Source organism: Pelotalea chapellei, from assembly GCF_018531195.1.
GTDB lineage: Bacteria > Desulfobacterota > Desulfuromonadia > Geobacterales > Pseudopelobacteraceae > Pelotalea > Pelotalea chapellei.
Genome location: NZ_JAHDYS010000005.1, coordinates 1 through 57,671, shown reverse-complemented (window position 1 = coordinate 57,671; position 57,671 = coordinate 1). Strand labels below are relative to the sequence as shown.

General features: G+C 49.6%; 54 protein-coding genes (1 of these 54 running past the window's edge). 15 read left to right on the top strand and 39 right to left on the bottom strand.

What is annotated here, in order from left to right; all coding sequences use genetic code 11:
• A protein-coding gene (gene xseA, locus KJB30_RS06620; protein WP_214297206.1) for an exodeoxyribonuclease VII large subunit crosses the window boundary here: on the bottom strand, positions 1-921 show its 5' portion. Its footprint begins 432 nt before the window's first position; only the first 921 of its 1,353 coding nucleotides appear in the window; its start codon is at positions 919-921; its stop codon lies beyond the left edge, outside the window.
• A 161-nt stretch (positions 922-1,082) separates the two neighbouring features.
• On the opposite strand from xseA, the gene KJB30_RS06615 reads away from it, so the two are divergent.
• Positions 1,083-2,477, top strand: a complete 1,395-nt coding sequence (locus KJB30_RS06615; protein ID WP_214297205.1) for a ParA family protein — start codon at positions 1,083-1,085, stop codon at positions 2,475-2,477.
• 57 nt (positions 2,478-2,534) lie between these two features.
• Here the strand turns inward: KJB30_RS06615 and KJB30_RS06610 are convergent, their stop codons facing one another.
• From KJB30_RS06610 to KJB30_RS06520, 19 genes are all read right to left on the bottom strand, one after another.
• Entirely contained in the window at positions 2,535-3,503 is a 969-nt protein-coding gene (locus KJB30_RS06610) for a divergent polysaccharide deacetylase family protein (RefSeq protein ID WP_214297204.1), read from the bottom strand.
• 33 nt (positions 3,504-3,536) lie between these two features.
• Positions 3,537-4,427, bottom strand: a complete 891-nt coding sequence (locus KJB30_RS06605; protein WP_214297203.1) for a hypothetical protein — start codon at positions 4,425-4,427, stop codon at positions 3,537-3,539.
• 38 nt (positions 4,428-4,465) lie between these two features.
• Positions 4,466-5,830, bottom strand: a complete 1,365-nt coding sequence (locus tag KJB30_RS06600; RefSeq protein ID WP_214297202.1) for a S41 family peptidase — start codon at positions 5,828-5,830, stop codon at positions 4,466-4,468.
• 77 nt (positions 5,831-5,907) lie between these two features.
• Positions 5,908-7,068 carry a murein hydrolase activator EnvC family protein gene (locus KJB30_RS06595; RefSeq protein WP_367618937.1) on the bottom strand — a complete coding sequence of 387 codons (1,161 nt, stop codon included), beginning with the start codon at positions 7,066-7,068 and terminating at the stop codon, positions 5,908-5,910.
• Between the two features lie 23 nt (positions 7,069-7,091).
• Entirely contained in the window at positions 7,092-8,057 is a 966-nt protein-coding gene (gene ftsX, locus KJB30_RS06590; protein ID WP_214297200.1) for a permease-like cell division protein FtsX, read from the bottom strand.
• Positions 8,017-8,703: a cell division ATP-binding protein FtsE gene (ftsE, locus tag KJB30_RS06585; RefSeq protein ID WP_214297198.1), complete on the bottom strand. Its 687-nt coding sequence runs from the start codon at positions 8,701-8,703 to the stop codon at positions 8,017-8,019. Before ftsE ends, ftsX begins: the two co-directional genes overlap by 41 nt.
• 4 nt (positions 8,704-8,707) lie before the next feature.
• Complete coding sequence (locus KJB30_RS06580; RefSeq protein ID WP_281415534.1) at positions 8,708-9,205, bottom strand: type IV pilin protein; 498 nt, start codon at positions 9,203-9,205, stop codon at positions 8,708-8,710.
• Positions 9,206-9,219: 14 nt separating this feature from the next.
• Positions 9,220-9,714 (bottom strand): prepilin-type N-terminal cleavage/methylation domain-containing protein, encoded by a 495-nt coding sequence (locus KJB30_RS06575; protein WP_214297197.1) that lies wholly within the window; start codon positions 9,712-9,714, stop codon positions 9,220-9,222.
• 8 nt (positions 9,715-9,722) lie between these two features.
• Entirely contained in the window at positions 9,723-12,218 is a 2,496-nt protein-coding gene (locus tag KJB30_RS06570) for a secretin GspD/PilQ domain-containing protein (RefSeq protein WP_214297195.1), read from the bottom strand.
• A gap of 42 nt (positions 12,219-12,260) precedes the next feature.
• The gene (locus KJB30_RS06565) at positions 12,261-12,896 is read right to left on the bottom strand and encodes a type II secretion system protein PulP (protein ID WP_214297193.1); all 636 of its coding nucleotides are present in this window, start codon (positions 12,894-12,896) and stop codon (positions 12,261-12,263) included.
• Complete coding sequence (locus KJB30_RS06560) at positions 12,893-13,438, bottom strand: type 4a pilus biogenesis protein PilO (protein WP_214297191.1); 546 nt, start codon at positions 13,436-13,438, stop codon at positions 12,893-12,895. The genes KJB30_RS06565 and KJB30_RS06560 overlap by 4 nt, the downstream gene beginning before the upstream one ends.
• Positions 13,435-13,974 (bottom strand): PilN domain-containing protein, encoded by a 540-nt coding sequence (locus tag KJB30_RS06555; RefSeq protein ID WP_214297185.1) that lies wholly within the window; start codon positions 13,972-13,974, stop codon positions 13,435-13,437. The genes KJB30_RS06560 and KJB30_RS06555 overlap by 4 nt, the downstream gene beginning before the upstream one ends.
• Entirely contained in the window at positions 13,974-14,900 is a 927-nt protein-coding gene (gene pilM / locus KJB30_RS06550) for a type IV pilus biogenesis protein PilM (protein WP_214297183.1), read from the bottom strand. Before pilM ends, KJB30_RS06555 begins: the two co-directional genes overlap by 1 nt.
• Positions 14,901-14,918: 18 nt before the next feature.
• Positions 14,919-16,637 (bottom strand): GspE/PulE family protein, encoded by a 1,719-nt coding sequence (locus KJB30_RS06545; RefSeq protein WP_214297181.1) that lies wholly within the window; start codon positions 16,635-16,637, stop codon positions 14,919-14,921.
• Positions 16,638-16,675: 38 nt separating this feature from the next.
• Entirely contained in the window at positions 16,676-17,884 is a 1,209-nt protein-coding gene (locus KJB30_RS06540) for a type II secretion system F family protein (protein WP_214297179.1), read from the bottom strand.
• 225 nt (positions 17,885-18,109) lie between these two features.
• A complete protein-coding gene (locus KJB30_RS06535; protein WP_246545551.1) occupies positions 18,110-19,216 on the bottom strand; it encodes a cytochrome c3 family protein in 1,107 nt (368 codons plus the stop codon).
• On the bottom strand, positions 19,198-20,115 hold the full coding sequence (locus tag KJB30_RS06530; protein WP_214297177.1) for a hypothetical protein: 918 nt from the start codon (positions 20,113-20,115) through the stop codon (positions 19,198-19,200). Before KJB30_RS06530 ends, KJB30_RS06535 begins: the two co-directional genes overlap by 19 nt.
• Positions 20,112-21,251, bottom strand: coding sequence for a 6-bladed beta-propeller (locus tag KJB30_RS06525; RefSeq protein WP_214297175.1), 1,140 nt, complete (start codon positions 21,249-21,251; stop codon positions 20,112-20,114). The genes KJB30_RS06530 and KJB30_RS06525 overlap by 4 nt, the downstream gene beginning before the upstream one ends.
• A 107-nt stretch (positions 21,252-21,358) precedes the next feature.
• The gene (locus tag KJB30_RS06520; RefSeq protein ID WP_214297173.1) at positions 21,359-22,087 is read right to left on the bottom strand and encodes a polyprenol monophosphomannose synthase; all 729 of its coding nucleotides are present in this window, start codon (positions 22,085-22,087) and stop codon (positions 21,359-21,361) included.
• A gap of 302 nt (positions 22,088-22,389) precedes the next feature.
• Here KJB30_RS06520 and KJB30_RS06515 point away from each other — a divergent pair, with 302 nt between their 5' ends.
• The 4 genes from KJB30_RS06515 to KJB30_RS06500 all read left to right on the top strand — a co-directional run bounded on the left by KJB30_RS06515 (position 22,390) and on the right by KJB30_RS06500 (position 27,128).
• Positions 22,390-22,608 (top strand): hypothetical protein, encoded by a 219-nt coding sequence (locus tag KJB30_RS06515; protein WP_214297171.1) that lies wholly within the window; start codon positions 22,390-22,392, stop codon positions 22,606-22,608.
• A 208-nt stretch (positions 22,609-22,816) separates the two neighbouring features.
• The gene (locus tag KJB30_RS06510) at positions 22,817-23,884 is read left to right on the top strand and encodes a glycosyltransferase family 4 protein (RefSeq protein ID WP_214297169.1); all 1,068 of its coding nucleotides are present in this window, start codon (positions 22,817-22,819) and stop codon (positions 23,882-23,884) included.
• 48 nt (positions 23,885-23,932) lie between these two features.
• Entirely contained in the window at positions 23,933-26,101 is a 2,169-nt protein-coding gene (locus tag KJB30_RS06505) for an amylo-alpha-1,6-glucosidase (RefSeq protein ID WP_214297167.1), read from the top strand.
• Between the two features lie 64 nt (positions 26,102-26,165).
• A complete protein-coding gene (locus tag KJB30_RS06500) occupies positions 26,166-27,128 on the top strand; it encodes an NADPH:quinone reductase (protein ID WP_214297165.1) in 963 nt (320 codons plus the stop codon).
• A gap of 31 nt (positions 27,129-27,159) precedes the next feature.
• On the opposite strand, the gene KJB30_RS06495 is transcribed toward KJB30_RS06500, so the two are convergent.
• Positions 27,160-27,954 carry an SDR family NAD(P)-dependent oxidoreductase gene (locus tag KJB30_RS06495; RefSeq protein ID WP_214297164.1) on the bottom strand — a complete coding sequence of 265 codons (795 nt, stop codon included), beginning with the start codon at positions 27,952-27,954 and terminating at the stop codon, positions 27,160-27,162.
• 32 nt (positions 27,955-27,986) lie between these two features.
• Positions 27,987-28,787 carry a 4,5-DOPA-extradiol-dioxygenase gene (gene ygiD / locus KJB30_RS06490; RefSeq protein ID WP_214297162.1) on the bottom strand — a complete coding sequence of 267 codons (801 nt, stop codon included), beginning with the start codon at positions 28,785-28,787 and terminating at the stop codon, positions 27,987-27,989.
• 198 nt (positions 28,788-28,985) lie between these two features.
• Here ygiD and KJB30_RS06485 point away from each other — a divergent pair, with 198 nt between their 5' ends.
• On the top strand, positions 28,986-29,357 hold the full coding sequence (locus tag KJB30_RS06485; protein ID WP_214297157.1) for a YfiM family lipoprotein: 372 nt from the start codon (positions 28,986-28,988) through the stop codon (positions 29,355-29,357).
• 81 nt (positions 29,358-29,438) lie between these two features.
• Here KJB30_RS06485 and KJB30_RS06480 read toward each other — a convergent pair whose 3' ends face one another.
• Entirely contained in the window at positions 29,439-30,587 is a 1,149-nt protein-coding gene (locus KJB30_RS06480) for a bifunctional alpha/beta hydrolase/OsmC family protein (protein ID WP_214297155.1), read from the bottom strand.
• A 279-nt stretch (positions 30,588-30,866) separates the two neighbouring features.
• On the opposite strand from KJB30_RS06480, the gene KJB30_RS06475 reads away from it, so the two are divergent.
• Entirely contained in the window at positions 30,867-32,198 is a 1,332-nt protein-coding gene (locus KJB30_RS06475) for a cytochrome ubiquinol oxidase subunit I (protein ID WP_214297154.1), read from the top strand.
• On the top strand, positions 32,185-33,189 hold the full coding sequence (locus KJB30_RS06470) for a cytochrome d ubiquinol oxidase subunit II (RefSeq protein WP_214297152.1): 1,005 nt from the start codon (positions 32,185-32,187) through the stop codon (positions 33,187-33,189). The genes KJB30_RS06475 and KJB30_RS06470 overlap by 14 nt, the downstream gene beginning before the upstream one ends.
• Positions 33,190-33,321: 132 nt before the next feature.
• Here the strand turns inward: KJB30_RS06470 and KJB30_RS06465 are convergent, their stop codons facing one another.
• The 14 genes from KJB30_RS06465 to KJB30_RS06400 form a co-directional block, all read right to left on the bottom strand.
• On the bottom strand, positions 33,322-33,762 hold the full coding sequence (locus KJB30_RS06465) for a DUF4149 domain-containing protein (protein WP_214297151.1): 441 nt from the start codon (positions 33,760-33,762) through the stop codon (positions 33,322-33,324).
• A gap of 46 nt (positions 33,763-33,808) precedes the next feature.
• Positions 33,809-35,128, bottom strand: coding sequence for an MFS transporter (locus tag KJB30_RS06460; RefSeq protein WP_214297150.1), 1,320 nt, complete (start codon positions 35,126-35,128; stop codon positions 33,809-33,811).
• Positions 35,129-35,336: 208 nt separating this feature from the next.
• Positions 35,337-36,062 carry a 6-phosphogluconolactonase gene (gene pgl / locus KJB30_RS06455; RefSeq protein WP_214297149.1) on the bottom strand — a complete coding sequence of 242 codons (726 nt, stop codon included), beginning with the start codon at positions 36,060-36,062 and terminating at the stop codon, positions 35,337-35,339.
• The gene (gene zwf, locus KJB30_RS06450) at positions 36,062-37,582 is read right to left on the bottom strand and encodes a glucose-6-phosphate dehydrogenase (protein WP_214297147.1); all 1,521 of its coding nucleotides are present in this window, start codon (positions 37,580-37,582) and stop codon (positions 36,062-36,064) included. Before zwf ends, pgl begins: the two co-directional genes overlap by 1 nt.
• Positions 37,583-37,773: 191 nt before the next feature.
• Positions 37,774-38,841, bottom strand: a complete 1,068-nt coding sequence (gene gnd / locus KJB30_RS06445; protein WP_246545550.1) for a phosphogluconate dehydrogenase (NAD(+)-dependent, decarboxylating) — start codon at positions 38,839-38,841, stop codon at positions 37,774-37,776.
• Positions 38,842-38,949: 108 nt separating this feature from the next.
• Positions 38,950-39,417, bottom strand: coding sequence for an RpiB/LacA/LacB family sugar-phosphate isomerase (locus tag KJB30_RS06440; RefSeq protein WP_246545549.1), 468 nt, complete (start codon positions 39,415-39,417; stop codon positions 38,950-38,952).
• Positions 39,414-41,501, bottom strand: a complete 2,088-nt coding sequence (gene tkt, locus KJB30_RS06435) for a transketolase (RefSeq protein ID WP_214297145.1) — start codon at positions 41,499-41,501, stop codon at positions 39,414-39,416. The genes KJB30_RS06440 and tkt overlap by 4 nt, the downstream gene beginning before the upstream one ends.
• A 114-nt stretch (positions 41,502-41,615) precedes the next feature.
• Entirely contained in the window at positions 41,616-41,867 is a 252-nt protein-coding gene (locus KJB30_RS06430) for a DUF3820 family protein (protein ID WP_214297144.1), read from the bottom strand.
• A gap of 14 nt (positions 41,868-41,881) precedes the next feature.
• Complete coding sequence (locus KJB30_RS06425; RefSeq protein ID WP_214297142.1) at positions 41,882-42,661, bottom strand: slipin family protein; 780 nt, start codon at positions 42,659-42,661, stop codon at positions 41,882-41,884.
• 23 nt (positions 42,662-42,684) lie between these two features.
• Positions 42,685-43,995 (bottom strand): NfeD family protein, encoded by a 1,311-nt coding sequence (locus KJB30_RS06420; protein ID WP_214297141.1) that lies wholly within the window; start codon positions 43,993-43,995, stop codon positions 42,685-42,687.
• A gap of 109 nt (positions 43,996-44,104) precedes the next feature.
• Positions 44,105-45,910: an ATP-dependent zinc metalloprotease FtsH gene (ftsH, locus tag KJB30_RS06415; RefSeq protein WP_214297139.1), complete on the bottom strand. Its 1,806-nt coding sequence runs from the start codon at positions 45,908-45,910 to the stop codon at positions 44,105-44,107.
• A 208-nt stretch (positions 45,911-46,118) separates the two neighbouring features.
• The gene (hcp, locus tag KJB30_RS06410) at positions 46,119-47,774 is read right to left on the bottom strand and encodes a hydroxylamine reductase (RefSeq protein WP_246545548.1); all 1,656 of its coding nucleotides are present in this window, start codon (positions 47,772-47,774) and stop codon (positions 46,119-46,121) included.
• Between the two features lie 125 nt (positions 47,775-47,899).
• Complete coding sequence (locus KJB30_RS06405) at positions 47,900-48,451, bottom strand: DUF4142 domain-containing protein (protein WP_214297137.1); 552 nt, start codon at positions 48,449-48,451, stop codon at positions 47,900-47,902.
• Positions 48,452-48,653: 202 nt separating this feature from the next.
• Positions 48,654-49,418, bottom strand: a complete 765-nt coding sequence (locus tag KJB30_RS06400; protein ID WP_214297136.1) for a hypothetical protein — start codon at positions 49,416-49,418, stop codon at positions 48,654-48,656.
• 197 nt (positions 49,419-49,615) lie between these two features.
• On the opposite strand from KJB30_RS06400, the gene KJB30_RS06395 reads away from it, so the two are divergent.
• Positions 49,616-50,530: an NAD(P)/FAD-dependent oxidoreductase gene (locus tag KJB30_RS06395; RefSeq protein WP_214297134.1), complete on the top strand. Its 915-nt coding sequence runs from the start codon at positions 49,616-49,618 to the stop codon at positions 50,528-50,530.
• A gap of 41 nt (positions 50,531-50,571) precedes the next feature.
• On the opposite strand, the gene KJB30_RS06390 is transcribed toward KJB30_RS06395, so the two are convergent.
• Positions 50,572-50,958 carry a hypothetical protein gene (locus KJB30_RS06390; RefSeq protein ID WP_214297132.1) on the bottom strand — a complete coding sequence of 129 codons (387 nt, stop codon included), beginning with the start codon at positions 50,956-50,958 and terminating at the stop codon, positions 50,572-50,574.
• Between the two features lie 271 nt (positions 50,959-51,229).
• Here KJB30_RS06390 and KJB30_RS06385 point away from each other — a divergent pair, with 271 nt between their 5' ends.
• Positions 51,230-52,816, top strand: coding sequence for a sensor histidine kinase (locus KJB30_RS06385; RefSeq protein WP_214297130.1), 1,587 nt, complete (start codon positions 51,230-51,232; stop codon positions 52,814-52,816).
• 82 nt (positions 52,817-52,898) lie between these two features.
• On the opposite strand, the gene KJB30_RS06380 is transcribed toward KJB30_RS06385, so the two are convergent.
• Positions 52,899-54,320, bottom strand: a complete 1,422-nt coding sequence (locus KJB30_RS06380) for a sigma-54-dependent transcriptional regulator (RefSeq protein ID WP_214297129.1) — start codon at positions 54,318-54,320, stop codon at positions 52,899-52,901.
• Between the two features lie 441 nt (positions 54,321-54,761).
• Between KJB30_RS06380 and KJB30_RS06375 the strand changes: the two genes are divergently transcribed.
• The 5 genes from KJB30_RS06375 to KJB30_RS06355 all read left to right on the top strand — a co-directional run bounded on the left by KJB30_RS06375 (position 54,762) and on the right by KJB30_RS06355 (position 57,572).
• On the top strand, positions 54,762-54,992 hold the full coding sequence (locus KJB30_RS06375) for a hypothetical protein (protein ID WP_214297127.1): 231 nt from the start codon (positions 54,762-54,764) through the stop codon (positions 54,990-54,992).
• 39 nt (positions 54,993-55,031) lie between these two features.
• Positions 55,032-55,412 (top strand): response regulator, encoded by a 381-nt coding sequence (locus tag KJB30_RS06370; protein WP_214297125.1) that lies wholly within the window; start codon positions 55,032-55,034, stop codon positions 55,410-55,412.
• 47 nt (positions 55,413-55,459) lie between these two features.
• Positions 55,460-55,687: a hypothetical protein gene (locus KJB30_RS06365; protein ID WP_214297123.1), complete on the top strand. Its 228-nt coding sequence runs from the start codon at positions 55,460-55,462 to the stop codon at positions 55,685-55,687.
• Between the two features lie 131 nt (positions 55,688-55,818).
• Positions 55,819-56,892 (top strand): cytochrome c3 family protein, encoded by a 1,074-nt coding sequence (locus tag KJB30_RS06360; RefSeq protein WP_367618936.1) that lies wholly within the window; start codon positions 55,819-55,821, stop codon positions 56,890-56,892.
• Positions 56,893-56,894: 2 nt separating this feature from the next.
• Complete coding sequence (locus KJB30_RS06355; protein WP_214297121.1) at positions 56,895-57,572, top strand: cytochrome b/b6 domain-containing protein; 678 nt, start codon at positions 56,895-56,897, stop codon at positions 57,570-57,572.
• Positions 57,573-57,671: the final 99 nt, after the last annotated feature.

Below are 57,671 nucleotides of genomic sequence, written 5' to 3'. Positions count from 1 at the left end.
GGAAGGATCGTACAACAGGCGCCTCAGGGACGTTATTCTGGAGTCCAGCACTGACAACCTCGCCTGCATGGCCCGCTGCAGACGATGACTGAATGCATCCACCTGCAGACGAAACTCTTCTGCGCTGGCGATAACCAATTCCGCTGCCGCAGAGGGTGTCGGTGCGCGAAGGTCCGCTACGAAATCGCAGATCGTCCAATCCGTCTCATGGCCGACAGCAGAAATAACAGGAATCTTGGAGCGATATACAGCCCGAGCAAGCGTCTCTTCATTGAACGCCCATAAATCTTCAAGAGAACCTCCCCCACGGCCAACTATCAAAACATCAACCAGATTAAGGCGATTCATCTCCTCCAGTGCACGGGCAATCTCCAGCCCTGCTCCTTCCCCCTGAACCCTCACCGGATAAATGAGTATTTCCAGGGAAGAGAAACGACGCTTGAGAACGTTTAAAATGTCGTGGACTGCAGCACCTGTTGGGGAAGTAATTACTCCCAGCTTGCGTGGAAAAGGCGGTAGTGGACGTTTGCGCTTCTCGTTGAACAATCCCTCTTTTGACAGTTTGTCCTTGAGCTGCACAAAGGCCAACTGTAAAGCACCTATTCCGGCCGGCTCAAGATAGTCGCAAATCAACTGGTAATCACCACGCTGGTCATACACGGAAATGCGGCCACGAACAATCAACGCCATACCATCTGCAGGGCGGAATTTTATATTTTTGGCGGCTCCCTTAAACACCACACAACGTAGCTGGGCATCACTGTCTTTGAGAGAGAAATAAATGTGGCCTGATGAAGGAAGCGAAAGGTTGGAGATTTCCCCTTGGACCCAGACATGATCAAAATTCTCCTCCAGCACGCCGCGCAAAAGAGCTGTCAGGCGAGTAACGGTGAGAATTGTTTTTTCAGAAAAAATATCCATACATCTCGTATATATTTGGAATTATGCTAAAAACTTAGATCAAAATAACACATGCGCGGAAAGTGTGTCAAACCGGTTGACCCTCAGAGGTAAATTGAACTAGTATTTAAAGCTTTCGCAGCAGGTGCTGCAAACCTTCTATAAATGGCGGTTATCAGAAAATGCAGAGTTATCCTTACATCATCACAATCTCTTCCGAAAAAGGTGGAGTCGGTAAAACCACGTTGGCTACCAATCTGGCTATTTACCTAAAGGCCATGCGGGAAGATCTGCCTGTAACAATTTTCTCCTTTGATAACCATTTCACCGTCGATCGGATGTTTGAGATGAAAGGTCGCCCAACAAAAGGCACAGTGCACGAACTGCTGATGGGCGAAAAGGCCTCGATACTTGTTCAAATGGGGCAATACGGTGTCGGTTATATTCCGTCGTCCAATGAACTAAGCGATATCAATGAACGGTTCAAGGGGCCCATGACGCTTGCCCGCATGCTGGCTGAGTCAGGACTTTCGGGGATTGTAATTATTGACACACGACCCGACTTGAACATCCTGACGCAGAATGCTCTCTATGCCGCGGATAGAGTTTTGATCCCGATCAAGGACATGCCGAGCCTGGATAACTGTAAAAACATATTCGCACTTTTTGATCAGCGCGGCATAGACAAGAGATCCCTGGCCCTGATTCCCTGTCTTGTTGATGAACGCATAAAGTTCGAAGGGATATTCAGAGACCAGAAGACACTGCTGCGGGCATTTGCAGCAAACCGTGGCTATCGTTGCATGGATTCTTTTATATCCAAAAGTCCTAAGGTTGAGAGCCTGAACACCAACCCTGATGGGAAGATATACCCAATTCTAACTCACGCTCGTGGCACTGAAGTGCACACCCAGTTCAGCGAGATTACCCGCGACATTCTGCGAAGTCATGATACTACACCAGAGACCCGCTCCTGTCTGTACGCCCAGTGGCTTGCTGAAAAGGAAGGGAAAAAGAAAGTCTCATATCTGGCAAGACTGGAAGGCTTGGCTGATCGATGTCTGATCTGCGGGAAACTCTTAGCCGAAACACCTGAAGGCCGTGGTTTTTACTATGAAACTTCGGATCGCGCTGTCCGCGGCTTCCTACACAACGATTGTTTTGCAGACATGCTCTGCGGGGCTTTGTATGGCCTTTACAACGATTCACAGGCTCACACTGCCGCACGAGCAGTAATTGCGGAAAAAGCAGGAAAGACAGTCTCTCTTTTCCTGCCACGTGACCATGATAATTCGTATATTTTGGATTTTATGCAGTTTAATACTGCCGGAGAGCTAGCCTTCAAAAAAGAAGTGCCGATGATTGGTTTTGCAGAAGGCGAACTGGATGGTCTGCGCGACAGACTTTATCTCTTGCTCAACGAATCATTGGCAGGATATGAAGGTAAATTACGTGAGGGAAGTTGGTTGGCTGTCCATCCAGTTGATCCAAACAATCCTGAACAGGTGTTGTATGAAGTACAGTACCGGGCGATCCAGAATCTCCAGGCAAAGATTGGTGAACACCTCCAAAACTGACACGCGCATAAAAAAACCCGCTCCGGCGGGTTTTTTTATGCATTTCAAAAACTTTTTCTATTTCACTAATTGAGATGCACGAACAAGAGTAATTCCTTGACCTTCCAGACCTGGTAAAACGGCTGCGAGCGCCTTGATCGTAGCCGTATGAGGGTGACATATAGCAATAGCTTCCCCATTCTTCTTGGCCAAACGCACCGCTTGGTTGAGCTGTGATGTGATGTACTGAACATTCTGTTCATTATCCAAAAAGACACTCCTCCGGGCAGACCTCTCACCCATTCCCCGGGATAGTTGCAATCCCACAGATCTGGATGAGGTAGCACTGTCTATAAAGAAAAGGCCCTTATTTTTTAGAACTTCCAGCACCGGCTGCATCTTGTCATTGTGCTCGGTAAATTCAGAACCCATGTGATTATTTGCTCCTACCGCCTGTGGAATGTCTCGCATAAAAGCCTCCAGACGTTCCTTTATTTCTGTATCAGTCATTGAAACAAGCAAGCCGTTACCTTCGAGACGGCGTTGCGGCCACCCTTTTGGCTGCATGGGAATATGGATCATTGTTTCAACCAGACCTCCTTTAGCAGCGTACGAAGCTACCTCTTGGTAACTGCGAAGCCCAGGAATAATGGAGAAGGTAAGCGGTACACCAATGTGTGCCAGAGCATGGGCCTCCTGCATACTTGAACCCATATCGTCAATAATGACAGCAAGCTTACCAATGCCTGTCTGATGTTGTTTGCGATCCGACAAGGATCCTGGCTTTTCAGGTGAATGAACATTTTTGTGATGAAGTGGTGCCTCATGCGCAGACGAATACCATTCATGAGTAGTATCAGGCTTGGCCGGTAACGGAGAATGAAACACAACAGAGGGAGATGGCTGGGGATTTTTTAATTCCTTTGCACGCGGTGCAAAGAGAAAGTAACCAGCAACAGCAAGAAGGACGGCAGCAAGTATGCCAAGAACCGCATATGTACTGCCACCCCGGCTGCGTTTGAAACGATTGGGCCTTGGTTTGGTCATGGATGAGTAACTGGAAAGAATATCACTTTCATTTTAACGAGAAGGGATAGCTAGATTAAGAAGATAGTGGCCAATCAAGATATAATCATCAAGATAATCCTGTTTGCCGTCATGATTCATATCAAATACGAGCTTGCCTTCTTTTCCTTCCGTTGCGGCGAGTAAAGCTGCCACATGGCTTTCGGAAAAGGATACTGCGCCTTCGGTCTTAATGTTTGGCGGAATCACAGTCAGCGGAATATCAAACATTTCTGTGCCGGAGTTAAGCGACAGATATACAAGATATTTGTCCTTTTGAGGTATGGCCTGCAGTTCCCAGGAACCATCGGAAAGTTGACGCAAAGTTTCTAGATGAGCACCTCTAAAAGAAAATGTGGGAGTAGCACCGAGAAGAGCCGAATCCAGCCGAACAACAAAAGGAGTGATACCATCTGACACGGCAATAGCAGGATTTTGAACTATTCCCGCCTGATTTATTTTAAAAAGATCAACCAGATTTTTTACAGAGCGCTCGCCGGAGAAGTTTCGAAAGTGGTGCAAAACTCCTTCTGTCACTTTTGGATGGCTACCTGGTATAGCTGTCTGCGTAGCAGCCGTTTTGGAAATATTGCCTCCCATGCTTGATGCCGGTGTGACAGATGATTCAGCTTCAATAGGTACTTCATAAGCGGGCCAGGTGGGCTCCTGTGATTGTTCAGCGACAGGAAGATTTTCCGGAATTCGGGAGAGTGCCTCTTCAGGAGGCTCAGTTTCAGAAGAGGTATCGAAACTTCCTTGTGGAGCAGTAGGTGCTATCGCAGTATCAACAGGGGTACCGTCTGCATTTGCGTAATCCATCGCTGTTGCCATAGGGGCGCCAAGTGCCACACCTACGGCAACAGCCAGCATACAAATCAGAACATAATGATTGAAAATTTTTAGCATTAAAGAACCTGCCGCAGGAGTTTTGAACGACCTGCGATCTATTTGCCGCTACCCATCTTTTTGAGAATCTCCAAACCTTTAAGAAGATCAAGGGCTCGCATAACCTGATAGTCATTTTTCAGGTTGTCCTCAACTCTTGTGGAAACAATCTTATCTTTTGTTTCCTCTTTCTTTTCTTCTTTCTTTTTATCTTTGGGAGCGTCCTTGTCTGTTACTTCAAAATGGTTTTCAAGATCCTTTTCTCGCAGATGCATGACTTCACGCTTTTCGCTCTCCTTGGGCAGCTCAAGCCTCTCCACGATAATATCTGGCACAATCCCTTTAGCCTGGATCGAGCGTCCATTGGGAGTAAAATAGCGGGCAGTGGTAAGGCGCAAACCTGAGTCATCAGACAGCGGAATTATGGTCTGAACAGAGCCTTTCCCAAAACTTTGTGTTCCCATAACAACAGCGCGCTTATGGTCCTGGAGTGCACCGGCTACAATTTCAGAAGCACTGGCACTACCGCTGTTAATTAAAACAACGATAGGATAATTGGGTTCTTTGCCACCCTTTTTGGCAGAGAACTGCATTTTTGAATCCTTCTCGCGACCTTCGGTATAGACAATCAGCCCTTCCTCGATAAAATGATCCGATACCTTGACAGCTTGATCCAGCAGACCACCCGGATCATTACGCAGGTCGAGCACCAAACCTGATAGAGGTCCCTTATGTTCTTCTTGGAGAGATTTGAGAGCTTTGCTCAAATCTTCATCAGTCTTCTCCTGAAATTGCGCAATGCGAACATAGCCATAACCGTTATCCAGCATCCGTGACCGGACACTTTTGATCAATATAACGTCGCGTAACAAAGAGAACTCTTTAGGCTTTTCGAATCCTTCTCGCATAATCGTCAAAACTACACGTGTGCCTTTCTGACCTCGCATACGCTTGACAGCGTCGTTAATATTCAAATCTTTGGTAAATTTTTCGTCAATTTTAAGTATCTGGTCACCTGCTTTTAGGCCTGCCTTAAATGCAGGAGTATCTTCGATGGGCGAGATAACCGTTAAAATTCCATCTTTGATGGTGATTTCAATCCCAAGTCCACCAAAGGTTCCTTTTGTATCAATCTTCATCTCCTTATATGTATCAGGAGGCATGAAGGAACTGTGGGGGTCAAGCGACACCAGCATGCCATTAATTGCGCCATATACTAGCTTCTTTGTATCAACTTCTTCCACATAGCTCTTTTTTATGATTGCCATAACATCTGTAAAGAGTTCTATGGATTCGTAATCACTTCCTTTTCCTTCGGCAGCACAGCGTTTCTGGCTGCTTATACCGATGAAAATTACAAGAGTTGCCACAATAACTGCAAAACCGGCAATCACTCGTTTCGTTCTGCTTCCTTTTGTAAACATCTTGCATCCTCCGGATAATTTATATTGCTAATAGTATGTCAGCTGAAGTGATATCTCCACTGATTTTATTGTCTCAGTCACCTGACCCATCCAGCAGGGTCAACAGGCCTGCCTTGATGCCTGATCTCGAAATAGAGAAGTGGTCCTTTGGCTGAATCTGAATCGCCCACAGTGGCAACCGCTTCATTTTTAGCTACCTCAGAACCAGTCTTTTTTAAAATTTTGGATGCATGAGCATAGAGACTGAAGTAGCCGCCTCCATGGTCAACTATGATCATGTTTCCATATCCTTTAAAGTAATCGGCATAGATGACGTTACCTTCGTATATGGCTTTTATTTCTGAACCATTTGCAGCTGAAATAGATAGCCCTTTACTGAATGTGTAGGAATCAAATTCAGGATGCTTATGCTTCCCAAAACTTTCAATTACTTGGCCCCTAACTGGCAGGGACATGCGTCCCTTCTGGGATGCAAACCCTCTATCAGGAACCATTGGTAATTCGGGGAGTGATTTCGTTTTAGTACTTGGTTTCTCGTGACGGGGAGAAAGCCTGCGACGGCTGAGAGCTTCAAGTCGCTCAAGCATTGATTGAAGCCTCGACGCATTTGCCTGTAACTCCTTGAGCGATTTTTCGTATCCCGCACGATCCTGGCGTACCTTCACAAGATAAGCTGCTTTCTTATTTTTTTCTTCTTCAATCTCCCTCTTTTTGACTGAAATGCCCTGTTTGATGCGTTCTTTTTTGACAGCATCCAGTTCCAAATTTGTTTTGAGCTGCCGCAATTCATCAATTTTTAAATTATAATCCGTGAATAGTTTTTTATCGTTCTCAAGGATTGAACGCATGTAACGTATATTTTCTGCCATGCCAGGAAAAGATTCTGATGAGAAAAACATTCTAAGAACGCCAAATTCTCCTGCCTTGTACAAAGAAATGAGTCTACGTCCAATCTGCTGTTTCTTGCGATTTGCTTCTTCGGTCGTGCGGCGTATGTCACTGCCTGTTCGCTCGAGGCTGGACTCAACATTGAGCAAGTCTCGATTCATGATACCAAGATCATTTTTCTTTTTTTCAAGATTCTTGTTGATCTCCAGCAGCTCGGTGGAGACCACCGCTTCGACTTTACGAGTTTTGGTAATCAACTGTTTTTTAACCTTAATTTCCTGTTTGACCCCTTTAAGCTGGTCCTTGGCGTTATCCGCCCAAATTGCAGGCGTCCATGCCAGAACAAGCACTATGCATAACAAACTACAAATCATCAGGTAGTTATGAATCGTTTCAGCGAGGTCAAGCTGCCGATGAAACCAAGCGAAATACCAGCCAATACGATTATTCCAATATACTCTAGTGGGAGAAAAGAGAGGTTTGCCGTAGCAGAATTAAAGCTCATAAAACTGCTGGCATTTTGCAGAAAGGCTTCAAACAATCCAAACAAAAGCATTAGAGACAGCAGAGAACCTGCGGCACCCTGGATAGTTCCTTCTATAAGAAAGGGTATTTTAATAAATAATCGACTAGCTCCCACAAGCGACATTATCTCCAGCTCATCCCGGCGGGCATAGATGGTAAGCTTGATTGTATTTGAAACAATGAATATGACAGCTATTATAAGGAAACTACCCAGTAATAAGCCCAACATGCGAACAAAATTCAAAAAGGTATTAAAGCGTCTGACCCATTCTTCACCATATTGGATTTCGCTGATGCCGGCGAGTTGCCTCAGGCTAGCCACAAAGCCTTCTACCCCCCGAGAATCTCGGTGAGATTTTTTTAACGAGATTTCAAAGGATGTGGGCAAAACTTCGGGAAGAACCCCCTCAAGCAAGGTTTCCTGCCCCTTCAGCCTGTTTTTAAAACGCTTGAGTGCTTCATCTCTGTTGACGTAACGTACTTGTGCAGTTCCCGGAAGAGCCATAACTTTGTTTCGCAGAGAAGCTTGTTCCTGCCCGGACAGTTCCCGATCAAAATAAGCCGTCACCTGAACCCGCTCACTCCAGTTGTCTGCAGCATTTTCAAGGTTAACAAAAACCAGCAGAAAGAGAGACACTATAAGAAGTGCCAGAGTAATGGTCCCGATTGTAACGACATTAACAAAGACGTTCTGACGGATATTGATTAACGCACGGTTTATAAAATAGCCAAAGCGACCACCAAAAACCTGGCCAGCCAGCACCGGCCGTTTATTAGACTGATTTGAGACTTTCTTCTTTTTCCAACTGTTCAACGATATCTCCCTTGTTGAGGATCACGAGCCGTTTGTGACTGTTTTCGATAAGACGCCGGTCATGGGTGGCCACAACAACAGTAGTTCCCCGTATGTTAGCTTCTTTAAATATATTTAGAATCTGATTTTTGTTGACGTCATCCAGATTACCAGTTGGTTCGTCAGCCAGGAGAATTTTGGGGTCATTTACGAGGGCGCGTGCAAGTGCAACACGTTGCTGTTCGCCTCCCGACAGGCGCTGAGGAGTTAGATGAATTTTGGATTCCAGCCCCATCTGCCTGAGAATATGCATAACCTTTTTCCCGATATCCGCTCGCCCCCAACCTAAAACTTCGAGCGTTATAGCCACATTTTCAAAGACAGTTCTGCTTGGTAGAAGCTTGAAATCTTGAAAAACAACACCAATTGACCGGCGTAAGTATGGTATCTGCGAAGAAGTAAGACGTGAAACATTCTGACCATCAATAAGCACTTGTCCCCGAGTAGGAGTCAGAGCGCCGTATAGAAGCCTTAAAAGAGTAGTCTTGCCGGCACCCGAGGGACCTGTCATGAATACAAATTCGCCTTTTTCTATGTGAAGGGTTATACCATTAAGCGCGCTTGCATCGTTCTGGTAAGCTAAAGACACGTTATGAAGTTGAATCATTCATTCACCATTCGTTGTAGGGAGTACCATTTGTCCCGATCAAGTTGGACCCGCTATGGACGTCGTAGACATTTCCGGGACCTGAAGTACCGCCAACCGATGGAACAGCTCCCCCTCCTATAAGCGGGGTATTTCCGCTCGTACCACCGCCACCGTCTGGGGCGGCTGTAGTAGTTTCAGGTGGAGGAGGAACCGTCACCCAAGTATCGGTTTTAGTGGTAAAAGGATCTTTCGGAATTTCACGCATATATTTCTTTTCAGCTAACTCTGCCAAGGAATCAGGATATTTCCCTTGATCTGCATAAAACTGATCAAGAGTCGTCCTAAAATTATATAAATTCTCTCTCAAAACAGCTTCGCGAGCTTTGATAATACTCCACTGGTAGTTAGGTACGGCAATAGCCGCAAGAATGCCGATTATGGTAGTCACGATCATCAACTCAATGAGAGTAAATCCCCTGCGACTCCTGAGCTTCAACATGATGTTGCTTATATTATTCATGCAAGAGATCAAACTTACCATTCCTTGTATTTGGTTCCATCGATAGCTGTTCCCTCGTTAAGCGAGTACACATCATATACGTCCTCGCCGCCCCAACTGGTTGAATCAGGTTTGTCATTATAAGACCGCAGGCCCCATTTAGGCTCTTCCTTCCCACGAGGCGGGTTGAAGGGATCGACCGGAATCCTCCGCAAAAACTTCTTTTTTACTGGATACATACCTCCAAAATCATAACCTTCTACTAATACATTTAAGGTTTCGGGTAGACCCGATTTATTCATTGATGGCAATATTTTTTTTTCGTCTATTGCCTTGTCATAACTTTTTTTAAAATCATCCAAAGCTGTCCGGATAATACGCAGATTACGCTTTAATTCAAGTTCCTTGGTACGCCGTGATGTCATCTGGGCAAGCGGCATAACAACAGAAGCAAGTACAGTCAAAATGGTGACAGTAACCACAAGCTCCACCAAAGTGACACCTTTGCGCATCGTGAGAATCTTCAGCATGATATCCGCTATTTCAGCTCAATAGCTGTACTGAATGGGAGCACCGTAATCGACTGACCGTCGGCTGAAGAAAAACTGACACTACGAAAGCCAAAATTAGCCGGCCCCTGGTTTATGGCTCGAAAAGTAAGAAACGCCAAGCTCCCACCTCCTGAGACACCACCACTACCGGCGGCACGAGCCATGTTGACAGTAACTGTTCCACTGGCAGGATCGCCCTTACTGGAAAATACTGTCGGCTTACCATCTTTTTTCAAAAAGCCGGCTTCAGCGCCTGAAACAAATTCAGTAAAAATAGGATCATATGTCATTACAAAAGGAGCAGCAATTAGGTTCGTAACATCACCGACTTTAATTTCAAGAGTAAACTGCTGACCAACAGATACTGCACCGGGAGTACCAATCTGCAACAGTGCTCTCTGGGGTGGTGCAGGCGTAGCAACCTGTCCAGCATTAGTATTAGTAACAGGTTGATTTTCAATAGGTGCGCCTGTTGGAGGTGCGCCAGGTACTGGAAGAGGGGGCGTTAAAGGATTAACCGGCACAACTGGCGCAGGTACCGGACCAGGTGCTGAAGCTTTAGGAGGCTGAATCTGTCGAGGCGGAGTCATGCCAGGTCGTGGTAACTGCCCTTGTTGAGTCTCAAACTCCGGCTCCTGCTCAAAGGAAGCAAGCGGCCTGACCAGGGACGGATCATCCTCCTTGCCAGAGGAAAATGACATAAGATTGTGCTGTGGCACAGTGACACCACGCACCAACCGCGGAGTTATTGCCAGCAACAGTTCAGTTTTATCCTTACTGCTCTCAGTGTTGGAGATAAGCGGACCTATCAGAGGCAGATCTCCCAGCAGAAAAATCTTCTGCTTACTCTCGTTCTTTGTATTCTGAATCAAACCTCCAATAATACTGGTTTCGCCATCCTTTAGACTCAGCACGGTATCAAGATTTCTCGTCCCAATCGTAACAACCGTAGTTGGGCTATCGCTGCCACCTACTGATTCCTTGTTAAGAATGGAACTGACCTCTAGACTTAGCTTGATGACGATCTCATTATTGAGTTGTATGGTCGGTTCAGCATTAACTTTGACTCCAACGTCCACATACTGCACATTTACCTGAGAAAGGGTGCCGTTAAGCGTAGTAGTAGTAATCGGGACTCGCGTACCCACATTAAATTTAGATTTTTCCTTGTTTTTAACTCTTATTTTAGGATTCGAAAGCACCTCACCATTGGTCAGATTTTTACCAAGATTATATTGAGCACTAGGTACGGTAATAAACCCTCCATACCCTCTCAGCGTGAAAGCCTGGAGCAGGTTTGAAACCTGTGCAGTAGTAGTTGTGGTAGCGCTTTGTCCGGCCGACGGAATTGTCGTGGCCGCAGTAAGGCTGTTGACCAATGGATTGCCCGCCGGAGTGTATGCACCCAACTGCACATTGTAATTGCTCAGCAGCAAGCCCACATTCTGAGCCTTTCTATCGCTTATCTCAACAACTTCAACGTCAAGAACTACCTCGGGATCAGGAACATCGTTGGCTTCAAGTATTTTTTCGACAACATCCACTATATCGCTGGTATCACGCACAACAACGGAGTTGGAATCTTCATTAACAAAAACCTTGCGCACTTGGATCATGGTACGTATCAGGTTAACCGCTTTTTTTGCATCCATGAAGTTGAGGTGGAAGGTGCGCACCTGCATATCTTCATACTGCTTGGCCTTGTCCGGCGTTTTGGGATAGATGATAATAGTACTCTCGTTGGCAATCTTGCGTCCCAACTTAAACATGTTAGTCAACAGGTCCATTGCCTGCTGAAATGTAGCGTTCTCAAGGTATATCGAAACAGGTTGATCTTTGATTCCCTCGTCAAAGATAAAATTAATACCAGATAGCTGGGTAATAATGTTAAAGACATCCTTTAACTTGGCGTCCTTGAATTTCAAGGTGATTGGCTTAGTTGACTTAAGGTTAAGCTCTTGTCCTTCAAGTTTATTTTTGCGCATTCCAGACACCCTGTTTAGGGCAATCTTGTATTCCTTGTTCTCAGGGTCCAGTTCCAAGGCCCGTAAATAGGCGAGATGGGCTGCCTTGAATTTGTTTCCTTTCTCAAATTCCATCCCTTCAAGATATGCTTGTTTTCCTTCTTTTAAGCGTGCTGCCAGGTCCGCCTGTTGCTTCAAGCGTTCTTGGGTGGGATCAAGTGCATAACCTGCCCGAAATTCTTCCAGTGCAGCAGCATATTCATTTTTAGCTAAAGCGTCATTACCTCGGGTCGCACGCTGCTTTGCAGCCTTTTCCCTCATATTGAAAAAATGAACCCGGTAATTTCCTTCCTCAGGATCTTTCATGAAAGCATCAGCATAGCTGTACATGGCTTCCTCGAATTTCCCTTCGGATTCGAGCTTTTCTCCTCTACTAAAAGAGCGGGTCGCAGAGGAACATCCTGACAGCAGGAAAGAAGCAGCCAATAAAGCTAGCAGTAAAAGAGTCAGGTAGCGCATCTACAGCGTCTCCTCTGAAAAGTAATCCAATTCAATGTAATATTATCGTACTGCCATGTTAAGTGGTCGATTCTCAAGCAAAGGGATAACAATTTCTTCTCCGGTGTCTTTAACAAGAATCGTCAAAGCCTGATCGGTAACAGATAATGCCTGATAACGGCCCGCAAAAGACTCCCCTTTTTTAACAAGTATGATGTCCTTGTCTTTTGCTAGAAAAACGGTTTTTTGGTTATCTTTTTTCAAAAAACCAAGAAATGTAAAACGGCCCAGCTCTCGTTGCGGAGTATCCGGCAAAGGACCAACTGAAACAGGAGGAGGTGGAGGCTGAACGGGTGGCTTTGGGGCCTGTGGAGGAGGTAGCACCGGTTTAACAGCAGCAGCTTTCCTCTGCATAAGTTTAACTTCATCAACAAAAATAGGTTTGAATAGGTTGCGATGATACCCGGCAAAAGTTTGTTGGTCATGCTCCAACAGGTCCAGTCTCAGTTTTTTACCGTCATAACGAGGAGCAATACCAGTTTGTGCTGTTAATTTTGGTTTAGTGTTTCCTGGCTGCTGTCCGGGCGCATTTTTCAAGGTATTGACAGTCTTTTGTTGTGGGCGATTAAATAACGCCCATGCTATGGCAAGAACAAACAGAATAAGTAAAATAAAAAGAAGTAGTCGCTGACGGTTCATGGATTCTCCCGCAGATACACTGTCAAGCGAAGATCCATGGAGACATATTCCTCATAAAGATCGGTATTGTTTAAAGTAAAGCCATCAACCACTATAAATTCGCGGCTTTTTAAAACATCTGCCAAGAAACTTTTTATTGAAGCGTAGCCTCCCCCTACATTCATGCTCACACTATATGCCAGCAGTTTTTCATTCTTGATCACCTGCGGCTTGTACGAAATATTTCCAGTTATCACCCCACTGGCAGCAGCGGCCTCAAGAATATCTCCCAATACGCGTGGAAATTCTCGTTTGAGGGGGATTCGCGCTTCAAGTGAATCTAGAGCGTCTTTGCCTTGTCGATAAGAGAGACTCACATCTTGTTTGCCAACCAAGGCCATCTTCTGCCGCAGCTCACTCCATGTAATCTGAGCGTCTGCAATTGCTGATGTCTGATAGTTCCAGACATATGTCGAAAGTATCAAAGTGATCAGTAATAGTAAGGTTGTGATCAGTAGCAGACGCTTCTTTAGCCTAAATATTTCAAGCAAAGTCTGAATCATCTAATCACCGGCCGGCATGAAATTGAAAAAGTAACACCGCGGGTTCTCTCACCAACCGTAATATCTCGATGAGACAACAGCAAAACCTGCGTAAAAAATTTTGAATCTTCCAACTTTTCAAGATAAGTCCGAACCTGCATAAAAGACTTCGCACGCCCTTCTATTTTCATCTCACCATTTGGTCCTTCCGGTGCAAGTGAGGAGAGACTCACTCCTTCAGGTGTGGCAATTTCCAACTGATTCAGCAAACCAACCCAATTAATAGATTTTTTTTCAATAACAGCATTGAAAAATTTAATACTAGCTAAAATCCTATTGTATTCTGCCTCAGAGACACCTGCCGGACGACTGTTAAGACGCCCTTCAATGGAGACGATGTCGGCAGTAAGCCGACGCAATTCACCGAAATTCCAGGAGAACTTAATAATATTCCATACCAACAGGACAAGGAGCAATGAAATAACTACGCCTATGACCAGGTTGACCTTGCGATGATCAAGATACGTCCTGGTGGCGAGGTTAATGGTAAACCGCATCAAAGGCTCCTCATAGCAGCACCAATAGCAGCGGAAAAAGGGAAAAGACTCACTTGGTCGGCCGGAACATTATCGGAAGGTTTTATACTACTTTTGATTTCCATTATAACCGGTTCAGTATTAACTGCCTCAGCTACCATATCACAAAAATTAGTTGCCACATCCGGGGCAGCAATGCATACCACCTTTTGTACTGTTCGTTCAGGAAAGCGCTCCTGCCATACCAGAAGTGAGCTATTGATCTCCATAAAAACACGACTATCAATGGCAGATGCGCTGGAAAGATCTTTTACTCGAATAAACTCAGGACTTCCCTCATAAATTACGACAACACCGAGAGTACTTCCATAAAAACTGATCAGAATGACATCTTCAAATAATTCAAGATGTTTTTGAAACGCACGACAAAGGCTAAAAGTGTTTAGATCGATACCAACAGGAATAAGTCCGGCGGAAATAAAACTTTCTTCGTATTGTTCAATGACTGGACGTGACACAAGTGCCACAAGAAGCGACATATCTCCGTTTTCGCGCATGCGCAATATTTGATAATCGAGATGAGTATCAGCGACATCGAAAGGCATGTTTTTTTTTAATTTCCAGCGAATTATATCTAGCGCTTCGCTTTTATTTTTAAAACGACCTTCAACATCCAGCATTAAAATTCTGCCAACTGCATCTGGTAGTGTTACTGAAACTTGATTTGTCTGGTCCAAAAGCAGTGCATGAGCTTCACGCACCTTTTCGGCAAATGAATTCGGCTCAATAATATTCGGATCGCGCAAAGATACACGCAGGATACCAGAGTTAAGTGGACGGGACGAAATCCTTTCCAGGCGGGGCAAGGCTTGTTTTCCGCCCAAAAGAGCACACGTCACGCTGGTAGGGCTGATTTCCATTCCCAGTATATTTTTGCTAAAAAACATATATGTCCCAGTACACCGTCATTCTACAAACGTAACCCGATTGATTTCTTTAAGCGTCGTATCTCCCGCTACTAATTTTTCGACAGCGGAATCTCTCAAAAATACCACACCTGATTCGCGTGCTGCCTGTTTGAGCTGTGTAGCAGGAACTTTCCCAACAATAAGATCACGAAGCTGATCATTTAGCTCTAACAGTTCAACTATTGCGGAACGGCCACGATAACCGGTTCCGTTGCATTGATCACAACCATGGGCTTCATATAAAGTTGCCCCTCGTGTAACCTCAGGATCTACGCCGGCACTTAATAATTCTTCGTCGGTATATGTTATTGGACGACGACAAATACGACACACCTTCCGGACAAGACGCTGAGCGAGGACACAATTGAGGCAAGATACAAAATTATATGGGTCGATTCCCATGTGTATAAAACGTCCGATGACATCAAAAACATTGTTGGCGTGTACCGTAGTAAATACGAGATGTCCTGTCAGGGCGGATTGAACGGCTATTTGCGCTGTTTCGGGATCACGTATCTCTCCCACCATTATCTTATCCGGATCATGTCGCAAAATGGAGCGCAACCCCTTCGCAAAGGTAAGGCCTTTTTTTTCATTAACTGGTATCTGAAGAACCCCACGCAGCATGTATTCAACCGGATCCTCAATGGTAATAATCTTATCCTCTCCGGTATGAATCTCAGTGAGAGCGGCATAAAGGGTCGTAGTTTTGCCAGATCCGGTCGGCCCTGTGACAAGTACCATGCCGTAAGGTTCTCTTATTTTTTTTCTGAGCCTTTTAATTTCTCGCTCACTGACACCAAGATTTTCCAGCGACAAACCTTTAAGATCACTGGCAATACTTTCCTTGTCAAGAATACGTATTACTGCATCTTCGCCGAGAGCACTCGGCATGATTGATACTCGAAAATCGATCGACTTGGAACCAAGACGGATTTTGAAACGACCGTCCTGGGGAATGCGGCGTTCAGAGATATCAAGCTCGCTCATTACCTTTAGTCGGGAAATGATAGGTGACTGAAAATGCAGATCGATAGGTTCATTAGCCCGATAAAGAACACCGTCGATACGATATTTGATGTCAACACCATCATGACCGGTCTCGATATGAATATCACTGGCACGTCTATTGAGGGCATCAAGGAGAGTGGTATTAATAAGCTTAATAATCGGGCTAGTGTCTTCGGAAATATTTTCCACCGACAAAACCTCTTCGCCCCGTTCCGTCTCCTTTACCAATTGAAGCATGAAATCTTCTGAAACTTCACGCAATACACGCCTGGTGCCTTCACCTGCCTTGATGACAGATGCTATACCCGATTCAGTCGCAACGCAGATTTTTAAAGAGCGATCAAGCAAAAGCTCGAGTTCATCAAGTTTAATAACATCCGTGGGATCTGATATAGCAATGGTCAGCGTTGTGTCAGTCATTGCCATAGGAACAAAATTAAAACGATAGATAGTGTCAGGAGGGAGGTTGTTGAGCAGTTCCTCATTCATTCTGAATTTGCTTAAATCAACATACTCTAGACCAAACTGTTCCGCCAGAGCCTGGGCAAGATCATCCTCTTTGACCAGACCTTCCTGAACGCATATCTCACCAAATCGTTGGCGTGTCGTGTTGAGTTTTTCAACTATTATGGGAAGTTGATCTGCAGAAAGATTTCCCCTCTCTATTAAAATGATACCTATGTTTCGACGCCTGTAGCTATGCATCTCGTTCCTTTTCTTCAGGTTCGTCTCCGAACCAGTTCTCAACCTGCCGTACCGGCTATTTTGAAAATCGGCAGATACATCGTAATTATGATGACTCCAATTATTCCACCCATAACAATCATGACAGCAGGTTCAATGGCTGTTGTCAGTATTTGCATCTGCTCTTCAAGTTCATCCTCAAGATAATCAGAAATATCAGACAGCATATCCTCAAGGGATCCGGTAGCCTCACCTACTCCCAACATACGTAATGCAAGTGGAGGCATGATACCTACGCGCTCAAAGCCACTCGATATTCGTCCGCCTTCCTCGACAAATTTCACTACCTCAAATAGACGCTTCTCCATATACACATTATCAAGTGTGCCGATGGACATGCGCAACGACTCTATAATAGGAATTCCGCTGCCTAGAACGGTTGCCAGAGTGCGGGAGAAACCAGCCACAGAGTATTTGGTATACACATTACCTAAAAAAGGTACCCGAAGCTTCAAACTATCAACGGTAAATCTTCCGGTCTCTGTAGAAGACCAAGAACGGAAAAGGGCAATCCCTCCTATTAGTAGCAAGATACCAAGCAGGAAAAACCGCCTTAGAAATGTAGTGAAATCAATCAACATCTGAGTGGGAAGCGGCAATTGGGAACCGGCATCGGTATACACCTGGCTGAAGGTGGGCACGACGTAAATAAGAAGCATTGTGATAGCCAGAAACGCAACCACTACCAGAATTGCCGGATAGAACATTGCAGATATAACTTTTTTTCTTATGTTTCCAACCCGTTTGAGATACTGGATGTAGCGACGTATGGTCAAGGGAAGATCTCCCGTTCTTTCCCCTGCCCTGATCGAGGCTATGTAAAGATGAGGAAAAACTCGACCATGTTTCTCTAGAGCTGCTGACAGTGCAGCACCTCCTTTTACATCTTCCCGCACTTGCCTGAGGGTTTCAGTTAAGGTGCCAGTGTCATGGCGTTCAAGAATGGCATCCAGCACCTGCATGATCGGCATGCCGGCCTTGATCAGCACCAACATTTCCTGGTTGAAGGTAAGCAATGTACGATTGTCAATGCGACGTCGGTTCAAACCTTTTTCAAAGAGAAATTGGAAAGATTTTTTCTTTACTTCAAAAACAAAATAACCTTGCTCTTCCAAGCTTTTCCGAAGCACATTTGGCTCAGCTGCTTCAAATTCGCGATAGGTAATTTTTCCGTCTGATGAGCCTAATTTACAATTATAAAGTGGCATATCGGAAATTTATATCATGGAAAGGACAAAATATAAACTCCTAAAGACCACTTTTAAAATGCCTGCAATCATTGGTTTTCTTTGCAGAGGAGTTCAATTGTCTGGCAGTAAATACAATCCTTACGTTAAAAAATCTCAAAAAAACAACAGCCAGTCGTTATCTGGCTGCAGTTCAATTCTCCACAGAAAAAATTGTTTAATATGGGATCCATAAGGGATAACAGATCAGTATGTCTTGGGATTGTGATCTACTCCGTGACAGTTAAGCCAGCACTCACCATGGAAACTATAGGTTCCTTTTTCGACGAACTTTAGCTTACCTTCAGAATTTTCCTTCACAACATTTCGATTGAAGCGAATTAAATATCTATTTTCAGGGCTGCCATGGGAGGTATGACAAGTGTGACATGAGGTTCCTCCTCCCTTAAAATTGTTTTCACCAGCAATGTGTCGCGAATGTAATGGGAAACTCTGGTTGCCCATAATGCTTGTACGCTTATGACAACGATAACATAATCCATAGGCATAGGCATTTTCTTGAATACCATCACCAGTTGCATAGTTATCCACCAACAAGCCCTCATACTTAGAACCATGTGGACCCTGCGGTGAATTTGGATCATCACTTCCATGGCAATCGGCACACTTGAGTGTCGAGACATCATTGGCAGTCGTTTTTTTCTCCCGATATGGCCTCATCAGACTAACAACCGCCTGGTTTTTGCCTTCTGCTTCCACCGGATGAAATGATGGATTCTCCTTATTAAACTCAATGCGTTTATTGGTGGATTTAACCGGCAAGTTTGCGCTATCGGCATGACAGAGGTAACACAATTCATATTCTTTAGTGATCGGAGATGCAAAGTTGCCGACCTTTTTGCCTCGCAATCCAGCGTAAGGATTATCGCGAGATACATAGTGCGGGCTATGACAATCTGCACATTCAACATGTCGCGGTGCTACTGGATTGGTCTCCGGCAACACCTCCCGTGCGCTATGGTTTCCAGCCTTTCCAAAGACAGGATGACGGTAATTTTTTGCAAAATCCCGGGTCACATCTTTAAACTGGTTCCCCATTGATATCAGGGACTTTGGAATTCCACTGGCAGGACCATGGCAGGTGATGCACTTAGCGGACCCACCGCCATTGGTAAAATCAAAGCCCACATGGCAGGAGCCACAGCCATCAGCCATTATCTGAGGATCAAGATGCAGGGGAGTAGTCGCTGCTGCAACAACCAGAGGCATAAAAACGACAATGATTAAGCTAAACTTTAACAAATGCCGAAAATGCATAATTTGGGACCCTTTACCTAATTCTGTGAAGGCCATGGAGCTGGCGTGGTTAGGTTGTGACAGGCAGTACAGACCGCGTCATGATCCTGAACGGACGTATTACCAGCCTTATGATAAACCCAGAAAGGTACCTTTTTACGAGTGTTGGTCCCATCACACACACCGCCGTAACAATCCGATTCGTTTGCCTGATTCTGATGAGGATCATGACAGGTGGTGCACTGCATCCATCCCCTCCCGTCTCGAGTGGTGTCTTTTAATTTCACAACAATATTCCCATCGATTTTTTGGGGAAAAACATAATCAACAGGAAGGCCAGTTATGCGTGAGCCAGTCTGAGATTCCGGAGAAGAATTATATGCATAACCTGTTGCATATACGAAAGAAACAGGATGATGGCCATATCGCATTTTATTTGTAGAAGGATTAAAAGAAGCAATTCCATCAATGACATTCTTGCTCATGTCAATCGGTCCCCCACGCAGTACATCTCCCATAGAAGCCACCCCATCATGGCAGCTCAGGCACAATTTTGAGGAACCATTAGGCTGTGCTCCAGCTCCATAACCTGCTGCAGCAAGATTTTTTATATTAAAGGTTGCGGACCCGGTGTAACGCTGAAAAACCACCGATGAAAATTTACGATTCCAGAGTGGTGCCTGTTCAGCGACATTGGCGTTATGGGGAGTATGACAGAAAATGCAGATTTGTTGTCCACCTGGATTAGAAGTTATATCGCCAGTGGCACGATAGGTATTGGTATTTGGAACAAGTGTGGTTGTACCAACCTGTCTTGCAATTGCTGACAGGTTATGCCTGTTACCGAGTTCAGAAACCTTAGGACCGGGAGCTGCCGCTCCTGAATAACTCGCAAACAACAGTACAAACAGGAATGCAGCAATATTTGCTGTAAAAATTTCAGGTAAAAATTTCATTTTGATGCCTTCTCTTTCAGATACTGATAAACCTGAATCCGGTGATTGAAGGTGTCGGCTATATAAATTCTGTCATCACGATCGATGAAAATACCACTCGGAAGCATCAACTCACCAGGCCGAGAACCTTCTTGACTTACATAAAGCAGTAGTTGGCCCTGTTGGTTAAACATTTGAAAATTCCCAAAGATTGCATCCAGGACATAAAGATTGCGATCGCTATCAAGAGCAATTCCCTTGGGACGCGCAAAGGAACCGGGTGAATCACCAATCTGACCCTGACTCCTGAGATATTTTCCAGCTGAATCAAAAATCCTGATCGTGAAGTTCATTGAATCCGTGACATACACACTATCAAAAGCATCGACAGCAACATACGTCGGCATATTGAAAGCTTCCTTAAAATCCGGCCCGTTCAGCTCACCTTTCAGCTGGTCATCCTCGCTAAATACAAAAACTTTGTTGGCCAAAGTGTCTGCGACGATCTTTTCTCCTCGAGAATTAATCGCAATGCCGGTAGGACGTTGCAGGATCCCTTTGGTATCCAACTCTTTCTGAAACAATCCCTCGGCCGTAAATTTGTAGATTGCAGCGCGCTGTGCATCGGTGATGTAAAGGTTCCCTTGCCGATCGAGCACAACACCAACAGGGCTACCCAGACGTTGGGTGCCAGCCTGGACAATGTAACTGATCTCACGGGAAGCAAGGTTGTATTTATGCACTACTCCCAGCGAAGGGTCGGCAACGTATATAAGACCATTGCCGTCAGCAGCAATGCAATGTGGAGTAAAAAAACCGAGATATTCGTTTTTATCACCCAGCATCAAATCAAAAAATCTGCCCACAGCACCTTTCTCTGTAACTACGTCATCAGGACCTTGGATAATACGTACCAATTTGATACGCGGAGTTTCCGGTGCTTGCGGCCAGATCATTTCAATTCGATTATCCTGCCAGGCGGACCGCTCAAGTTTTGAAGATGCGCAACTTGACATGAAAGCAGCTGCCAGAACCAAAAACAGAACCCGAAATACAAACCAGTTGTGTGTTAAAGGTCTACGCATTGAGTATTCCTGCGATCCAGATGCCATAGGAACAAGCCAAAGCCAATCCCCATTTCCAAGCACATCCTGCATTAAACGTATTGCGTTTGGGAAAAGCAGTGAATATCAATCCCAGAGCGGCAGAAATCCACCCAACCAAACCCAACAGTACAACAATTGACCAGATGTCGTTAGCCACGTTACCCTTTCAGCTTAAATAGGTGCCTCAATAGAGTGCCCGCCCTGAGTTTCCATACCATCGTAATTGCTTCTAAAACGATCTTGCGTGACATTTTGGAACTGCCGGCATGACGATCGATGAAGATAATTGGCACTTCAACTATATCCAGACCCTTTTCCATGCAACGATAATTCATCTCAATCTGAAAGGAATATCCATCTGAAGCTATCCTGTTCATATCGATAGCCTCAATTGTTTGCCTGCGAAAACATTTAAAGCCACTCGTGCAGTCATTGATAGAAAGTCCGGTTATCAGACGTGTATATACACTAGCGAAATAGCTGAGTATCAGCCTTCTGATCGGCCAGTTCACAACACTGACTCCATTAAGATACCGTGAGCCAACGACAAGATCGCAGGATTGTATCTTTTCCAGAAAAGTTGTCAGTACACCAGGATCATGTGAAAAATCAGCATCCATCTCTATGATATAATCTGCACCCATGGCTAATGCGGCTTTAAAACCTTCACGATAAGCAGATCCCAACCCCAGCTTGCCTGAACGATGCATCACCTTTATTTTTTCATTTTCGGCCGCTAGTGCATCTAACAAACGACCTGTACCATCGGGAGAGTTGTCATCAACAAAGAGGACATGCAAAGTAGAGTCCTGTTTGAGAATTTCCTTGGCAAGACGTTCAACATTTTCACATTCATTGTAGGTGGGAATAACAACTATTGTTTTCAAAAACTGCTGGCTCCGAAAATGTGGTGGCGCAATCATTTAATTAAACATTGCCGGAAGTGTACGGGAAAGCTCCGTAAAAAGTCAAGGAGGACAAACACAAGGATTGTTCATCTCTATTCCTCCTTTAACCGCGATTTATAGCTCGGTCAAAAAGAAAGTTAAACCCCATGGTAAAAAGCCGCTGAGAATGGTCCACACAGTAAAAACCAGGCACCGTGAACATTGTAGAGTGTTATAATGAGAAAAAATAAGGAGAAATTTTTCTTGTCCTGCCGGAGCAAAAGCATGAAGGAGGTATTGTCATGTTAAGCAAACTCATAATTGTCACTGTAGTGATGGCTACCCTTGCGGCCCTTCCCGGCTGTATCGTCCATCCTGGTTATTATTCCGACGACAGAGGCTATTACTATGAGTCCTACCCACTATATTACGGACCATACATATACGCCCCGTTCTGGTTTGGCGGCCACTTCCGTGGCAACTACGGTCATGGTCATGGCTTTCACGGTGGCCGGCGCTGAAGATTTCAGATTCCATGCAAGAATGTGAAGCACCAGCAACACCCTTAGTGTTATGCCGGCAACTAAAAAAATTCATTTCTGTATCTCATGCCAGATACGCTTAGATAGGCCTTCTTGATAAAATAGCTTATCCGATTACTATTAGTACATGGCAGTTATTCAATTCTTGCAACTCCTGTCGCGTGGGTTTGCAGGAAATGGAGCATAAATGAAAATAGCCCAGGTATCTCCTCTTTATGAAACTGTCCCACCCCTCATGTACGGGGGAACGGAGCGCATAGTATCCTTTTTAACTGAAGAACTCATCCACAAGGGACATGATGTCACGCTGTTTGCCAGCGGCGACTCAGTCACCTCCGCCAGACTTATACCCTGCTGCAAAAAATCATTACGCCTGGATGACAACTGCATAGATCCGCATCCCCATCATCTGTTGATGCTGGAGCAGGTCTTCAGTATGGCGAAGCAGTTCGACATCATTCATTTCCACATTGATTATTTTCATTTTTACGCGGCGCGACGATGCGGCCTGGCTCATGTAACCACCTTGCATGGACGCCTTGATATTCCCGATCTGGTGCCGCTGTATCGGGAGTATACGGATATACCTGTCATATCTATTTCCGATTCCCAGCGAGCTCCTCTTCCCTGGCTGAACTGGCATGGAACTGTCTACCATGGTCTACCAAACGATCTTCTGCCATTCAACCCCAAAGGTGGCGAATACCTTGCCTTTCTTGGCAGGATTTCCCCCGAAAAAGGAGTCGATTCAGCCATTGCCATTGCTCTAAAAAGCGGCATCAAGCTGAAGATAGCAGCGAAAATAGATCGGGGCGATCGGGACTACTTCGACAACAAGATCAAACCGCTGATCGATGACCAACTGGTGGAGTATGTGGGCGAGATCAACGAAGAGGGGAAGAAAGACTTCCTTGGCAATGCGCTGGCGCTCCTTTTTCCGATCGACTGGGAAGAGCCGTTCGGCCTTGTGATGATCGAATCGATGGCTTGCGGCACACCGGTTATAGCCTTTGGCCGCGGTTCGGTACCTGAAATAATTAAAGAGAGCGTTGCAGGCTTTGTCGTCAGAAATGTGGAGGAAGCGGTGCGAGCCGTAGCAGCAATCCCCTCACTTAGCCGGAAGCGCTGTAGGGGCTATTTTGAAGAAAACTTTTTAGCAGCGAGAATGGCTGCAGACTATATCGCTATCTACGAAGCCATGACTGATGTCAGCCACAGAAGTTCGATCTTGAGCATCGGACGCCAGAACCATTAGCCTGGCATCCCCATGACAGTAGACAGAAAGGTAACATGCGGAGGTAGTATGAAGGAGGTAATCCAGGTAGAAGAACAATATTACATTCTCGCCACCTCTGACCGGGCAGCAGGATGTCAACGAGTACTTAAGGAAGGAGAGACCTTTGCCATCTTCGATTGCCATGGCGATATACAACCTGTCGGGTTAGGCGAACAAGGCATCTTTCATGAAGGAACCCGTTTCTTGTCAAATCTGGATCTGAGGTTTGCTGGTGCACGCCCACTCCTTCTGGGATCTACTCTCAACAAAAACAATGAACTTCTGGCTGTGGACCTGATGAATCCCGATTATTTCATTAATGGCCGACAGGTTCGGCGAGATTCAGTCCATATTTTCAGAACCAAATTTATCTGGAAAGGACGATGCTACGAACAGCTCCGACTGACCAACTTCAGTCTGGAACCTGTTGAAGTTCCTTTCAGCATCGGTTTTGGGGCAGATTTCTCTGATATTTTTGAAGTTCGTGGTACCAAACGTGAAGAGAGAGGCGTGTTGCTACCGACAAAGGTTACTGAAGATTCCGCATTACTGTCCTATGAGGGACTCGACGGTGTCACCCGGATGACACGTATCGATTTTGCTCCTGCTCCGGACATGCTGGCTCCCTCGGAAGCACATTATTGTCCGGTGCTCAAACCAAAGGAGTCGGTAACCTATAACATTACCGTCACCTGTAATTGCCAACATTGTACTAAAATCCTCGCCGACACCTATGAACAAACTCTTTCGGAGGTCCACGGATCTCTGGCTTCATCCAATAAGAGCTATTGCGATATCGTTACCGATGATACCCACTTCAATACCCTTCTAGCTCGTTCGCAGTCAGACCTGATCATGATGACAACAACCACTTCCTCCGGCCCCTACCCCTATGCCGGCGTCCCCTGGTTCAGTACGCCTTTCGGCAGGGACGGCATCATTACTGCTCTGGAAATGTTGTGGGTCAACCCAGACATCGCCCGAGGAGTGCTAACGTTCCTTGCAAAAACTCAAGCTGATAGTCTGGACACGGGCAGCGATGCTGAACCGGGCAAAATACTGCATGAAGCCAGACAGGGAGAAATGGCCGCATTGAGAGAAATCCCGTTTGGAGCCTATTATGGCAGCGTCGACTCTACACCTCTGTTCGTGGTCCTGGCCGGTGCATATTATGAGCGCACCGCTGATCGTGAATTCCTGGCCCGAATCTGGCCAAACGTGCTCCGGGCTCTGGATTGGATTGATACGTATGGAGATGCAGATGGCGATGGCTTTGTAGAATATGCCCGTCATTCATCCAATGGGCTGGTACAGCAGGGCTGGAAAGATTCGGATGATTCTGTTTTTCATGCGGACGGTACCCTTGCAGAGGCCCCTATCGCCATCTGCGAAGTACAGGGCTATGTCTATGATGCTAAAGTACGTGCCTCAGAGATGGCAGTTGCTCTGGGAGATCCCGGCCGTGCGGCAGATCTTCAGGAACAGGCTCGACTTCTTCGACAGAAGTTCCACGAAGCCTTCTGGTGTGAAGATCTCTCGTTTTATGCCCTCGCCCTGGATGGCAACAAACGCCCCTGCCGTGTCCGCGCATCCAATGCAGGCCATTGCCTCTATTCCGGGATTGCCTCGCCGGAGCATGCCAAACACATCTCATCCCATCTGTTGTCGGATATTTTCTACACCGGATGGGGGGTCCGCACGATTGCCAGCAATGAAAAGCGCTACAACCCCATGTCGTATCATAACGGGTCGATCTGGCCCCATGACAATGCCCTTATTGCTGCCGGGCTGGGCAAATTTGGATTCTCTTCAGAAGCTGTCGCAGTACTGCAGGGGATTTACGACGCTTCGCTGGCAATGGACCTGCACCGGTTACCCGAGTTGTTTTGCGGATTCAAGCGACGCGGGGATTTCAGCCCGATCCTTTATCCAGTTGCCTGCGCTCCGCAGTCATGGGCAGCCGCTTCGGTCTATATGCTGCTGATGTCTTGCATGGGTTTATCGATTCTGGCTGAAAAAAATCAGATCTGTTTTATCCATCCAGTACTTCCCCCGTTTCTGAACGAGGTGATCATCCGAAACCTCTCCATTACTGCCAAATCTTCTGCCGATGTGGTTCTGAAAAGATATGAAAACGACGTGACCGTAAGTGTGATCCGCAAACAGGGACCGGTAGAGATAGTGATAGTAAAATGACCGGTGAGCTTCCCACCTGCAGATCATTACATTCCCCGGTCCTACGCTTGTCGAGGTGATACCCATGAAAGCAATTCTCGCAAAAAACTTTGGCCCACCCGAAGTCATGCATATCGAAGATGTCCCTGCTCCGGTTCCAGGACCGGGTCAGATTCTCGTCTCAGTCAAGGCCGCAGGTGTCAATCCGGTTGATTCTTACATTCGTTCAGGCCTGTACCGGCAGGACCTGAAATTACCCTTCACACCAGGGCTCGACGCGGCAGGAGTCATAACTGCAACAGGAGAAGGGGTCAAACATCGCACTGTCGGTCAGCGAGTCTATATTGCCCGTTCCAGTTTCGGCACTTACGCCGAGCAGGTGCTGTGCAAGGAGTTTCAATCCCATCCTTTGCCGGACCACATCAGCTTCAGCCAGGGAGCGGCGATAGGTGTCCCCTATGGCGCCGCATACCGGTCGCTGTTCCAGCGAGCCCATGCGCTACCAGGTGAATCCATTCTGGTACATGGCGCCAGTGGCGGAGTTGGCATTGCTGCGGTCCAACTGGCACGTAACACAGGCATGATGGTGATTGGCACCGCTGGGAGCGAAGAAGGTATCAAACTGGTCCAGGCCCAGGGAGCGCACCATGTACTTAATCACCACCAGGATGGCTACCTTGATAGACTTGGGGAGTTGACATGCGGCAAAGGGGTGAATGTTATTCTGGAAATGCTGGCAAACGTCAATCTTGACCGGGATCTGACAGCGCTTGCAACAGGAGGTCGTGTAGTGGTTATCGGCAGTCGCGGACGGGTGGAAATTGATCCTCGTGAAGCCATGGGGCGTGAAGCATCGATACTGGGGATGACCCTTTACAATGCCAGCGAGAACGAGATGCTCAGCATGCACGCGGCATTTGTCGCCGGCCTTGAAAATGGAACCTTGCGGCCGGTCATCAGCAAAGAATTACCGCTAGCTGAGGCTGCACAGGCCCATCATTTAGTGATGGATACGAGCACGATGGGCAAGATAGTGCTGGTACCTTAACACAACAGCCTGAGAAGCATCTGACGGAGCATCAGGCTATGGAACGCACCACACCGCCATCTACTCTCAGTGCAGCCCCTGTCGTAGCCGATGCGGGAACACCACAGACATAAGTAATCATCGCAGCCACCTCATCAGGTGTAGCAAAGCGTTGGATTACAGAGGAAGGGCGAGCTGTTGTGAAAAAGTCCTGTTCAACCGTAGTAACGTCAACGCCGCGGGTCTGGGCCATCTGTGCAACGAATTCAACGACCCCTTCAGAAGCGGTCGGTCCTGGCAGCACGCTGTTGACAGTGACGCCGGTTCCGGAGAGGATTTCCGCAAGTCCTCGAGCCACAGCCAGCTGCGCGGTCTTGGTCATGCCATAGTGAATCATCTCGTTGGGGATCTGCAGGGCAGATTCGCTGGAGACAAACACTATCCGTCCCCAATTGCGTGACCGCATCCCTTTCATGTAATGCCGAGAGAGCCTGACACCGCTTAAAACGTTGGTCTCAAAAAAGCGGGCCCAGTCTTCATCCGGAATCTGATCGAACGGCTTCTGCTCAAAGATGCCGAGGTTGTTAACAAGCACATCGACCTCCGGCAGCATGCCAATCAGGGTCTCACAACCTTCCCTGCGGGCAAGATCGGCCGTAATTCCTTTGATAGTTGCGCCGGGGAACTCACCCATAAGCACATCAACCGCCCAATCCACCCGCGCCTGTGTCCGACCATTCACCGTAACCAAGGCACCCTCAGCCGCCAATGCGCGGGCAGTTGCGAATCCAATACCGGCCGTCGAACCGCTCACCAGCGCCCTTTTTCCATGCAGTCCGAGATCCATATCATTCTCCTTATAGTTGCATGACGTGTCATTCAAGCTTTTTGCCGAACATTACCCACCTGCACAGACAGCATTGAAATGGAGCCACCATCGACACCTTCAACCGGAAAGGTGATCGGCTCGTCCTCCTGCCTGGTTGCAAGGACATATAGCAACGGCAGATAGTGATCGGGCGTGGGAATGGAAAGCATGGCATCTTTCCCGAGTGTTTCGTAGTCGATGAGCGGTTGGTAGTTGCCGGAAAGAATCAATTCCTTGGCTTCATTCTCAAAACGCACAGCCCAGTCATAGGGATCAGGCACATGGCGCCCCCAGGCATAGGTATGAAGGTTGTGAACCAGGTTCCCGCTTCCCATGATAAGAATCCCTTCCTCCCGCAACGGTGCCAGTCGCCTCCCCAAATCGAAATGAAAAGATGCTGGCATGGCCTCATTTATACTCAACTGTACAACCGGGATATTTGCCTCAGGAAAAGCATGACAGAGCACAGACCAAGTCCCGTGATCAATACCCCATGAGTCGTCGGCTACAACCAGCAGTGGGGCCAGCATTGTTTGTACGCGGCGGGCAAGATCCGGATCGCCGGGCGCGGGGTAGTGCACCTGGTACAACTCTTGGGGAAATCCGCCGAAATCGTGAATTGTCCTCGGTCTCGGATTAATAGTGACGCCCGTGCCCGGTATATACCAATGAGCTGAAATCGAAAGAATAGCCTTGGGCCGTGGCAACCCTTCCCCCAAGCGACGCCAGCCCTGAGTATAGCTGTTGCTGCTCAGAGCATTCATCGGGTTCCCGTGACCAAAGAAGATAGCCGGTAAAATTTCAGAATACATGTCAGCTCCTGTCAATACTGGGCATAACCGGAAACGATTCTCTAAATTTTAACATATTCTCTCTAACACAGTGCATTTGACGCCCGAATGCTACATTGAGATTACAAGGCAGAAAGCATAAAATCAGCTTAACGTTGAAAAGTAGTCTTTTAAATCTGTTAATATAGACGATGCTGCTCACTATCAAGGAGAGGAAAAATGCGAACCATTATCGGTATTGCTTTGACGTTTCTGCTGACTGCAACTCCGGTCTTTTGTTTTGAAGGTGACCGTGTAGCCCATTTTGGATCGAGTTCAGTGTATGGATTGGCATCCGGTTCCGTCATGTACAAGTACGCTGAAAACATGGGTCCGGCTAAACGCACGGCGGCCTCTTTCGGGATTGCCCTGATACCCGGAATCGCCTGGGAGCTCAAAGATGAACTTGAAAAGAACAACCATTTTGACTGGAGGGATTTAGGAGCTGATGCAATGGGCGCTCTTACCGGGGCGGTTGCAGCTGAATTGATAAATGGGCAGCTATGGTTATCTGCTTCCGGCAGGCAGATACGCCTTGTTGGAAAATGGTAGACCACTACCCCTGTGTCACTGAAGCCCCTCGCCCTGCCAGAACCGCATCAGGTGTCTGTCGGACTTCTCAGGCTCCACGTCTTACACCGGCCGCAAAATTGTCTTTATCCGTACTTCTCCTGTCAGCGTGCGATGCACCGGGCAGCGATCAGAGATCTCCATTAAGCGTTGTCGTTGCGCCCCATCCAATTCGCCACTAATTTCCAGCTCCCGCTCGATACTGTCGATCCGGCGGTCCTTCTCATCGCAGTCGCGGCAGTCTTCGGCGTGAATCTTTTGATGTGAAAGCCGCACCACCACGTCATTCAACGGCCACCCCTTCTTGCGTGCATACAACTGAAGCGTCATGCCGGTACAGGCGCCAAGGGCTGCCAGCAAATACTCATACGGAGAAGGTCCCTCGTTGCCTCCACCTAAGTCAACAGGTTCGTCTGCAATCAAAGGGAAGCCGTTGGCGAACAGTTCGGTACGAAAGCCATCTGCAGTGGTTCGTGCAATTACACGGTTGTCGATAACCTCCGGCGGGATGCTGGCAGGAGTCGACGTGTCGGGAAGTACAAGATAACGCCCGGCCCAGGCAGCGATCATTCCAGCGGCGTAACTGGAGTCCCGTGGGTCTGAAAGAAGGTGGTCGGACGAATCGAGAGATATGAAGCTTTTGGGATGAGGAGCGGCCCGATAGATGTCGGCTGCATTTTCAATTCCTACCACCTGGTCGCGTGGCGAGTGCATCACCAGAAGTGCCGCCTTTAGCCGACGCAGAGTCTCGGTCGGCTGCTGTGACTCCAGATCATCCAGCAGGCTCTTGCGAATTGTGAACGTGCGCCCACCGATACTGACAGTGGCTTGACCAGTCTGCTCTACCTGTTCCGTCGAAATTCCCAGCATTTTTCTCAGATTGGCAGGATTAAAGGGAGCTGCGATGGTGACTATTGCAGTCGTCGTAGGAATATTTGAAGCGGCGGCAAGTACGGCAGCACCTCCCAGGGAAGAGGTCGCGGAGAAATCGCCCTCACTTTCCCCCAGGCCGGTAAAATCAAAGCGCAACACGGCGATGCGCCTGCTGCTCAAGGCGCGCGAGATATTCACCACGGCCTTGAGGTCCTTGGAGCAGGTGAAGCAGTGCGCAAACAGGGCGTAAGCCAGCGGCCTTTCATCCTCGGGGAGTTCCATCCTGGCGGCAATCAATTCCCCATGGACATTGGGAAAAGTAACCCTCTTTGTATTCATATGTGCCCCATGTAATGACCCGACTGCTGTTGATCTGCCTTGATAACTTACTTTTTCAGAAACCTGTACGGATCGGCCCTGGTAAGCCAGGGACTGTCGCGGTATTCGGTTCATTGTAACAAAATAATACACCCCATTATAAACGTGGGCAATACACGGAAACTCCGGCGAGCCCTGCTTCTCCAATACCTGCTGAAAATTGAGTTTTGTGCTGCCAATGGTAGAATGAAGCAGGTTTGAGACGTGCCAAAAGGACAATGTAAAGGGAATAAGACGCATATGGACAACGTTCTGGCAGCCCGCGCCTTGATGGGTGTTTCACTCGGTTTTCACATCATCTATGCCACCATTGGCATCGGTCTTCCATTCATGCTGATGCTGGCCGAAGGGTTGGCCATTCGGACAGGAGACGAAAGCTACCACCAGCTTGCCCGACGCTGGATTCGTCCAGCAGGACTGTTGTTTGCCATCGGCGCTGTCTCCGGAACCATTCTCTCATTCGAACTGGGACTGCTCTGGCCACGGTTCATGGAAACCAGCGGCCCTCTCATCGGTCTCGCCTTTTCCATAGAGGGTTTTGCTTTTTTCACCGAAGCGATCTTTCTTGCACTCTACATCTACGGTGAACAGCGGCTATCCCGCCGGATGCTTTTTCTGTGCACCATTCCGCTCTCTGTGTCCGCAGCTGCTTCAGCGGCCTTCGTCATCAGCGCCAATGCCTGGATGAACACCCCCACAGGTTTCCGCAGAGTGAATGGTGTCTTTACCGACATTGATCCTTTTGGTGCCTTGGCAAATCCGGCCTGGGCGCACCAGGCAATCCACGGCACTCTTGCCGCCTATGTTGCAACCGGCTTTGCCATGTCCGGTGTCTATGCACTGGCCATGCTGCGCGGTCGGAAATCGGAGGATAACAAGCGGGCCATGAAGCTGTCCCTTGCGGTTGCCGGGGTCTGTCTGCCGCTCATGTTCCTGTCCGGCGACTTTGCAGCGGTCTTTCTTGCCAAGTATGAAAAACCGAAACTGGCTGCAATGGAAGCCCTGTTTCACACCACACAGGGCGCTCCCCTGATCGTCGGCGGCTGGCCCGATCCGGCAACAGGTCGAGTCCTGTACGGCATCGAGCTCCCCAAACTTCTCAGCCTGCTCGCCCATCACGATATCAATTCAGTGGTGGAGGGACTGGATGCCTTTCCGCCCGGAACCACCCCGGACCCGCGGCTGGTTCACCCTTTCTTTGATCTTATGGTTGGTTCGTTTTTCATCATGGCGGGGGTTTCTGCAGCATTCTGGTGGCTGATCTGGAAAAAAAAGGAATCTGCTGCCGGCGGGTGGATGCTGCGAGGAATACTTGTGGCTTCACCTTTCGGGCTTATCGCTTTGGAGAGCGGCTGGCTGGTGACTGAATTCGGCCGGCAGCCCTGGGTGATCACGGGACATATGCGGGTAACGGAGGGGGTGACGACCAATCCGGGGATGGGGCTCGTCTTTCTGGTCTTTCTGCTTGTCTACATCGTACTTACCGCCGGATTGCTGAAGATGCTGCTCTGGCCTTCATCGGGAAAGAAAGAAGTCAGGGCAGCACAGGAGGGTCAGAATGTGGACCCTTGAAAATCTTGCTGCAGCAGTCCTTCTTCTGGGACTTATCATGTATGCCGTCTTTGCCGGCGCAGACTTTGGCGGCGGTATCTGGACGGCTCTGGCCACCGGACCACGGGCACGGCAGCAGCGGGAAAGCCTCTTCCACGCCATAGGGCCTGTCTGGGAAACAAATCACGTCTGGCTGATATTTGTGGTGGTGATACTTTTCACCGCTTTTCCCAAAGGGTTTGCCGCCATCTTCACCGCCCTGCTGGTCCCACTGGTGATCGCACTGATCGGCATCAACCTGCGGGGAGCTGCTTTTGCCTTCCGCCACTTCGGCATGCAGACCGGAAGGGATGTGCCACTCATCGCCAGAACATTTGAGATATCAAGTATCCTGACTCCCTTTGCTCTCGGTGTGGTCGTGACCGCAACAGCTACCGGAACAATCTCTGCAGGAACCCTGGCCGCAGGATTCCCCTGGCTGAATCCCTTCACTCTGGTTGGTGGAATTACCGGAATCGCCATCTGCGGATATCTGACACCGATTTACATGACAGTACGTACGAGAGGTGATTTGAGGGAGGATTTCAGAAGATACGGCATGATCGCCGGCTTTGTGCTCGCCCTGCTGACGACGGCGGAAGTCCCGTTGGCGCGGATATATGCGCCGCTGTTCGCCGAGCGCCTGCTGTCCACCTGGGCAGTTTTTGTTGTTGCAATGGCAGTTGTTGCAGGTACGACCACCGAAGTTTTGCTATGGCAACGCAGATACCTGCCGGCTCAGATATCTGCGGCGGGTGCGGCAAGCCTGACAATAACAGGCTTCTGGGCTGCAATGTATCCGGACCTTTTGATCGGACAACTGTCCCTGGCCCAGGCAGTTGCGCCCCATGCTACACTGGCCGCAGTGTTCGCAGTATTTCCCTTCGGAATCATCATCCTGGCACCATCACTTCTGCTGCTCTATCGTGTCTTCCGTGGGCAGCCAAACCCGGAACTTCCCAGGGACGGCTAATGCGTGCTGTAACATCTAAACCCCCTCCCTAACCCTCCCCCTCCAGGGGAGGGAACAGCACCTCCCCCAAGCAGACCCACAGGGCCTAAAGGGGGAGGTGGGGAGGGGGAAGCGCTGGTCTCTTTCGCCCGTTCAAAAAAGAATCACCAGAGTAATGCCACCTCCCAGCACGACCAGGTTTGCCACCGCCGAGACCGCATGCAGCTTCCTGAACTGAACCCGCGCCGGATGATCCTTGGAAGTGGTCTCAAAGGAGGGAATTTCTTTTTTAATCTCAACGGCACGTGGTTCGATGATAAAGGCTTGGGCAGCAGTAATCAGGAGCATGGCACTGATGATAATGGCTGAAGCAATGCTATGGCGGCCACGGGAAATGGCCAAAGTAACAAGCGCCACCGCACCGCAAGCCATGCCCCACCGGAAGTAGCCGGGAAAGAGAACGCCGACGATCCCTCCGGCAATGTCTCGGGAATAGGATTTAAACAGTGTGGGGGTCAATGTTGTCGTGAAGAGGGCAACGCCTCCCAACCAGCATGCAACGGCAAGACGATAGACAGTGGCGGCAATCTGCATTATTTCCTCCATTTTAGATATTCAGGTGTGCATCATCGATCAAATTTCAATGTTTATCAAGATCGTCAACAAGCGGGGGCACTTCCGCCCCGGTTTCCATGCCTTCTGCAACTTCCTGAATGATCCCCATACGTTGATAGATCGGTCGCACCTTCTCCCTGATCGCCGGAAGATGTCTGGCAAAAAGGGCACCGCCGGCAAGACAGAAACCAGACCCGATCAACAACGTATCACTCGGTCCAATCATATCGGCCATCGCCCCTGCTGCCAGATTTCCGAACGGCGCGATCCCGATGAATGACATTGTGAAAAGGCTCATCACACGGCCCCGTTTATCCTCCTCAAGTATGGTCTGAAGAATGGTATTGCAGGAGGCAACCAGGGTCATGGCGCCGAAACCGGCCAGGACCAGGGTCATCAAGGAAAAGAACAAATTATGCGACACTGCAAATGCCGCAATACCCACGGCAAAAATTATCACGGATCTCGCTATCACTTTCCCCAATCCGAGCACACTTTTGCGCGAAGCGAGAAAAAGAGTTCCTGAGAGAGCTCCGCACCCAGCCGCTGTCATTAAGAAGCCGAAAGTATGCGCACCTCCATGAAGGATCTCCTTGGCAAAGACCGGCACAAGTACCGCATATGGCATGCCCATAAGGCTTACAAGTGCCACCAATAGCAGAATGCTTCGGATCGGGCCGAAGCCGAAGGCATACTCAAAGCCTTCGCGAAGCTCATGGAGGATGTGGCGCCTCGGACGCTGTTGATGCAGACCTGGCGAAAGGCGCATTGCAGTAAGTGCCATGATGACAGCCAGGTAACTACAGGCATTCAAGATGAAGCAGATCCCCTCTCCTACAGATGCGACCAGAATCCCGGCCACTGAAGGGCCAATCAGCCGGGCTCCGTTAACCATCGAAGAATTAAGAGCAATGGCATTACCCAGATCTTCACGGTGCTCAACCATCTCAACTACAAAGGCCTGACGAATGGGGATGTCAAAGGCATTGACGACTCCGAGCAACAAGCTGAGGAAAATGATCTGCCAGACCTGTACTGTTCCTGTCAGAACGGCAATAGCAAGCAGCACGGCCTGCACCATTGCAAGCGTTTGAGTCGCAAGCAGCAGTCGACGCCGGTTCCAACGATCAGCAAGTACTCCGGCAACAGGCGCTATCAGCAAGGTCGGAATTTGACTGGTGAAGCCGATCAGACCAAGAAAGAAGGAGGAGCCCGTCAAGCGGTAGACCAACCAGCTCATCGCAACCTGCTGCATCCAGGTGCCCACAAGAGACACACTCTGACCCGCAACAAACAGCCGATAATTTCTAGAACGCAGAGCGCGCAACAGATGCCGCGCCCTCATCCATTTTTCCTCGTTATTCTCTAAAACCATCATTTTTCAAGAGGACAATTTCCTATTAATAAACTTCATCTGGCTTTTCTATAGCGATCTTCCAAAAGGACTACAAGCAACAAGCCGGATATCCATCTTCCTTGCCACATTGTCAATCAGCCATACTTTGTTGCATCTTGTTTCAATTAGTTTCAATTTACTTCACATAGAGGAGATATCAGTTTTTCTTCAGCAGACTTGCCGCTTCCTTGTCAACCAGCCACATTAGCCGCCCCATGTTGGGTTTTATCAAGCAGGCGGGAATACGGTGCGGATCGGGGGTGCTTTCCAGTACCTCACGCAGAACGGACGCCTTGTCACTCCCTGAAACCAGAAAAATCACTACTGCTGCCTGATTAATGACCGGGACAGTCAGCGTCAGCCGATACAGTCCTTCCTCAGCCACATAGACCTCTGAAACCCAGCGTTGCTGTTCATCCAGAACAGGCTCCTCCGGAAACAAAGAGGCCGTATGACCGTTTGCTCCCAGGCCGAGCAGGATCAGATCGAAGCAGGGCAGATCTCCTGCAAAAAGCTCAAATAGAAGCGATTGATATTCTCTGGCAGAGTCTTTTGGCGAACTGGCACACTCCATTGGATGTATCTGTTCAGCCGGAATTGGTACCTGATCGAGCAAGGCCCGTCGGGCCATGCCTGCGTTGCTGCGCCGATCAGTCCCGGGGACACAGCGTTCGTCACCCCAAAAAATATGGGATTTTTCCCAAGGTATTAACTCACGGAAGGGTAATTGGGCAAGAAGTTCATAAGTACGGGCTGGTGTACTGCCTCCGGAAAGTGCCAATGTAAAGCGTCCCCTTTCCTGCACCGCCCGGTTTGCCTCTGCCGCAACACATTCAGCTGCAACCCTGCTCACAGCCTCAAGATCGTCGCAAAACCTGATCATCAGCTTTCATCTTCCGCTGCCAGCCGGATATCAGGCTGCAACCAGCTGTGCCCCTCCTTTGCGATCAGGAGGTCGGCTGTTTCGGGTCCCCAGCTACCTGCCGCATAGTCTGGAAAATCTGCAGGCGGCACAGCTTCCCATACATCGAGAATCGGCGCAATTACTGACCAGGCGGTTTCAATCTGATCGGCACGCATGAACAATGTGGCATCGCCACGAATGACATCCAGGAGCAAGGTCTCGTAGGCTTCGGGAGGTGTGACACGAAAGGCTTCATTATAACGAAACTTCATATCCACCGGCCCCAGCAGCAGGCGGGTTCCCGGCTGTTTTACCTGAATACGGGTTGAGATTCCTTCCTCGGGTTGAATACGAAGAACAAGACGGTTCGGCTGCCAGCTTTCCACCGCGGCAGCAGGAAAAAGTTGGTGGGGAGCGGGACGAAACAGAATGATTGCCTCTGAGACCTTGGCTTGCAAGCACTTTCCGGTGCGCAGATAGAACGGAACTCCCTGCCAGCGCCAATTATCAACGTATAGTTTAAGCGCTGCAAAGGTCTCGGTAACGGACTCCGAAACCACGCCATGCTCCTCACGGTACGCCGGAACATCCTTGCAGGATACCTTGCCCCTGCTGTACTGGCCGCGTACCGCCATCCGGTGAACCTCTTCCGTCCGAATGGGGCGGATCGCCCGTAACACATCCAGCTTTTTATTGCGTACTTCGTCTGCGGCAAATGACACCGGCGGTTCCATGGCGATCAGAGAGAGTATCTGAAGCAAGTGATTCTGCACCATGTCACGCAAAGCTCCAGCGGTATCGTAATAGCCGCCACGCTGCTCAACGCCCACTGTCTCCGCCACCGTGATTTGAACGTGATCGATGTAACGCCGGTTCCAGACCGGCTCATACAAAGAGTTGGCGAAACGCAGGGCGAGGATGTTCTGAACCGTCTCCTTGCCCAGGTAGTGATCGATGCGATAAATCTGCGCCTCTGCAAACATTGAGGTCAGAAACCCGTTTAACTGGCGGGCCGATGCGAGATCTCGCCCGAATGGCTTCTCCACAACAAGCCGGTCACGAGCGCAATCCTTGCATACCCCAAGAATCTCGAGATAGCGGGCTGCCGCTGCTACCAGGCCAGGCGGGATGGCTAAATAAAAGACCCGGATAGCACGGCTGTTCCACTCGCGGTCGAACTCTTCGAGCCTCCGGCCGAGCAGTGTACCGGTCTCCGCTGAGGTGAAATCCCCACTGAAGTATCTCAGCCGCACGGCAAACTCGTCCCATTCCTTTTGATCTGCCGCACCGCGTCGCGAAAAACGATCCACTCCATCCTTGAGCTGTTGGCGGAATCCGGCATCATCCAGTTCCCTCCTGGCAACTCCGACAATGGCCAGTCGTTCAGGCAGATAACCATCGAGGAAAAGGTTGTAGAGCGCCGGGACCAGCTTGCGAAGGGCCAGGTCTCCAACAGCACCAAAGATCACCATCACGGTCGGTTCCAATGGTAGATTCATAGTTCAATCCTTTGTAAGAGAAACCGCCTTATCAGGTTGTTGAAAAACGTCATGAGGAGGCCAAGATGCAATGCGCAAACGAGCGAAAAGCCGAGGCGTACCCGTGTGGTACGTTGAGGTTTTGAACGAGTGGCAAAGTCGCAGATTGGCCCTTTAGGCCCATGGGTCCGCAGTAGATTTTGAACAACCTGTCACCTGTGCTCCCGGTGACCGCCGAACTGATACCGCATCGCAGACAAAAGACGGTTGGCAAAATCAGCGTTGCCTCGTGAGCTGAACCGCTCATAGACTGCGGCACTGAGCACGTTAGCCGGAACCCCCTCATCAATGGCCGCGGCTATCGTCCAGCGCCCTTCCCCGGAATCCGAAACCCGACCCTGGAAATCCTTCAGATCAGGATTATCCAGTAGAGCGGTGGCAGTAAGATCCAGAAGCCAGGAGGTGATCACGCTTCCCCGCCGCCACACTTCAGTGATGTCGGCCAGGTTCAGCTCATACTGATAGTATTCGGGATTGCGTAGCGGAGTTGTTTCAGCATCGGCTGCCCGACTCTCTTTGCCGGCACCTGCATGGCGAAGGATGTTCACCCCCTCGGCATAGGCTGCCATCAAGCCGTATTCGATTCCGTTGTGGACCATTTTTACAAAGTGACCCGCACCGCTGGGGCCGCAATGGAGATAGCCCTGCTCGGCAGTCCCTTTACCATGCTCGCGACCGGGGGTTCGCGTGGCGGTTCCGATGCCTGGGGCCAGGGTTGTAAAAACAGGATCGACACGTTCGACAACTTCTTGCTCTCCTCCAATCATCAGGCAGTAACCCCGCCCCCGGCCAAATATTCCTCCGCTGGTCCCGACATCCAGGTAGTGGATTCCAGCTGCCTGCAATTCACCGGCACGCCTGATATCGTCATGATAATGGGAGTTGCCTCCATCGATGATCACGTCATTAGCTGACAGCAAAGGAACAAGGCTTTTAAGGGTGGAATCAACCACCGCAGCCGGCACCATCAGCCACACCACTCGTGGAGTGGTAAGCTGGGCGCAGAATTCTTCCAACGATCTGGCCCCGGTACAGCCTTCCTGTTCCAGCGTCTCTACTGCATGGATATCCAGATCGTAGACGATGCAGTCATGCTCTCCCTGAATCAAGCGCCGCACCATGTCGGCGCCCATCCTGCCCAGGCCGATCATGCCAATCTGCATCTGCCGTCTATTGTCAACTACTCCGGATCCGCTGGGAGTTTGAGGTGAGATGGTCATGTAAAATCCTTTCCTGATTGGCACTTAGCAAGTCTAGGTAAAAATTACTCCTCCCCCGCTGGGGGAGGGATGCATTGAGCAGTAGAGCGATGCCAATTAATATCCCTTTCAAGTTCCCGCCGCTTTGTCTTCAAGGACCGCAACTTTATCCAGACGGCGACGATGACGCTCATCGCCGCTGAAGCTGGCAGCAAGAAAGCTCTGCACCAGCTCTATGGCCAAGGCACGGCCTACCACGGCACTGCCGAGGCAGATGATGTTCATGTCATCGTGTTCCACCCCCTGGTGCGCAGAGTAGTGGTCATGGACCAGCGCTCCTCGAACCCCGGGAACCTTATTGGCGGCAATGGAGGCGCCGACACCGCTTGCGCAGAGCGCGATGCCGCGATCAAGCCTCCCCTCTCCCACCGCTTTCGCCAGGGGGATCACGAAATCGGGATAATCGTCGGACGCATCAAATTTAACGGCACCGAAATCAATCAGCTCGTATCCCGCCTCACGCAGCTCCGCAACAATCTGTTCCTTCATTGCAAATCCACCATGATCTGCGGCGATTCCGATTCGCAGAGCGCTCATTGTGTTCCCCGCTCCAGCAGACGCAGCGCCCGCTCGCAGACATGCTCCACGGTAAAGCCGAATTCGCGCATAACCACCTCACCGGGGGCAGAGGCACCGAAATGATCCACTGCGATGATATCCCCCTCCATTCCAATAAATCGGTGCCACCCCTGTGAACAGCCCGCCTCGATGGCCAGCCGTTTGGTTACCTGGGGAGGAAGAACTTGGTCGCGGTATTCCTTGGGTTGTTCGTCGAACAGTTCCCAGCTCGGCAGGGAGACCACCCGAACTCGAATACCCTCCTCACCAAGCTTTTCCCGTGCGGAGACCGCAAGATGCAGTTCGGATCCGGTGGCAATTAAAATAAGATCCGGTATTTCATCGGCCAAACCGCACAGAATGTAGCCACCACGCCACAGGCCCACGGCCGGGGCACAGCTGTTCCGATCCAGGATGGGAATATTCTGGCGGGTCAGGATAAGTGCTATTGGCAGGTTGTTCATCTCCAGAGCAACCTGCCAGGCCACAGCTGCCTCGTTGGCGTCGCCTGGACGGATCACCACCAGGTTGGGAATCGCCCGAAGCGCTGCAAGATGCTCCACCGGCTGGTGAGTGGGGCCATCTTCACCAAGACCAATACTGTCGTGGGTAAAGACATGAATTACATGAAGCCCCATCAGCGCCGCCAGACGCAGGGAAGGCCGCAGATAATCGGAAAAGGTGAGAAAGGTGGAGCCGAAGGGGATGGTGCCGCCGTGGGCAGCCATGCCGTTCATGATTGCACCCATGCCATGTTCACGGACCCCGAAATGAATATTGCGTCCACTGTAATCCCACACTCCGCCAACCGCTCCCTGCCTGTCACCAGGTTGCAGAGCCGGGCTCTGAAAATCACCTTGTTCTTTCAGAGCGGTGTGTGTGGATGAGTTCAGGTCTGCCGAACCGCCGATCAGCTGCGGAATGCGGGAGGCAAAGGCATTCATTACCTTCCCGGCGGCAACCCTGGTAGCAATCCCTTTCGTGGTGGGATCAAAGTGCGGCGTTTCCACATCCCAGCCGGAGGGAAGTTCAGCAGACATTACCCGGCAGAGCTCCGCCCCTGCCTCGGGGAACTCACGGGTATACTGCGCCAACCTCTCGTTCCATATCGATTCCGTCTGGCGTCCCGATTCCACTGCCCGACGAAAATGCCGGAGCGCCGCTTCCGGTACGTAAAACAGCGGCTCCACAGGCCAACCAAGACGCTCCTTGGTAAGTCGTACCTCCTCCGCTCCCAATGGAGAGCCGTGAGCCTCGAAGGTGTCCTGTAGATTAGGGGAGCCGTAACCGATATGGGTGCGGACCAGAATAATGGAAGGGCGCCCTGTCTCAGCCTGTGCGGCTTCCAGTGCGGCATGAATGGCAACCAGGTCATTTCCCTTATCCACAGTCTGAACGTGCCAGCCGTAAGCTGCAAAGCGGGCGGCACGATCTTCGGTAAAAGCGAGGTCTGTACCGGCGGCAAGAGTGATCCGGTTGTCATCATAGAGGCAGATCAGTTTACCAAGGCGCAGGTGACCGGCAAGGGACGCAGCCTCGGACGCGACACCTTCCATCAGGTCGCCGTCACCAACCACGCAGTAGGTGAAATGGTTGATCAAATCAAAGTTCGGCCGATTGTAGCGGGCTGCAAGCCAAGCCTCGGCGATTGCCATCCCGACGGCATTGCCAAATCCCTGTCCCAGCGGACCGGTGGTTGTCTCGATCCCCGGTTTGACTTCCCGTTCGGGATGGCCGGGGGTCATGCTTCCCCACTGACGGAACCGTTCGATTTCAGCCAGGGGAAGATCGTACCCGGTGAGATGAAGCAGAGCGTACAGAAGCATTGAGCCATGACCGGCAGAAAGGACAAAACGGTCGCGGTCGAACCAGCCGGTATTGGCCGGATTGTGTTTCAGAAAGCGGGTCCAGAGGACATAGGCCATGGGTGCTGCCCCCATTGGCATGCCGGGGTGTCCGCTATTGGCCTTTTGTACGGCATCAACCGCCAGGAAACGGATAGTGTTGATGCAGAGATCGTCCAAGGCGTCAGGTGCAAAGGTTTTAGAAAGCTCTTCCGTCACAATGGTTCTCCTTTCGCTGAAGGTCTTTGTGAAAGTATACCTGCAAAAGCAGAGCTTACATTAGGGGATTGCAATGGGGACCTGATACTTAGAGACTTAGTGACTGCATCTGCTTCAACGGGGGCGTAACGGATCAAAGAGATACTCCAATCCGTTGACTTTGATTTCAAACACTGTCTGCAGCATCCTGCCGAGCTTGCCTTCGGGGAAACCTTTGTTGGCAAACCAGACCACATAAGGCTCCGGCAGGTCTACCAACAGTCGCCCCTGGTACTTGCCGAAGGGCATCCTCATTGTTGCCAGTTCCAACAGTTCCTTTGGGTCATAGGCAGCTGCAGCACATGGATTCAAACGATCATCAATCATGAAATCTCCACCCATCAAGTATGTTTCTTCTCTTCCTCTCGTTTATCCATAAAAACCTTCAGAAGATCAATAGGCACGGGGAAAATCGTGGTGGAATTCTTTTCTGCCGCGATTTCGGTCAAGGTCTGCAGAAAGCGGAGCTGCAGGGACATCGGCTCTGCCGCCAAAACATTTGCTGCCTGGGCCAGTTTCTCCGAGGCCTGGTATTCTCCTTCAGCATGGATTACCTTGGCCCTCCGCTCACGCTCCGCTTCCGCCTGTTTTGCAATAGCACGCAGCATCTCCTGGGGCAGGTCGATGTTTTTCACCTCGACGTTGGCAACCTTGACTCCCCACGGCTCGGTGTGGCGATCGAGAATTTCCTGCAGCTGTCGATTGATTTTTTCCCGGTTTGCCAGCAATTCATCCAGTTCCACCTGACCGAGCACGCTTCGCAAGGTCGTCTGGGACAATTGACTTGTGGCATAGAGATAATCTTCAACATCGATGATCGACTTTTCCGCGGCAATAACCCTGAAGTAAATAACTGCGGAAACTTTTACCGTCACGTTGTCACGGGTGATGACATCCTGGGGAGGAACATCCATGGCCACGGTGCGCAGTGAAACTCTCACAAGTCGGTCTATTCCCGGAATGATGAAGAAGAGACCGGGACCTCGCACACCGGCGAATCGGCCAAGCCTGAAAAGGACACCGCGCTCATACTCCGGCAGCACCCGCACTGCGCTGGCGGCAACCATCCCGAGAAAAAACAGCACAAAGGCAATCGGCACATAATTGAGTATATTGAACATGGGCTCTCCTTATAATGCTTCGGTTATAACTGACTGACATCAAACCGCGCGTTCCTTGTTACCTTCCTGACCCGCAGCCGCAGTCCATCCACCTCGACTACTTCCACCTGATCGCCGCGTCGTATCGGTCCATTACCACTCCAGGCATTCCAGCGTTCACCATGCACCAGCACGGTGCCTTCGGGTACCATGTCACTGTCAGCGATTCCATTTTCTCCGGTAAGTCCTTCACTGCCGGTAACCGGCTTACGTCGGTGGGCCTTGATCCCCCGATTGACCACCCAGCTGAAAAAAGCGGCGATGGTGACAACCGTCGTGAAGATGACACTCCAGGAGAGCTGCAGTTCGGAAACCGGCGACCGGAACAGAAAGAGCGAGCCCAGTGTCATTGCTACGATGCCGCTGATCGTCAGCATCCCATAGGAGACAACCTTTATTTCTGCAATGAAGAGGATCAGTGCAAGCAGGATGAGCAGCACCCCTGCGTAATTGACCGGCAACGATTGCAGGGCAAAAAACGCCAGTATCAACGAGATGGCTCCAATTACGCCTGGCAGAATCACGCCGGGCGTGGAAAGCTCGAAAAACAAGCCAACGAATCCGAGCATCATTAACAGATAGGCGATATTGGGGTTGCTGACGGCATCAAGGATCTTATCCCTGCTCCCCATTTCATGCCTGATCAACTCTGCTCCGGCTGTTCGCAGGACAACAGCCCCCCCATTCCGGGGAATAAGCCTGTTGTCAAGTTTCAACAGAAGTTCGGTCCGACTGCCAGCCATAAGATCGACAACGCCACCCTCCAGCCCTTTTTCCGCCGAAAGCGACAGACTTTCTCGTACCATTTGTGTCGCAAGATCCTGGTTTCTACCACGCTTTATGGCAATCCCTTCCACATATGCCGCCGCATCATTAAGCACCTTTGCAGCCATTACCTTATCCCGCTTTTCCCCCATCGATACAGGGTGGGCAGCTCCGATGTTTGTTCCGGGAGCCATGGCGCATACATCCGCAGCCAGGGCTATCACCGCACCTGCCGACGCCGCCCGTGCTCCGGCAGGTGCCACATACACAACCACCGGCACAGAACTGGCAAACATGCTCTTGATGATGGCCCGCATGGCTGTGTCCAACCCGCCAGGTGTATCCATCTCAATCACAACCGCCTGTTCACCCAGCTGTGCGGCCTTTTTCAGGCTGCGCTGCATGTATTCGGTAGTTATCGGATTGATGGTGCCGTCTATGGTGACAATACCGATAGGGGGTGGCGCCCCCTCGACGGGAACTGTATCAAAGAGCAGCAATAGACAGAAGACGAGCAACAATCGGATCATAGGGTTAGTATATCTGTCCGCTTGTGCCAGTCAAACCCGCTGAATTTTTATAAAAAAAGAGCGGATACCTAAGGCATCCGCTCCTGTGCTACTGAAATTTTCTCTTAAATTATATGATCGCTCCGGTTGCATCATGCCCTGAATCCGCCATGGTTAATGCAAGGATATGATCAATCTCGGCACTGTCCAGGGTCTCCTTGGCAAGCAGTTCAGTCGAGAGCTGCTTTAATCCTTCCATATGAGACAGCAGCAGATCACGGACTTCATCATAGGCAGAAGTGACCAGTGTGCGAATTTCAGTATCTATTTCAACAGCGGTAGCATCACTGAAATTTTTTCCTGCACTGGAACCGTCATTATCGGTAGTTGTTTCATGATTTCCAAAAGCAACCGGTCCAAATGCTTTCGACATACCCCATTCGCAGACCATCTTGCGAGCCATGTCCGTTGCACGGGCCAGATCGTTTCCGGCTCCAGTGGTGGTTGTGTTGAAAATCAGATCTTCGGCTGCGCGGCCCCCCATCAACACTTTGATGTGGGCAATCAGCATTTCCCTAGTGTAGCAATGGATATCTTCTTCAGGAATCTGGACTGTAACACCCAATGCTCTTCCTCGTGGGATGATGGAAACCTTGTGTACTGGATCGCATCCCGGCACAAGCTTGGCAACCATGACATGGCCTGCCTCATGATAAGCTGTCCCCTGTTTTGCACGCTCAGACAACACCATTGATTTCTTTTCTGCTCCCATCAGGATCTTATCCCGTGCGGTCTCGAAATCCTCCATGTCCACCAGAGGCTTACCTGCCCTGGCTGCAAGGATGGCTGCTTCATTGACCACGTTGGCAAGATCGGCGCCGGAAAAACCGGGGGTACCCCTTGCTATCAGTCGCAGGTCCACCAGTGGATTCAATGGAACATTGCGCACATGAACTTTCAATATCTCTTCACGTCCCTTGATATCCGGTGAACCTACCACCACTTGCCGGTCGAAACGGCCCGGTCGCAGAAGCGCGGGATCCAGAACTTCAGGACGGTTTGTAGCGGCAATGACGACAATGCCAAGATTAGCCGCAAAACCATCCATCTCCACCAGCAGCTGGTTCAAGGTCTGATTCCTCTCATCACTGGGACCGCCACTGCCAGAGTCACGACGCCGGCCAACAGCATCCAGCTCATCAATGAAAATGATGCAGGAACCTGCTTTCCTGGCTTGCGCAAACAACGTCCTGACCCTTGATGCTCCTACTCCGACATACATCTCTACGAATTCAGATCCAGACATGGCAAAGAACGGCACACCAGCCTCCCCAGCAACAGCCCGGGCCAGGAGGGTTTTACCGGTTCCCGGAGGTCCCACCAAAAGCACCCCCTTTGGCATCTTACCTCCCAGTCGTGCAAACCGGCGCGGATCTTTGAGGAACTCCACTGTTTCAAGCAGGTCGGTTTTGGCTTCGTCAGCTCCAGCGACATCCGTGAAGATAGTCGTGGTCTTGGAAACATCCACCTGGGCAACCTTGCCTTTACCAAATACCGCCATTTTCTTCATGATAACCACCAGCGGGAGCAGGGCCAGGAGTACGAAACTGAACTCGAACCACCGGAAATTTGCAGCCGCAGGTTTTGCCGAGAATTCTACCCCTTTTTCCAGCAGCATCTTGGATAGATCGGCATCTAAAGGTCTGTAAAGCTGGTAGGTGATTCCCTTTTTACCGTCAGCAGTTATGGCATCACCTTCAATCTTTACTTTGATTATTTCCCCAGCCTGAACTTTCTTGACAAAGGCTGTGTAACTGAGCTGATCCTTCTCCGGGGCTTTGAAATGATTCCAGACAGGAACACTGAGTGCTCCCACCACGATGATACTTGCAATGATACATACCAGCACCCGGGGAGTGAATTTACTGTTTTTCATGGTCACCTCGTACTTTTTCAGGGCAGTTCCGGGCAGTGCGAGTTCAGCTCGATACATCCCGGGTTGCATCCATACTAGAAGGTAACCGCTTTAAAAGATGTGGGTCGAATCACAGGAGAGGCATTGAGACGAGAATCAGACAGGGGAAAGATGCACTGAGAAAGCCCAGGCAGTGAGCTTTCTCAGTGCATTCAGGACAAGCAGCAGATCAGGCACCAAGCGCCTGTCGCAGATCCTGTTCAGGTGAAGTGACAGGACCAAGATTGAAGTTTTCGACCAGGAAATTCAGCACTCCGGGTGAGACATAGGCCGGCAGGGATGGGCCCAGCTTGATGTCCCTGATCCCGAGATGCAGCAGGGTGAGCAGGATGACGTGGGCCTTTTGCTCGTACCAGGAGAGGAACATGGAAAGTGGCAATTCATTCACGCCGCATTGGAATGCGTCAGACAGCGCCAGGGCGATGCGTATGGCGGAATAGGCATCGTTACACTGCCCCACATCCAAAAGCCGCGGAATGCCGCCGATATCACCAAACTCCATGCGGTTGAAACGATTCTTTCCGCAGGCCAGGGTCAAAATCACACAATCCTTGGGAACTTGCTGTGCCAGATCGGTGAAATAATTGCGCCCCGGCTTGGCGCCGTCGCATCCGCCAATGAGGAAGAAGTGCTTGATGGCGCCGCTCTTAACTCCCTCAACAACCTGCTCCGCCACATTGAGCACCGCCTGATGGCCGAACCCGACCATGATCTCCTGTCCAGGTTTCTCTTCCAGGTCTGGAAGCTCAAGTGCCTTTTCGATCAGTGGTGTGAAATCATGTCCATTGAGGTGCCGAATTCCGGGCCAGGCCACCTCACCCCAAGTGAAGAGCCGATCAGTATAGGATTTGTCGGGACGTTGAATACAGTTGGTATTGAAGATGATCGCCCCTGGGAAATCGGGCAGCTCCCGGGTCTGGTTCTGCCAGGCACTGCCGAAATTGCCGGCAAAATGCTTGAATTTACGCAGCCCCGGATAACCATTCGCGGGCAGCATCTCGCCGTGGGTATAGACATTGATCCCCTTGCCTTCGCTTTGCTGAAGAATCTCCTCCAGCATCGGCAGGTCATGTCCCGAAACCACGATCCCCTTCCCTTTCCTGGTGCCCAGGTTAACCTTCATCGGTTCGGGTGCGGAAAGCCGTTCTGCATGGCCTTCATAAAGAAGTTCCATTGTACGCAGGTTCATCTTTCCACATTCCATGGAGAGGGCCACAAAATCCTGCAGTGTTTTGGTACGGTCCACAGTGGCAGCGAGGGATCTGTGAATGAAGGCATAAATCTCGTCATCTTCTTTCCCCAGTTCCGTCGCATGCCAGGCAAAAGCTGCCATCCCCATTAATCCGTAGATGAGAATCTCGATGGTAGAGAGAATATCAGGATCCTGATGCCAGGTAAGCACGCCGAACTGCCGGCCTTGTGTGATGAGTCCTGCCGTATCTTCAGCCGGTTTCCAGGCTTCCGGACCTGCGTCGAATTCCGGTGCCGGCCCTCCTTTTTGCTGCTGGTGTGCCTGCTGGAAAAGAGCACGTGCCTTTTCCTTGATTTGATAGCAGCGACGCAGACGGGCAGCAATATCTTCGGGGTCAAAATTGACATTTGTTACCCGGGTGAAAAGACCACTCAGCATGAATTGATCTATTTCCGGGTCCTTAGCTCCAAAGTCCCTTGCCAGATGAGCATATACAGCAACTCCCTGGAGACCGTGAATCATCAGGTCAAGCAAAGCCGCCACCTGCGGGTCCTTGCCGCAGTTTCCCATTACGTCGCACGCGATCCCGCGTGTCGCCTGTTCACACTGTCTGCAAAACATAGCCGTTTCCATTTTGACTCCTTTGGATTTTAGGTAGTTTACATCCCCAAACTAAAAGAAAAGGTCGTCCATGTTACTGCTGGGCGACCTTTTTCCCCTGTCTACAGGGTCAAATACTATAACTGTGATTGTCCTTATCAGTGTTCTGCTTTACCGGCTTTTCCAACATCAGCGCCGACTTTACCTGCGGTATCTTTAGCTAACTGCAGGTGCTGCTCCAATACCGGAAGTGTCTTCTGAGCCCAGGCTTTCAGATCAGGATCTTTCACTTTCTCGGTAGCTTTTCTGAAATCCTCAATGTCTTTGGTATGATCCTTTACCATACCCTTCATATACTGCTTGTCGAATTCCGGTCCGGAAGCTTTCTGCATTTTATCCATCATTGATTTGTGTTTGCGCTCAAGCTTTGTCGGCATTGTCCAGTTTTTCTGCTGAGCAAGCTGTTTCAGCTCATCATTGGCCTTGGTGTGGTCAGTAACCATGCGGGAACCGAAATCTTTTACATCCTGAGTTTGCCCCTTGTCTCTCGCAAGCTGACCAAGCTGCACTTCCATCATGCCACCACTTGCAGCTTCCATAAAAAATTTCTTGTCAGCTCCGCTCGGCCCTTTATCAGCAGCAAAGAGAGGAATTGCAAAAGCAATAGCCAACAGGCCGATCAGTATTCCTAACCACGTTCCCTTCCGCATAGAACCTCCGTTTCCTTGAAATATTTATTAATGTTTCTGTTTAAAAATTACCATGCAAACAGGCGTTGTCAACTGACATCACCAAAGCTTGACGCACCATATATACCCTGATCAGCCGCTAATTGCGGGGCTGATCAGGGGACAATGCATTGGCATTCAAAAGGAAAAGAAGGGGAATCAAGAAGAGCTGAAACGGGAATGGTCAGGGTGCCGCAGGAAGGTAACCGGGGTCACTGAATCCAGTCATGGGACCGGAATTTTTTTCGATAATCACTTCAAGCTTGTCGTTGGCGGGATCTTGCTGCCATCCTGGAACAATAAAGGATGGTTTTACGGAAATAGCATATTCACGACTGTGCGTCTCTTTACCGTTTGAATCAACTTTTACAAAACTGTAGCGCAAAGTACGTGTCTCTGATGCGAGAGCGGGCAGAATAGCCTGATAGGTAAAGTGGGTGTTAACAACCTGTTTCATGGGTACACGAGCCCAGACATCGCCCTTTGCAGAACTGAACCTGCAGAAGAGTGCCGCCATATCTCCGGTACCATCTACAACAGCCTGCAGCACAGTGCGTTTCCCGGTAACAATAAAACTGAAGGGATCATGGGTTATTCCGCTCGTATCCTCGGGCGCGGTCTTTGTGACGGGTACGTCTTTGGATACAGCCTCTTTCAGTGGTACTGCCGCAGGACCGGCAGGACTGGTTTCAGGTGAAGCGGGCACAGAAGTCACACCAGGAGCTGGTTCAGTCATCGTTGCTGCGGGCAGGGGTTCTTTTTTTTCACGTCTCTGCTTCTTGTGACTTTTCTTCTCTTTTTTAGGATTCACCTTCTTGACCTTATTGAGCTCCTGCAGGGTTATATCGTAGTCCGTAAAACCAGCCGCAAAACCAGTCAGTGGTGCCCCACCAACAACCAGTAATAACAAAACCGCACATACCAGTGGCAGTGCCTTGTGAAAAACCATAATTCACCTCATTCCAATGTTGATGCATGTTTCCAGTAGATGCTGCCAGAGCGAGGCACACCTTAGCACACCTTTCCCTGTAAATCATAGAGCCTGCCTGTATTTGACATCACTTTTCACCATCCTATACTTCGAGGATAAACAAAACCGCAGATTGGCCCCGTAGTAGTTTTACCAGCCTGTCAAAAGGAGTTCCCATGTTTGATGTCATCATTGCGGGTGGCGGGATTGCCGGAATGAGCGCAGCGTTGATTCTGGGAAGATGCCGCAGAAATATCCTGATCTGCGACACAGGCAAGCCTCGTAACAGCTCGTCAAAGGCCCTGCATGGGTTCATTTCTCGGGACGGCATTAATCCATTTGAGCTTCGCCACATCATCCAGGAAGAACTGAAGGCCTATCCATCAGTCATACAGATGGAAGCGGAGATCATTGATGCGGAAGCGCATGAGAAGAGTTATGAAGTACGCCTGATAGATGGCCGGACATACCAGGGTAAATATCTGCTGGTAGCAACAGGCATAGTTGATCATCTTCCTGATATTGACGGAATAGAAAGGTACTACGGACACAACGTATTTCACTGTCCCTACTGTGATGGATGGGAACTGCGGGATCAGGCGCTGGCAGTATATGCTGAAGGCGCAACTGGTGTGGAGTATGCCCTGGAACTGACCGGATGGAGCAATGATGTCATCCTTTGCACCGATGGAAAAACATCACCTTCACAAGATCAACTGATCCTGCTTGAGCATCATGGAATAAAAGTTGTTACCCAGCGAATACGCAACCTTGAGGGTGAAATCGGCGGCATGTTTCAAATACGCTTCCAGGACGACACCCTGCTGACACGCCGAGCGCTGTTCTTTTATCCATCCCAGTCTCAGGCCTCTCCACTGGCTGGAAAACTGGGTTGCACCATAACACCGGTGGGTGAAGTTGAAACTGGAAAGTTCCAGCAGACAAGGTCACGTCTCTTTGTGGCAGGTGACGCAGCCAAATCGATTCAACTGGCAATAATAGCTGCGGCCGAGGGAGCAGAAGCTGCATTTGCCCTTAATACTGCCCTACACAAGGAAGACCTTGAGAACCATAAAAAACAAGCCCTTTAAAAGGCAACCTTTAAAAGGGCTTGAGCTTTGCTTCATGCGTGTCAGGCAAGGGCGAGGCGTGCCTCGCCCATAGTGATGCTTCTACCTCCCGCCACCACTTCCGCCAGTTCCGCCACCGGTAGAGCCTCCCATTCCGCCGCTGCCCCCCATGCCACCGCCAGTACCGCTGCCGCTGCCTGTACCACCCATGCCACCGCCAGTACCGCTGCCGCTGCCCGTACCACCCAAACTTCCACCCATACCGGATCCAGTGTCTGTACCGGTTGTACCGTAGCCAGTGCTGCCGCCCGTGCCGCTGCCGCTAGTGCCTGATCCGGATGGGCTTGTAGTTCCATAGCCGGTGCTTCCACCAGTACCTGACCCGATGCTACCGCCTGTGCCGCCGCCGGTGCCAGATCCGCGTGTTGTGCCATACCCGGTGCTGCCACCAGTGCCACCTCCGGTTGCACCTTCTTTCTTGTTGCACCCTGTGCTCAATGCCATCCCTGACAAAGCAACGAGCGCGGCAAGTGCAAAAATAGATCTTTTGACTGTTCTCATGGATCGATCTCCTTTTATCAATGGAATAATCACCTGTCTCCTGCTTTAAAAATTCTAGTTCAGAATACCAACTAGTCAACATTGCCAAACAAGTCGCTCCTTGACTCTTGGCTGGAAAGGATGTATTCAACTTTAAAATTATTTAACAGAGAGGGCTTCATGCAAAAACGTCACAGTCTTATCGTCAAGCTCACCCTGGCCACATCCCTTATACTAATTGGTTTCATGGTTCTCCTTGATTATCTCAATGTGAAAAATTTCCAAAAAGTCATGCAGGAGTATTCCATCTCCACTGCTGACCAGATGGCCGAGATCATCAACCAGAGTGCCTACGATGCCATGCTCAAGAATGATAAGGAAAGTCTTTACAAAATGATCGACAGGATCGGTAAAGGCAAAAGCGTGGATCATATCCGGCTGATAGATCGTGAAGGTAGAATTGCCTACTCAAGCAACAATAAGGAAATTGGTACCGTAATTGATAAAAGTGCTGAAGCTTGTGCCATGTGCCACAAAGGTAAGGATCCCAAACTCTATGCATCCACTATGCATCGAAGCCGCCTGTTTACCAATTCTGAAGGCAAAGAGATGCTTGGGCTTACCAACGCAATCTATAATCAGCCCACATGCGCTGTTGCCTCATGTCATTTTCACCAGGAAAATCAAAAAGTATTAGGCTTACTGGATATAGAAGTATCAATGGCCAACATGCGCTTGAAAACTCAGGAATATCATGCACAGTTTTTCGTTATCGCATGCGTGATGCTTCTCATTACCGGCGGCAGTCTGACGTTTCTAACTCAACGGCTGGTTAATCGTCCCGTCCAGCGACTGGTGCGGCATACTACCCTGGTTTCAGCCGGGGATCTTAATTCAAGGGTACCTGCTGCTTCGGGTGATGAACTGGGAGAACTCGCCAAAGCACTCAATCGTATGACTGAAAATCTTAAGATGGCGCATGAGGAATTAACCAGATGGGGCTATAATCTTGAAGAAAAGGTTGAAGAAAGAACCGTAGAGATCAAAAAGATAGAAACCCAGCTACGACGCTCGGAAAAGCTCGCTTCACTGGGAAAACTGGTTGCGGGTATCGCCCATGAAATAAACAATCCTTTGACAGGAGTGCTCCTCTATTCTTCCATTCTGACCGCGGATAAAAGACTCGATCCGGAACTGAAACCTGATCTTGAAAGGATCACCTCTGAAAGCCAACGCTGTGCCGACATTGTCAGTAGACTTCTGGAATTCTCTCGTGAAGCAGTGCCGCGTAAAGAAGCAGTCTCCCTGAATGCGTTACTGGATAAAGTAGTAACCCTGGTTCACAAGCAACCAACCTTTAGTGAAATATCAATCATCAAAGATTATTCAGGGCATATGTCGGACATACTGGTGGACCCCAACCAGGTTCAGCAGGTGTTCGTGAACCTGTTTATTAATGCCAGCCATGCCATGCCCAGTGGCGGGACTCTCACTATCCGTACTTGCATGATCAATGATGACGGATTTGCCTGTGCAGAAATAAAGGATACAGGGCATGGCATTGATGCGGAGCACCTGAATCACATCTTTGACCCTTTTTTCACTACTAAGGCGGACGGTACTGGGCTGGGGCTTTCCATATCTTATGGGATAGTTGAGAATAACGGCGGGAAGATCGAGGTAAAAAGCAGGTTGGGAGAAGGAACAACTTTCACTATCTCACTTCCGGTGTACGACAATGGATTCCTTGACGACATAATGATTTGATCGGGAAACAAAGCTTGAAATAAAAAACCCGGGGATTTGCCTCCCCGGGTTTTTTATTGTGACGACAGTATTTTAAATGGATTTATCTTTCCTGCTGGGCACGGGCAGAAATCCCCAGCCGTTTGAGCATCCCTTGAAAATTAGGCCGCAGCATGCCGGTTTCTTCGGCGGCCCGTGTTATATTCCAGTTGTTCCGCTCGAGAGCGCCCATTACAAAAGCTTTTTCAATATCCTCCACCGAGCGTTCCCGAATGTGACGCTTCATTTCTTTAAGTTCATCGGAGTTAGATGGCACGTACCCTTCAAATTCCACCTGCTCCACAACCAAAGGTTTTGCTCCAAACAGTTCCAGATCGTCTTTAGTGATTATGTCTCCTTCTGTCAGGACTACAGCTCGCTCGATCGTATTCTCCAATTCCCGCACATTGCCGGGAAAAGAGTAGCCTTCCAGCATGGCCATTGCATCGGGCGAGAGACCGCGGACATCCTTTCCTATTTCTTCAGTGAATTTCTTAAAAAAATGACTGATCAGAAGCGGTACATCTCCTTTGCGCTCACGGAGAGGAGGGAGTTCGATCGGTATTATGTTGAGACGGAAATAAAGATCCTCCCTGAAAGTTCCTTCGCTCACCATCTCCTTCAAGTTGCGGTTTGTAGCTGCAACCAGATGAATATTGGTTGGAATGGGCTGTATACCTCCGATGGGAGTCACCTGGCGCTCCTGAAGCACCCGCAGCAGTTTGGCCTGGGTGGACATGCTTATATTCGAAACTTCATCCAGAAATAAAGTCCCGTTATCCGCCACTTTGAAGAGACCGACCTTTGTCTGGACCGCTCCGGTAAAAGATCCTTTTACATGGCCAAACAGTTCGCTTTCCAGAAGATTTTCAGCCAGTGAAGAACAGTCGACAGCCACAAAAGGCTGATCTCGTCGTGCACTGTTCTGGTGTATGGCCCGAGCAACAAGCTCTTTTCCTGTGCCGCTTTCACCAGTTATAAGCACAGTGCTGTCAGTAGGTGCGACCTGCATGATGCGGCGATATACTTTCTGCATTTCACGACTTTCTCCCACGAAGCTTGCAAAGCCGTGATGGCTGGAGATTTCCTTCTTAAGGTAAACCTCATCGAATAACACATTGCGACGTTCCAGCGTCCGCTCGACCAATTCAATAATCTGATCAGCCTTGAAAGGTTTGGCAATATAATCCGCAGCACCATGTTTCATGGCATCCACAGCAGTATCTACACTCGCATAGCCGGTAATCATAATCACTGGAACATCGGACTGTAGGGCTTTTACCGCCTTCAGCACCTCTATGCCGTTCATTCCGGGCATTTTGAGATCAGTAATGATCAGATCGAACGTACGTACCTGCATAAGTTCCAGAGCACTATGGCCACTCTTGCATGTCTCGACTTCGAAACGGTCATTGCTCAGTATGCGTTTTAAACCGTCCCTGATGACTGCTTCATCATCAATAATCAAAATATTGATTCGTTCCATGCACTCCCCTTTCCACGTCGCAGGCCCTTAATTTGTATACAATTTTTATTTTATACCTTTATAATTCCAACCAAGTCAACTACTTAGTATTCGCAAAAACTTATTAAATCAATAAAATAATTCCAAACACCAGACATGTATAAGCCCACTATACATTCCTCTCTGGCTGAAGATATTGTTATATCTATCTAAGTTTCAGCAACTTACATCCAAATTCCCCTCTCGCAACTCCTCCTTCACTGTATATCAAAACTATTCCTTATGTGACCTATCCATTGGTTCACTACTATCACTTTTGCTATTTTATATATATGTTTCAGTTATTTAGGGCCACCGTCCTTTCTACAATTTAACTTGGCACGGCCAATGCTAATACCAAGACAACACCAACAAACTACTTAGCTTCAGATACATATCCGCTGCACAGGAAAGGAGATTGTCATGAAAACCTCATACGCAACCATCGCAGCTCTTCTGGTACCCGCAACCAAGGCTTTGGCTTCCGGCAACGCAGGCGAAGAAGGAATGAGTCTCTTTGCAGCAATCTTTCTGGCCTTTGCAGTGCTGATCGTCATGTTCCAACTGGTGCCGGGTGTGATGCTGTTTGTCGGAATGATCAAAGGGATTTTCTCCAGCGAGAAAAAAGCTGCAGAAAGTACCAGCAAATCCTGATCGCAGCACATTCTCCTGCAGATATGCGAGGGTGACATCATGCAAGGACTTCTAATTGTTGATGACGACAGGGATAGCAGGAAGATGATGGCCGACATCTTCATCGATGAGGGCTATACGGTAACAGCAACAAGCTCGCTGTCCAGCGCCCTCTACGGCATCCTCAAGAAAACAGCCCAGGTTGTCCTGCTTGGCAACAGGATCGATGACCTGGGAGCGGCAGACATCATCCCTCTGCTCAAACAGTGCAACCAGAAACTGAACATCATCCTTGTGGCAGCAGAGACTTCACTGCCGCTGATCCGCAAGTTACGCAAGGAAGGCATCTTCTATCATGCACTTAAACCCCAGAACACGGCAGACCGTGAAGAGATCCACCAGGCGGTCGAGTGTGCCTTCAAGAACATTGGACATTTTTAAAAATAAGAGGTAATTAATAGTATACTGTATACAAAAGGAGAGCCGCCATGAGAACCACAGCACTTTTAAATGCACTGCTCGCAAGTCTCGCAACCGTTTCCAGCGCGTATGCAGCCGGAGGCCGTGAGGACACCAGCGGATTGTTCGTGTACATCTTTCTCGGCTTCTGTGCTCTGATCATCGCGCTGCAGATCATGCCGGCCATCCTGATGCTGTTCGGCATTATCAAGGGAGTCCGCAAGGAAACACCGGCAGAGGCAAAGGCGCATAAATAAGGATACGGGGAGACGAGGTAACGGGGAGACGGGGGCACCCCCTTCCCCCATCTCCTCGTTACCTCATTACCCCTTCACCCCGTTCCCTGCTTTTCCGCTTCTCCGTTACCGATTCACTGAAAGGAGTTCCTGTGAAGAGAGATATGTGCTGCACCATTGTATCGGGTCTTTTCATTCTGGTTCTGCTCATGGCCGTCGTTGCTCCTGCTTCGGCGGCCTCTGGCGCTAATGACACCTGCCTCGGGTGCCACGGCAGCAAGGATATCGCCAGCCAGGGGGGAGAGCGCCTGTTTGTTGATCCGGCCAAGTTCGCTGCTACCACCCATGCGGTAATCGGCTGCGATTCCTGCCACACGTCGGTTACCCCGCGCCATCCCCATGACGGCAGCAAGCCGGCGAAGGCGGTCTGCAAGGAATGTCATGCTCCGATACATACGGAGTATGCGACAGCCCTGCACAGTACCAAGGCGAGCTGCAACGATTGCCACAATCCCCATGAGGTCAAGCCTGCATTGATGGATTCAGGGGATAACATCAACCGCAAGTGCGCCAAGTGCCACGATCCGGCGACTACGGTGAAGACACACTCCAAATGGCTGCCCCAGGCCGATCTGCACATCGAGGCGCTGCCCTGCATCACCTGCCATACAGGTTCGAAGAATTATGTGATTACGATGACCATTCAAAACCGCAAGGGGGGTGACAAGCTGGCTGATTTCAAGTCGGCGGAATACGATGAACTGACCAAATTGAATCCGGCTGAGGGCGATGTCAAACGTCTGGTGGACAGGGATGGAGATGGCAAGATTACTCTGAAGGAGCTGAGGAACTTCAATCTCGAGCTGCGCGGCAGGGGCATGCGTCTGTGGGGCATGATGATGCCCGAGGTGGTGACCCATACCTACCAGATCCTGGATAACCGCTGGGACTGTTCCTTCTGCCATGCATCAGGTCCCCAGGCGATGCAGACCAGTTATGTGGCGTTTCCCGAGAAGAACGGCAGGGTGACACGAGTGCCGGTTGAGAATGGCGCTGTCATGGACCTGCTCTACGGGACGCCTGATTTCTACATGATGGGTTCCACCCGCAGTACGGCGCTCAATATTGTCGGCGGGCTGATCATTGTGGGTGGCCTAATGATGCCGGTCGGCCATGGGACGCTCCGGTTTTTGACCAGAAAGAACAGAAAGGGACAGGGACACTGACCATGAAACATACCGAGCACATCTACCTTACCCCCATGCCGGTCAGGATCTGGCACTGGCTGAACGCTTTCGGGATTGTTACTCTCTGCATTACCGGGCTGCAGATCCGCTTTCCGGACCACGCCAATATCTTCGGCACCTACAAGGCGGCCATCAGCCTGCACAATACCGCGGGTGTGGTGGTCTCCATTTCCTATGCGCTCTGGCTTTTGTACTACATGCTGGTGGCAGGGACGCTGGTGAAGCTGTACATTCCCACCATTGACGACATTACGAGAGGCGTCTTCCGCCAGGCATTCTTCTATTTCTTCCATTATTTCCTGGGGCGCCCCAACCCCCATCACGCTACGCCGGACAGCAAGTTCAATCCGATGCAGAAGGCGGCCTATCTGATGATCATGCTGGTGCTCTTGCCACTGGTGATCGTGTCGGGTGCTGCCCTGATGTACATTGCACCGATGCGGGAGTTCATCCTGATCATCGGGGGGATCAAGACCCTGGTCAGTGCTCACTTCCTGATTGCCTGCAGCTTCTGCGCATTCCTGTTCGTGCACATCTACCTGGCAACTCTCGGGCATACGCCGCTGGCATACTTCAAGCCGATGTGGAATGGATGGGAAAAGGTAGAACATGGTGAGGAAGAGCACGAGGGGGCGCATAAAACTGAACATGCACATTGAGAAACAGTCTCGAAGTATCGGCGCCTCGGAGTCACGGAGGAGGCATCTTCAGCGACTCAGAGACTCAGAGACTGCCCTATAAACGTTATCCCAGGAGGT

What these genes read in the sequence shown, in the direction of transcription:
- gnd (WP_246545550.1), bottom strand. Translation starts at nt 38,841, where the DNA reads ATGACCATCTCACCTCAAACTCCCAGCGGATCCGGAGTAGTTGACAAT.
- KJB30_RS06500 (WP_214297165.1), top strand. Translation starts at nt 26,166, where the DNA reads ATGAAAGCAATTCTCGCAAAAAACTTTGGCCCACCCGAAGTCATGCAT.
- hcp (WP_246545548.1), bottom strand. Translation starts at nt 47,774, where the DNA reads ATGGAAACGGCTATGTTTTGCAGACAGTGTGAACAGGCGACACGCGGG.
- KJB30_RS06485 (WP_214297157.1), top strand. Translation starts at nt 28,986, where the DNA reads ATGCGAACCATTATCGGTATTGCTTTGACGTTTCTGCTGACTGCAACT.
- KJB30_RS06510 (WP_214297169.1), top strand. Translation starts at nt 22,817, where the DNA reads ATGAAAATAGCCCAGGTATCTCCTCTTTATGAAACTGTCCCACCCCTC.
- KJB30_RS06385 (WP_214297130.1), top strand. Translation starts at nt 51,230, where the DNA reads ATGCAAAAACGTCACAGTCTTATCGTCAAGCTCACCCTGGCCACATCC.
- KJB30_RS06475 (WP_214297154.1), top strand. Translation starts at nt 30,867, where the DNA reads ATGGACAACGTTCTGGCAGCCCGCGCCTTGATGGGTGTTTCACTCGGT.
- KJB30_RS06555 (WP_214297185.1), bottom strand. Translation starts at nt 13,974, where the DNA reads ATGCGGTTTACCATTAACCTCGCCACCAGGACGTATCTTGATCATCGC.
- KJB30_RS06610 (WP_214297204.1), bottom strand. Translation starts at nt 3,503, where the DNA reads ATGACCAAACCAAGGCCCAATCGTTTCAAACGCAGCCGGGGTGGCAGT.
- KJB30_RS06460 (WP_214297150.1), bottom strand. Translation starts at nt 35,128, where the DNA reads ATGAGGGCGCGGCATCTGTTGCGCGCTCTGCGTTCTAGAAATTATCGG.
- KJB30_RS06545 (WP_214297181.1), bottom strand. Translation starts at nt 16,637, where the DNA reads ATGCATAGCTACAGGCGTCGAAACATAGGTATCATTTTAATAGAGAGG.
- KJB30_RS06600 (WP_214297202.1), bottom strand. Translation starts at nt 5,830, where the DNA reads ATGTTTACAAAAGGAAGCAGAACGAAACGAGTGATTGCCGGTTTTGCA.
- KJB30_RS06400 (WP_214297136.1), bottom strand. Translation starts at nt 49,418, where the DNA reads ATGGTTTTTCACAAGGCACTGCCACTGGTATGTGCGGTTTTGTTATTA.
- ftsE (WP_214297198.1), bottom strand. Translation starts at nt 8,703, where the DNA reads ATGATTCAACTTCATAACGTGTCTTTAGCTTACCAGAACGATGCAAGC.
- KJB30_RS06530 (WP_214297177.1), bottom strand. Translation starts at nt 20,115, where the DNA reads ATGAAATTTTTACCTGAAATTTTTACAGCAAATATTGCTGCATTCCTG.
- KJB30_RS06495 (WP_214297164.1), bottom strand. Translation starts at nt 27,954, where the DNA reads ATGGATCTCGGACTGCATGGAAAAAGGGCGCTGGTGAGCGGTTCGACG.
- KJB30_RS06515 (WP_214297171.1), top strand. Translation starts at nt 22,390, where the DNA reads ATGTTAAGCAAACTCATAATTGTCACTGTAGTGATGGCTACCCTTGCG.
- KJB30_RS06480 (WP_214297155.1), bottom strand. Translation starts at nt 30,587, where the DNA reads ATGAATACAAAGAGGGTTACTTTTCCCAATGTCCATGGGGAATTGATT.
- KJB30_RS06470 (WP_214297152.1), top strand. Translation starts at nt 32,185, where the DNA reads ATGTGGACCCTTGAAAATCTTGCTGCAGCAGTCCTTCTTCTGGGACTT.
- KJB30_RS06380 (WP_214297129.1), bottom strand. Translation starts at nt 54,320, where the DNA reads ATGGAACGAATCAATATTTTGATTATTGATGATGAAGCAGTCATCAGG.
- KJB30_RS06395 (WP_214297134.1), top strand. Translation starts at nt 49,616, where the DNA reads ATGTTTGATGTCATCATTGCGGGTGGCGGGATTGCCGGAATGAGCGCA.
- KJB30_RS06525 (WP_214297175.1), bottom strand. Translation starts at nt 21,251, where the DNA reads ATGCAGGATGTGCTTGGAAATGGGGATTGGCTTTGGCTTGTTCCTATG.
- KJB30_RS06430 (WP_214297144.1), bottom strand. Translation starts at nt 41,867, where the DNA reads ATGATTGATGATCGTTTGAATCCATGTGCTGCAGCTGCCTATGACCCA.
- KJB30_RS06440 (WP_246545549.1), bottom strand. Translation starts at nt 39,417, where the DNA reads ATGAGCGCTCTGCGAATCGGAATCGCCGCAGATCATGGTGGATTTGCA.
- KJB30_RS06505 (WP_214297167.1), top strand. Translation starts at nt 23,933, where the DNA reads ATGAAGGAGGTAATCCAGGTAGAAGAACAATATTACATTCTCGCCACC.
- KJB30_RS06420 (WP_214297141.1), bottom strand. Translation starts at nt 43,995, where the DNA reads ATGATCCGATTGTTGCTCGTCTTCTGTCTATTGCTGCTCTTTGATACA.
- KJB30_RS06580 (WP_281415534.1), bottom strand. Translation starts at nt 9,205, where the DNA reads ATGAATAATATAAGCAACATCATGTTGAAGCTCAGGAGTCGCAGGGGA.
- KJB30_RS06365 (WP_214297123.1), top strand. Translation starts at nt 55,460, where the DNA reads ATGAGAACCACAGCACTTTTAAATGCACTGCTCGCAAGTCTCGCAACC.
- KJB30_RS06540 (WP_214297179.1), bottom strand. Translation starts at nt 17,884, where the DNA reads ATGCCACTTTATAATTGTAAATTAGGCTCATCAGACGGAAAAATTACC.
- zwf (WP_214297147.1), bottom strand. Translation starts at nt 37,582, where the DNA reads ATGAATCTACCATTGGAACCGACCGTGATGGTGATCTTTGGTGCTGTT.
- pilM (WP_214297183.1), bottom strand. Translation starts at nt 14,900, where the DNA reads ATGTTTTTTAGCAAAAATATACTGGGAATGGAAATCAGCCCTACCAGC.
- KJB30_RS06405 (WP_214297137.1), bottom strand. Translation starts at nt 48,451, where the DNA reads ATGCGGAAGGGAACGTGGTTAGGAATACTGATCGGCCTGTTGGCTATT.
- KJB30_RS06615 (WP_214297205.1), top strand. Translation starts at nt 1,083, where the DNA reads ATGCAGAGTTATCCTTACATCATCACAATCTCTTCCGAAAAAGGTGGA.
- KJB30_RS06605 (WP_214297203.1), bottom strand. Translation starts at nt 4,427, where the DNA reads ATGCTAAAAATTTTCAATCATTATGTTCTGATTTGTATGCTGGCTGTT.
- ygiD (WP_214297162.1), bottom strand. Translation starts at nt 28,787, where the DNA reads ATGTATTCTGAAATTTTACCGGCTATCTTCTTTGGTCACGGGAACCCG.
- pgl (WP_214297149.1), bottom strand. Translation starts at nt 36,062, where the DNA reads ATGATCAGGTTTTGCGACGATCTTGAGGCTGTGAGCAGGGTTGCAGCT.
- KJB30_RS06565 (WP_214297193.1), bottom strand. Translation starts at nt 12,896, where the DNA reads ATGAACCGTCAGCGACTACTTCTTTTTATTTTACTTATTCTGTTTGTT.
- KJB30_RS06375 (WP_214297127.1), top strand. Translation starts at nt 54,762, where the DNA reads ATGAAAACCTCATACGCAACCATCGCAGCTCTTCTGGTACCCGCAACC.
- KJB30_RS06465 (WP_214297151.1), bottom strand. Translation starts at nt 33,762, where the DNA reads ATGCAGATTGCCGCCACTGTCTATCGTCTTGCCGTTGCATGCTGGTTG.
- KJB30_RS06425 (WP_214297142.1), bottom strand. Translation starts at nt 42,661, where the DNA reads ATGTTCAATATACTCAATTATGTGCCGATTGCCTTTGTGCTGTTTTTT.
- KJB30_RS06570 (WP_214297195.1), bottom strand. Translation starts at nt 12,218, where the DNA reads ATGCGCTACCTGACTCTTTTACTGCTAGCTTTATTGGCTGCTTCTTTC.
- KJB30_RS06575 (WP_214297197.1), bottom strand. Translation starts at nt 9,714, where the DNA reads ATGCTGAAGATTCTCACGATGCGCAAAGGTGTCACTTTGGTGGAGCTT.
- KJB30_RS06355 (WP_214297121.1), top strand. Translation starts at nt 56,895, where the DNA reads ATGAAACATACCGAGCACATCTACCTTACCCCCATGCCGGTCAGGATC.
- ftsH (WP_214297139.1), bottom strand. Translation starts at nt 45,910, where the DNA reads ATGAAAAACAGTAAATTCACTCCCCGGGTGCTGGTATGTATCATTGCA.
- KJB30_RS06370 (WP_214297125.1), top strand. Translation starts at nt 55,032, where the DNA reads ATGCAAGGACTTCTAATTGTTGATGACGACAGGGATAGCAGGAAGATG.
- KJB30_RS06535 (WP_246545551.1), bottom strand. Translation starts at nt 19,216, where the DNA reads ATGGCCTTCACAGAATTAGGTAAAGGGTCCCAAATTATGCATTTTCGG.
- KJB30_RS06560 (WP_214297191.1), bottom strand. Translation starts at nt 13,438, where the DNA reads ATGATTCAGACTTTGCTTGAAATATTTAGGCTAAAGAAGCGTCTGCTA.